General features: G+C 71.6%; 38 protein-coding genes and 2 riboswitches. Of the genes, 21 read left to right on the plus strand and 17 right to left on the minus strand.

The genetic code is table 11. From position 1 onward, the window contains the following. Positions 1-611: 611 nt before the first annotated feature. The 4 genes from ACIBF5_RS21965 to ACIBF5_RS21980 all read right to left on the minus strand — a co-directional run bounded on the left by ACIBF5_RS21965 (position 612) and on the right by ACIBF5_RS21980 (position 5,862). Positions 612-2,714 (minus strand): alpha-galactosidase, encoded by a 2,103-nt coding sequence (locus ACIBF5_RS21965; RefSeq protein WP_396814432.1) that lies wholly within the window; start codon positions 2,712-2,714, stop codon positions 612-614. A 99-nt stretch (positions 2,715-2,813) separates the two neighbouring features. After that, the gene (locus tag ACIBF5_RS21970; protein ID WP_121160352.1) at positions 2,814-3,638 is read right to left on the minus strand and encodes a carbohydrate ABC transporter permease; all 825 of its coding nucleotides are present in this window, start codon (positions 3,636-3,638) and stop codon (positions 2,814-2,816) included. Beyond that, on the minus strand, positions 3,635-4,573 hold the full coding sequence (locus ACIBF5_RS21975) for a carbohydrate ABC transporter permease (protein ID WP_396814435.1): 939 nt from the start codon (positions 4,571-4,573) through the stop codon (positions 3,635-3,637). Before ACIBF5_RS21975 ends, ACIBF5_RS21970 begins: the two co-directional genes overlap by 4 nt. Further along, complete coding sequence (locus ACIBF5_RS21980; protein WP_396814437.1) at positions 4,573-5,862, minus strand: ABC transporter substrate-binding protein; 1,290 nt, start codon at positions 5,860-5,862, stop codon at positions 4,573-4,575. The genes ACIBF5_RS21975 and ACIBF5_RS21980 overlap by 1 nt, the downstream gene beginning before the upstream one ends. Positions 5,863-6,026: 164 nt before the next feature. Between ACIBF5_RS21980 and ACIBF5_RS21985 the strand changes: the two genes are divergently transcribed. The 7 genes from ACIBF5_RS21985 to ACIBF5_RS22015 all read left to right on the plus strand — a co-directional run bounded on the left by ACIBF5_RS21985 (position 6,027) and on the right by ACIBF5_RS22015 (position 12,142). Continuing rightward, positions 6,027-6,773, plus strand: coding sequence for an SDR family NAD(P)-dependent oxidoreductase (locus ACIBF5_RS21985; protein WP_396814439.1), 747 nt, complete (start codon positions 6,027-6,029; stop codon positions 6,771-6,773). Between the two features lie 59 nt (positions 6,774-6,832). Further along, positions 6,833-7,543 (plus strand): FadR/GntR family transcriptional regulator, encoded by a 711-nt coding sequence (locus ACIBF5_RS21990; RefSeq protein ID WP_396814441.1) that lies wholly within the window; start codon positions 6,833-6,835, stop codon positions 7,541-7,543. Then, the gene (gene dgoD, locus ACIBF5_RS21995; RefSeq protein WP_396814443.1) at positions 7,540-8,688 is read left to right on the plus strand and encodes a galactonate dehydratase; all 1,149 of its coding nucleotides are present in this window, start codon (positions 7,540-7,542) and stop codon (positions 8,686-8,688) included. Before ACIBF5_RS21990 ends, dgoD begins: the two co-directional genes overlap by 4 nt. Further along, positions 8,682-9,578, plus strand: a complete 897-nt coding sequence (locus ACIBF5_RS22000; protein ID WP_396814445.1) for a hypothetical protein — start codon at positions 8,682-8,684, stop codon at positions 9,576-9,578. The genes dgoD and ACIBF5_RS22000 overlap by 7 nt, the downstream gene beginning before the upstream one ends. Then, positions 9,575-10,213, plus strand: a complete 639-nt coding sequence (locus tag ACIBF5_RS22005; RefSeq protein WP_396814447.1) for a bifunctional 4-hydroxy-2-oxoglutarate aldolase/2-dehydro-3-deoxy-phosphogluconate aldolase — start codon at positions 9,575-9,577, stop codon at positions 10,211-10,213. Before ACIBF5_RS22000 ends, ACIBF5_RS22005 begins: the two co-directional genes overlap by 4 nt. Further along, the gene (locus ACIBF5_RS22010; RefSeq protein ID WP_396814449.1) at positions 10,210-11,169 is read left to right on the plus strand and encodes a sugar kinase; all 960 of its coding nucleotides are present in this window, start codon (positions 10,210-10,212) and stop codon (positions 11,167-11,169) included. The genes ACIBF5_RS22005 and ACIBF5_RS22010 overlap by 4 nt, the downstream gene beginning before the upstream one ends. An 82-nt stretch (positions 11,170-11,251) precedes the next feature. Beyond that, positions 11,252-12,142, plus strand: coding sequence for an SMP-30/gluconolactonase/LRE family protein (locus tag ACIBF5_RS22015; protein ID WP_396814451.1), 891 nt, complete (start codon positions 11,252-11,254; stop codon positions 12,140-12,142). 61 nt (positions 12,143-12,203) lie between these two features. On the opposite strand, the gene ACIBF5_RS22020 is transcribed toward ACIBF5_RS22015, so the two are convergent. Further along, positions 12,204-12,749, minus strand: a complete 546-nt coding sequence (locus tag ACIBF5_RS22020; protein WP_396814453.1) for a hypothetical protein — start codon at positions 12,747-12,749, stop codon at positions 12,204-12,206. Positions 12,750-12,923: 174 nt separating this feature from the next. Next, positions 12,924-13,049, plus strand: a riboswitch (cobalamin riboswitch). 84 nt (positions 13,050-13,133) lie between these two features. Here ACIBF5_RS22020 and ACIBF5_RS22025 point away from each other — a divergent pair. From ACIBF5_RS22025 to cobM, 7 genes are all read left to right on the plus strand, one after another. Next, positions 13,134-15,125 (plus strand): VWA domain-containing protein, encoded by a 1,992-nt coding sequence (locus ACIBF5_RS22025; protein WP_396814455.1) that lies wholly within the window; start codon positions 13,134-13,136, stop codon positions 15,123-15,125. Position 15,126: 1 nt separating this feature from the next. Then, on the plus strand, positions 15,127-15,729 hold the full coding sequence (gene cobO / locus ACIBF5_RS22030) for a cob(I)yrinic acid a,c-diamide adenosyltransferase (protein WP_396814457.1): 603 nt from the start codon (positions 15,127-15,129) through the stop codon (positions 15,727-15,729). After that, positions 15,723-17,072: a cobyrinate a,c-diamide synthase gene (locus ACIBF5_RS22035; protein ID WP_396814459.1), complete on the plus strand. Its 1,350-nt coding sequence runs from the start codon at positions 15,723-15,725 to the stop codon at positions 17,070-17,072. The genes cobO and ACIBF5_RS22035 overlap by 7 nt, the downstream gene beginning before the upstream one ends. Beyond that, on the plus strand, positions 17,063-17,479 hold the full coding sequence (locus tag ACIBF5_RS22040) for a cobalamin biosynthesis protein (RefSeq protein WP_396814461.1): 417 nt from the start codon (positions 17,063-17,065) through the stop codon (positions 17,477-17,479). The genes ACIBF5_RS22035 and ACIBF5_RS22040 overlap by 10 nt, the downstream gene beginning before the upstream one ends. 110 nt (positions 17,480-17,589) lie before the next feature. After that, entirely contained in the window at positions 17,590-18,042 is a 453-nt protein-coding gene (locus ACIBF5_RS22045; protein ID WP_396814463.1) for a pyridoxamine 5'-phosphate oxidase family protein, read from the plus strand. After that, positions 18,035-19,309 carry a precorrin-6y C5,15-methyltransferase (decarboxylating) subunit CbiE gene (gene cbiE / locus ACIBF5_RS22050; RefSeq protein WP_396814465.1) on the plus strand — a complete coding sequence of 425 codons (1,275 nt, stop codon included), beginning with the start codon at positions 18,035-18,037 and terminating at the stop codon, positions 19,307-19,309. Before ACIBF5_RS22045 ends, cbiE begins: the two co-directional genes overlap by 8 nt. Beyond that, positions 19,306-20,049: a precorrin-4 C(11)-methyltransferase gene (cobM, locus tag ACIBF5_RS22055; protein ID WP_396814467.1), complete on the plus strand. Its 744-nt coding sequence runs from the start codon at positions 19,306-19,308 to the stop codon at positions 20,047-20,049. The genes cbiE and cobM overlap by 4 nt, the downstream gene beginning before the upstream one ends. Before the next feature lie 55 nt (positions 20,050-20,104). Here cobM and ACIBF5_RS22060 read toward each other — a convergent pair whose 3' ends face one another. After that, positions 20,105-21,193, minus strand: coding sequence for a cobalt-precorrin-5B (C(1))-methyltransferase (locus ACIBF5_RS22060; RefSeq protein WP_396814469.1), 1,089 nt, complete (start codon positions 21,191-21,193; stop codon positions 20,105-20,107). A 47-nt stretch (positions 21,194-21,240) separates the two neighbouring features. Between ACIBF5_RS22060 and ACIBF5_RS22065 the strand changes: the two genes are divergently transcribed. Together ACIBF5_RS22065 and ACIBF5_RS22070 are read left to right on the plus strand one after the other, a co-directional pair. Further along, complete coding sequence (locus tag ACIBF5_RS22065; RefSeq protein ID WP_396814471.1) at positions 21,241-22,002, plus strand: cobalt-precorrin-6A reductase; 762 nt, start codon at positions 21,241-21,243, stop codon at positions 22,000-22,002. Between the two features lie 509 nt (positions 22,003-22,511). Beyond that, entirely contained in the window at positions 22,512-25,856 is a 3,345-nt protein-coding gene (locus ACIBF5_RS22070; RefSeq protein ID WP_396814473.1) for a BTAD domain-containing putative transcriptional regulator, read from the plus strand. Between the two features lie 100 nt (positions 25,857-25,956). Here ACIBF5_RS22070 and ACIBF5_RS22075 read toward each other — a convergent pair whose 3' ends face one another. Together ACIBF5_RS22075 and ACIBF5_RS22080 are read right to left on the minus strand one after the other, a co-directional pair. After that, positions 25,957-26,163, minus strand: coding sequence for a hypothetical protein (locus ACIBF5_RS22075; RefSeq protein WP_396814475.1), 207 nt, complete (start codon positions 26,161-26,163; stop codon positions 25,957-25,959). A gap of 263 nt (positions 26,164-26,426) precedes the next feature. Continuing rightward, the gene (locus ACIBF5_RS22080) at positions 26,427-27,299 is read right to left on the minus strand and encodes a hypothetical protein (protein WP_396814477.1); all 873 of its coding nucleotides are present in this window, start codon (positions 27,297-27,299) and stop codon (positions 26,427-26,429) included. 484 nt (positions 27,300-27,783) lie between these two features. Between ACIBF5_RS22080 and ACIBF5_RS22085 the strand changes: the two genes are divergently transcribed. The 3 genes from ACIBF5_RS22085 to ACIBF5_RS22095 all read left to right on the plus strand — a co-directional run bounded on the left by ACIBF5_RS22085 (position 27,784) and on the right by ACIBF5_RS22095 (position 31,713). Continuing rightward, entirely contained in the window at positions 27,784-29,280 is a 1,497-nt protein-coding gene (locus ACIBF5_RS22085) for a von Willebrand factor type A domain-containing protein (protein ID WP_396814479.1), read from the plus strand. Positions 29,281-29,500: 220 nt separating this feature from the next. Then, positions 29,501-31,294: a LamG domain-containing protein gene (locus tag ACIBF5_RS22090; RefSeq protein ID WP_396814481.1), complete on the plus strand. Its 1,794-nt coding sequence runs from the start codon at positions 29,501-29,503 to the stop codon at positions 31,292-31,294. A gap of 161 nt (positions 31,295-31,455) precedes the next feature. After that, complete coding sequence (locus ACIBF5_RS22095) at positions 31,456-31,713, plus strand: hypothetical protein (RefSeq protein ID WP_396814483.1); 258 nt, start codon at positions 31,456-31,458, stop codon at positions 31,711-31,713. Between the two features lie 63 nt (positions 31,714-31,776). On the opposite strand, the gene ACIBF5_RS22100 is transcribed toward ACIBF5_RS22095, so the two are convergent. Genes ACIBF5_RS22100 through cobG form a run of 3 tightly spaced genes read right to left on the minus strand, consistent with a single transcriptional unit; the run spans position 31,777 to position 35,230 of the window. Then, complete coding sequence (locus ACIBF5_RS22100; RefSeq protein ID WP_396814485.1) at positions 31,777-33,342, minus strand: precorrin-2 C(20)-methyltransferase; 1,566 nt, start codon at positions 33,340-33,342, stop codon at positions 31,777-31,779. Further along, complete coding sequence (locus ACIBF5_RS22105) at positions 33,339-33,965, minus strand: precorrin-8X methylmutase (RefSeq protein ID WP_396814487.1); 627 nt, start codon at positions 33,963-33,965, stop codon at positions 33,339-33,341. Before ACIBF5_RS22105 ends, ACIBF5_RS22100 begins: the two co-directional genes overlap by 4 nt. Next, complete coding sequence (gene cobG, locus ACIBF5_RS22110; protein ID WP_396814489.1) at positions 33,962-35,230, minus strand: precorrin-3B synthase; 1,269 nt, start codon at positions 35,228-35,230, stop codon at positions 33,962-33,964. The genes ACIBF5_RS22105 and cobG overlap by 4 nt, the downstream gene beginning before the upstream one ends. Positions 35,231-35,366: 136 nt before the next feature. After that, positions 35,367-35,489: riboswitch (cobalamin riboswitch) on the plus strand. 121 nt (positions 35,490-35,610) lie between these two features. Here cobG and cobN point away from each other — a divergent pair. Together cobN and ACIBF5_RS22120 are read left to right on the plus strand one after the other, a co-directional pair. After that, a complete protein-coding gene (gene cobN / locus ACIBF5_RS22115) occupies positions 35,611-39,330 on the plus strand; it encodes a cobaltochelatase subunit CobN (protein ID WP_396814491.1) in 3,720 nt (1,239 codons plus the stop codon). A 220-nt stretch (positions 39,331-39,550) separates the two neighbouring features. Beyond that, positions 39,551-40,486, plus strand: a complete 936-nt coding sequence (locus ACIBF5_RS22120; RefSeq protein ID WP_396814493.1) for a mycothiol acetyltransferase — start codon at positions 39,551-39,553, stop codon at positions 40,484-40,486. A 120-nt stretch (positions 40,487-40,606) separates the two neighbouring features. Here the strand turns inward: ACIBF5_RS22120 and ACIBF5_RS22125 are convergent, their stop codons facing one another. The 6 genes from ACIBF5_RS22125 to ACIBF5_RS22150 all read right to left on the minus strand — a co-directional run bounded on the left by ACIBF5_RS22125 (position 40,607) and on the right by ACIBF5_RS22150 (position 48,188). Then, the gene (locus ACIBF5_RS22125) at positions 40,607-41,800 is read right to left on the minus strand and encodes a cytochrome P450 (protein ID WP_396814495.1); all 1,194 of its coding nucleotides are present in this window, start codon (positions 41,798-41,800) and stop codon (positions 40,607-40,609) included. A 49-nt stretch (positions 41,801-41,849) separates the two neighbouring features. Then, positions 41,850-43,055 carry a nucleotide disphospho-sugar-binding domain-containing protein gene (locus ACIBF5_RS22130; protein ID WP_396814497.1) on the minus strand — a complete coding sequence of 402 codons (1,206 nt, stop codon included), beginning with the start codon at positions 43,053-43,055 and terminating at the stop codon, positions 41,850-41,852. An 88-nt stretch (positions 43,056-43,143) separates the two neighbouring features. Then, on the minus strand, positions 43,144-44,427 hold the full coding sequence (locus ACIBF5_RS22135; RefSeq protein ID WP_396814499.1) for an FAD-dependent oxidoreductase: 1,284 nt from the start codon (positions 44,425-44,427) through the stop codon (positions 43,144-43,146). Next, positions 44,424-46,103 (minus strand): prenyltransferase/squalene oxidase repeat-containing protein, encoded by a 1,680-nt coding sequence (locus ACIBF5_RS22140; protein WP_396814501.1) that lies wholly within the window; start codon positions 46,101-46,103, stop codon positions 44,424-44,426. Before ACIBF5_RS22140 ends, ACIBF5_RS22135 begins: the two co-directional genes overlap by 4 nt. A 13-nt stretch (positions 46,104-46,116) precedes the next feature. Further along, positions 46,117-47,148, minus strand: a complete 1,032-nt coding sequence (locus tag ACIBF5_RS22145; protein ID WP_396814503.1) for a UbiA family prenyltransferase — start codon at positions 47,146-47,148, stop codon at positions 46,117-46,119. Between the two features lie 8 nt (positions 47,149-47,156). Next, positions 47,157-48,188, minus strand: a complete 1,032-nt coding sequence (locus ACIBF5_RS22150) for a polyprenyl synthetase family protein (RefSeq protein WP_396814505.1) — start codon at positions 48,186-48,188, stop codon at positions 47,157-47,159. Positions 48,189-48,633 lie beyond the last annotated feature (445 nt).

Genomic DNA, 48,633 nt, shown 5'->3' on the forward strand with positions numbered 1-48,633 from the left:
GCTGCCGGCGGTAGCCAGAGGGCGGTGACGGTCAGGACGGTGGTACCAGCCGCGAATCGGTGCAGCGGATGCCGTACGTTCAGGATCGCTCCAATGTCGGCCCGGTGCTCACATGCGTATCTCGGGCGGGGTGGCCGAAGGTGCCGGCCACGGGCCCGAAGTACCGGGCGTTGCGGTATGGAAGTGTTCCGGCCGCAATGGGGGCCGTTCCGGACGCTAGGCGCTCATGCCATCGATCGCCTCGTGGCGTGAGCCGATTCACCCGTACCAACGACTTGTTCGACGGAACGTCGCGGGTTCCTGGCCGAATGGCATTCCAAACCACCTATAATGGTCTCTATTCGGGCAATCCTCAAGGGACGCGCCGAGAGCGGTGGCCCGATTTTCCCCGATATTTCCACGGAACCGGGCCGCCTCATGCCCCTCGTCCTGATCACCGACGAACGCGCGTCTGGCTCACGTTCGTCGGCGGACGCTACGGAACCCGGCGGAAGTTGCGTTTGCCCGGACCGAACCGCCGAGCGCCACCGACGTCCTCGGGCCCGTGGACGTAAGGAAGGGCCCCCTGTTATCGCATTTGGTATAACAGGGGGCCCTTCCTCACCCCGGTGTCAGATGCGGTGCAGGACGATCAGCTCCGCATCGTGGGTGGCGGTCCAGTGCACCGGCAGACCCACCGCTTGCAGGTGGCTGCCGGAGTAGCGGTGTTCGCCGCCCCGGTACGTGGCGACCGGGTCGAGCCCGTGCAGGGGCAGCCGGACCGGGCGCGACGGCAGCAGTCCGGCGCCGTCGAGCCGGCCGGTGTGCCAGGCCAGGACCACGACGCTCGCCGCGTCCGGTGCGGTGTACTGCACGGCGCACCGGGACTGGTCCGGGCCGCCGATCAGGTGCACGGTGCCGTGCACGATGATTTCGCGGATCTCCTTGTACCGGGCGATCCAGGTGGCCGCCTCGGCCCGATCCTGAGGGCTCCAGTGCCGGATGTCCGCCCCGATCCCGAGCACACCGGCCATCGCCAGCACGAACCGGAACGCCAGCGACCGGGGGCGCGGGTCGAAGAGGCCGGGCGCGTCGGTCACCCAGGAGCTGAGCAGGTGCGGCGCGTTGGCGTGGAGAAAGCCGTACTGGATCGCCAGCCGGTCCAGCGGGCCGGTGTTGTCACTGGGCCAGAAGACATCGGACCGGGCCGCCATCGCCAGGTCGGTACGCGCGCCACCACCGGCACACGCCTCGATCACCACGTGCGGGTGGTCCCGTCGCAGGTTCTCGTAGATGCGGTGCAGGTTCGCCACGTGCGCCCCGTCGAGGTCGACCCGGCCCGCGACGGGCACCTGGGAGCCCGTGCCCCGGCCCGGCTCCGTACGCGGCCGGTTGAAGTCCCACTTGAGATAGCTGATGTCGTGCTGGCGTAGCAGTCCGTCCACGGTGGAGTGAACGAACTCGGCCACCTCGGGCCGGCCCAGGTCGAGCAGGTACTGGTTGCGGATCGGGGTGATCGGGCGCCCCTCGATCGCGTACACCCAGTCCGGATGCTCGGCGTAGAGCGTCGAGCGCGGACTGACACACTCCGGTTCGACCCAGAGTCCGAAGTTGAGCCCGAGGGCGCGTACCTCGGCGATGAAAGCGTCGAAGCCGGCGGGAAACTTGGCCGGGTCGGGGGTCCAGTCGCCGAGTCCGCCGTGGTCGTCGGGTCGGCCCACGAACCAGCCGTCGTCGACCACGAAGGTTTCCACGCCGAGTTCGGCCGCGATCCGGGCGAGCGCGAGCTGGTTCTCCGCGTCGACGGAGAAGTAGGTGGCCTCCCACGAGTTGTAGAGGACCGGTCGCGGATTGAGCCGCTCACCCGCGAGTTGCCGCTGGTACTGGTGCCAGACCCGGGCCAGCCCGTCCAGCCCGTCCGGGCTGTACGCGCCGACCGCGACCGGCAGGCTGAGGCTCGCTCCGGCGGGCAGGTCCAGCGGGCCGTCGGGTAGGTGACGGCCGACGCGTACCCGGGTGAGGCCGCCGGTGTCCCGCTCGGCGGTGATCTCCCACGATCCGGTCCAGGCCAGCGCCACACCCCAGGTCGCGCCTACTGGCTCGGCCTGGTCGCGGATCGCGAGCCAGGGTACGTAGAGGTGGCCGGGCACGCCCTGGGAACTGCCGACGGTGAAGTTTCCGTGTCCGAGGTCGACGTGGTCGAGTTGGAACTCCTGCGCCCACTGGCCCCACTGGTAGCTGAGCCGGGCGCCGTGCGGGGTCGGTACGCAGAATCCGGCCGAGCCGGCCCGGACCACCCGCAGTACGGCGTCACCGGTGTTGGTCAGTTCGACCCAGCGGCGTACCACGTCCGTGCCGGCCGGAATCTCGTAGTGGACCACCGTGCGCAGCCCGCTGACCGGGTCGGCGAAGGTGACCGCGAGCCGATGCTCGTCACCGGTGGCCTCCTGGTAGTCCCAGGAGACACGCCGGTCCCCGGTGGCCGTCTCGACCACCAGGTCCGGCCCCGCGAAGGGGCGGGCGGCGTCGGTGCCGTACTCGACCGGTGCGCTGTCGCCCGAGGTGAGGAACGGGGTCGGCCCGTCGTAGCTGACCGGGGAGGGGCCGTCGCTCACCCCGTGCGGTCCCCAGGCGACCAGTTCCAGCCAGCGCCCGTGTGCCGGGACCGCGACCGTGTATTCGGTGCGGGCCCCGCGCAGCGTCCAGGAGCGCCCGGCCCACTCATTCCGGTTCATGGCTGGATCTCCCGCTGTCTCCACGGCCGTACCCACTCATTCCGGTTCATGGCTGGATCTCCCGCTGTCTCCACGGCCGTGCCCACTCATTCCGGTTCATTACTTGACGGCTCCGATCGCGAGGCCGGACACGAAGTGGCGCTGGAAGCGCAGGAACACCAGCAGGGTCGGCACGGCCGCGATCACCGTGCCGGCCGCGATGACGTTCCAGGACGAGACGAACTGGCCCTGGAGCGCCAACAGGGCGGGGGTGACCGGCATGTTGTCGTCCGTACGGAGCACGGTGATCGCCCAGAGCAGGTCGTTGAAGATCCAGGTGAAGGAGAGTGCGCCGAGCGCGGCGAGCGCCGGCCGGGTCAGCGGCAGGATCACCCGGGCGAAGATCTGTCCGGGGCCGGCGCCGTCGATGGTCGCCGCCTCCTGGATCTCGTTCGGCAGGTCCCGCATGAACCCGTGCAGGACGAAGGTGTAGAAACCGAGACCGAAGCCGACCTGGACCGCGATCAGCGCGTACAGGGTGTCGAAGGTCCCGGTCAGCTCACTGAACTTGCTCACGGGAATGAGCAGGATCTGCGGCGGCAGCAGGTTTCCGGCGAGCATGAGCAGCAGGATCGTGCGGCGCCCGGGAATCCGGTAACGGCTGAGCGCGAACGCGGCCAGTGCGGCGAGGACCAGACTGAGCGCGACCGAGGGCACGGTGACCAGCATGCTGTTGATCAGGGCGCGGAGCTCCCCGCCGTCGGTCCATGCCTGGCTGTACGTGTCCAGCGTGAACGAGTGTGGCAGGCTGCCGACCCCGTTCGCGGCGATGTCGTCGAACGTACGCGTCGACATGATCACGACCCAGAGGATCGGGGCGAGCCAGAGCAGGGACAGCAGGCCCATGCCCAGGTGGAACGTGCCGGTCCTTAATGCGCGGATCATGCGTCCTCCCGGAACGCGCGTACCAGGTAGCCGAGGATCACCGCGAGCGCGAGCACGAAGATGACCACGGCGATCGCGGAGGCGTAGCCCAGACGCAGGCTCTGGAACGCGGTCGAGTACATGTAGGTGCTCAGCAGTTCGGACGAGTGGTACGGCCCACCCTTGGTGAGCGACCAGACGATGTCGAACGAGCGGAGCGAGTCGATCACGATGACCGAGAGCACCACCGCGTTGACCCCCTTGAGCTGGGGGATGGTGACGTTGCGCAGCCGCTGCCAGTTGTTGGCACCGTCCATTTTGGCCGCCTCGTGCAGCGCGGGGTCGATCGCCTTGAGCCCGGCCAGGTAGAGCACCATGACGTAGCCGATCTGCCGCCACAGGGCGGGCAGGATCACCGCGTAGAGCGCGGTCTCCGGGTCGGCGAGCCAGGGCCGGATCAGGTGTTCCAGGCCGACCGCGCGCAGCAGTTCGTCGGCGACCCCGTCCGGCTGGTAGAAGACCCGCCAGACCAGTGCGGTCACCACCAGGGAGAAGACCACCGGGGTGAAGAGCGCGGCCCGGTAGAAGCCGACCCCCCGCCGTTCCCGCTGCAGGATCAACGCCATCCCGAAGCCGCCGATGACCGAGAGGCCACCGAAGAGCACCAGCCACAGCACCGTGTTGACCAGCGCGCCCCGGAAGGTCGCGTCCCCGGCCAACTCCGCGTAGTTGTCGAAGCCGATGTACGTGGGCGGTTCGAGGCCGTCCCACCGGGTCAGGGAGAACCAGAACCCCTGCAACGCGGGCCAGAACACCCAGATGCTCTCGACCGCGAAGGGTACGAGTACGAAGGCCACCAGCAGCGGCGACAGGGGCTTGCCCCGTCGCCGCCCCGGGCGGGTGTTGGCGGGTGCCGACGGCTCCGTCGCCAGCACCCGCTCGTCGACGGAAGTCATCAGCCCTTGAAGACCTTCTCAGCCCCAGCCTGCCATTCGCGCAGGATCGCGTCGATCTGGTCGGGCTTGTCGATGAACTTGGTCAGCGCGGTGTCCGCGGTCGGCTGGAGCGCGTCGCTGGAGTCGCGGTTGAAGAACTGGGTCAGCTCCTGTGCGCTCTCCAGCATCGCCTTGCCCTTGGCGACCAGCGGCGAGTCCGACGCCTTCGCCTTCGGGTTCGCCGGCAGCACGATGCCGGCGCTGGCGGCGACGTACGCCTCCTGCGCCTCGACCGAGGCCAGGTAGGTGAGGAGCGCCTTGGTGCCGGCCGGGTTCGCCGACTTGGCACTGGCGAAGAAGCCGTCGGTGGGGGCCTCCTCGGCCAGCGGCACCGCCGGGTCGATGATCGGGAACTGGAAGAAGTCCAGGTCGCCGAGGGCGTCCTTGGGGGCGGCGTCGGCGAAGAAGGTGCCGATCAGGAACATGCCGGTCTTGCCTGCCAGGAGCGCGGTGGTCGCCTCCTGGAACGGGTACGCCTTGCCCTTCGGGTCGAAGTACGGCAGCACCTCGCGCCACTTGGTGAAGACGGCCTTGACCTTCGGGTCGTCGAAGCGCTGCTTGCCGGCGAGCAGTTCGCGGTGGAACGGCGCGCCGTTGATCCGGATGTTCAGGTAGTCGAACCAGGCCGAGGCGACCCAGGGGGTGTCGCCGAGTCCGATGCCGATCGGCGGGATGCCCTTGCCCTGCAGGGTCTGGCAGAGCGTGACGAACTCGGCCCAGTTCTTCGGCTCCTGCACGCCCCACTTGGCGAAGTTCGACTTGCGGTAGAAGAAGCCCCACCAGTAGTTGTTCATCGGCACGAAGACCTTCTTGCCGGTCGTGTCGGTGGAGAGGGTGCGCAGCGACTCGGGGTAGTCGGCCATGCCCTGCCACACGTCGGAGACGTCCAGCAGCAGGTTCTTGCTGGCGTAGTCGTTCGCCACCGAGCCTGCGTACCAGGTGTAGAGGTCCGGCGGGTTCGCCGAGGTCAGGTACGTCGGCAGTTGGGTGCGGAAGGTCTCGGACGCGACCGTGTTGAGGCTCGCGGCGCCCTTGCCCTGCTTGTTGAAGTTCTCAATGATCTTCTCCATCGCGACCTTCGCCTGCGGGGAGGAGAGGTTCGACTGGAGGGTGATGGCGCTGTTACCGCTTCCGCTGGGGCTGCTGGCGGAGCTGGCGCAGCCGACCAGGCTGCCCGCTCCGAGCACGCCGAGGCCGGCCAGGCCGACGTGCCCAAGGAACCGGCGACGACTCGGATCGAAGTCGTTCACGGGGGTGTGTCCCTTCCTCAACGACACGGTGCGTGACAGGTCGCGGTGTGTCGGTCCTGTAAACGGTGTGAGTCAGAAGGTTGCATCTGGGTCCGGCGACTGTCAAGATTTCTTCGTAATTAATGATTTGATCATTCGAAGGTCGGCGGACGGTGAGCCAGCATATGCGACGGCTTGAAGGCAAGGTTGCCCTGGTCACAGGCGCAATCGGCGGAATTGGGGCGGCCACCGCCCGGCGGCTTGCCGCCGAAGGTGCAGCAGTCGGCCTGCTCGACATCCGCGATTCGGAAGTGCTCGCCGAAGAGATCAGAGCAGCCGGTGGGCGTGCACAATCGGTGATTACCGATGTGGCCGACGAGGCCGACTGGACCGCGGCCGTGGCCGCCGTACGGGCCGAGTTCGGCCCAGTGGACATCCTGGTCAGCAACGCCCACTTCAACGAACTCGCGCCCGCGCACGAGACCAGCCGCGAATCCTGGGACCGCCAACTCGCGGTCTGCCTGACCGGCAGCTTCCTCGGCGTCCGCGCCTGCCTTGACGACCTGCGGGCGAACCGGGGTGCGGTCGTGATCGTCTCCTCCGTACACGCGCTCGTCGGAATCCCGGCCCACCCCGCGTACGCGGCGGCCAAGGGCGGCCTGGTCTCGCTCGGCCGCCAGTTCGCCGTCGAGTACGGCCCCGAGGTGCGGGTGAACAGCGTCCTGCCTGGACCTATCCTCACCGCCGCCTGGGACCGGGTCTCCGAAGAGGACCGGGAGCGTAGCGTCGCCCAGACCGTCGCCGGCCGGTTCGGCACCCCGGACGAGGTGGCCGCCACGGTGGCCTTCCTCGCCTCGCCCGACGCGGCCTACGTCACCGGCACCAGCCTGGTGGTGGACGGCGGTTGGACCGCGATGAAAGCCTCGGCCTGAAACATCGATCCTGACGAGCTGAAACATCGATCCTGACGAGCGAGAAGGCACCCAGAGCATTGGCACAGTACGCACGCCGCGGCATCCATGGTCAGACCGTCGAGATCCTGGCCCGGCGCATCCTCGCCGGCGAGATCGCCGAGGGCTCCACCCTCAACCTCGCCGCCCTCCAGCAGGAACTCGACGTCAGCCTCACCGTGCTGCGCGAGGCGCTCAAGGTGCTCACCGCCAAGGGCATGGTGGACGCCCGGCAGAAGCGGGGCACCTTCGTCCGCCCCCGGTCGGACTGGAACCTGCTCGACGGTGACGTCATCCGCTGGCAGTTCGCCGACGGCGCCGACCCGCGTCTGCTCGACGCGCTGCACGAGGTGCGCAGCATCATCGAACCCGCCGCCGCCCGGCTCGCCGCGACTCGGGCCAGCACGACCGACCTGGCAAACCTGGACGGCGCGCTGACGGAGATGTCCGCCGCCGAGGGAGACCCGGTCGCCGCGGTCGGCGCCGACCTGAACTTCCACCGCGCGCTGCTCGCCGCCACCCACAACGAGCTGCTCGAACGGATGGAGGTCGTGATGGAGACCGGCCTCGCCGAGCGCGACCGCCTGGTGCACGGGGTCGAACAGCACGACGACCCGGTCCCGAGCCACCAGGCGGTGGTGGACGCGATCCGCGCCGGTGACGCCACCGGCGCGGAGGAGGCGATGCGGGGACTGCTGGACAAGGCCGTCCGGGATGTCGAAAAGGTACGTCAACAGAAAGGCACCCGGTGAAGATCAGCCGAATCGAAACCTTCCTCGTCCCGCCCCGGTGGCTCTTCTGCCGGGTCGAGACCGACGAAGGGTTGATTGGGTGGGGCGAGCCCGTGGTGGAAGGGCGAGCCGAGGTCGTACGCAGCGCGGTCGAGGTGCTCTCCGAATACCTCATCGGTGAGGACCCGCTCCGCATCGAACAGCACTGGCAGGTGCTCACCAAGGGCGGCTTCTACCGGGGTGGACCGGTGCTCTCCAGCGCCGTCGCCGGACTCGACCAGGCGCTCTGGGACATCGCCGGGCAGGCGTACGGCGCCCCGGTGCACGCGCTGCTCGGCGGACCCGTACGCGACCGGGTCCGGGTCTACTCCTGGGTCGGCGGGGACGACCCGAACGAGGTCGCCGAGGGGATCGCCGCCCAGGTCGAGGCCGGCATGACCGCGGTGAAGATGAACGCCTCCGGCCAGCTCTCCGCCATCCCCACCGCCGCCGAGGTGGCCGCCGTGGTCCGCCGGGTCGCCGCCGCCCGCGAGGTGCTCGGCGACGGCCGCGACGTCGCCATCGACTTCCACGGCCGGGCCACCGCCGCCGGGGTACGCCGGATCCTGCCGGAGATCGCCCCGTTCCACCCACTCTTCGTCGAAGAACCGCTCCTGCCCGAGCAGGCGCACCTGCTGCACGACGTCGTGACCGCCTCGCCGGTCCCGGTCGCCACCGGCGAACGCCTCTTCGGCCGGGCCGAATTCCGCACCCCACTCCAGGCCGGTGTCGCGGTGCTGCAACCGGACCTGTCGCACGCCGGTGGCATCTCCGAGGTGCGCCGGATCGGTGCGATGGCCGAGCCGTACGGCGCGGTGCTCGCCCCGCACTGCCCGCTCGGTCCGATCGCGCTCGCCGCCAGCCTGCAGATCGCCTTCTCCACACCGAACTTCCTGATCCAGGAACAGAGCATCGGCATGCACTACCACGGCGGCGGCGCCGAACTGCTCGACTACGTGGTGGACCCGGAACCGTTCCGCTTCGTCGACGGACACATCCGCCGCCCGGAAGCGCCCGGCCTCGGTATCACCGTGGACGAGGCGGCGGTCCGCGCCGCCGCCCGCGAGGGTCACGCCTGGCGTAACCCGATCTGGCGGCACGATGACGGGTCCTTCGCCGAATGGTGACGCCCGCCGAGCTGCCCGAGGCGCGGATTCCCCTCCGGGTCAGCTACGACCACCGCCTCGGCGGCCGTTGGACCAGCCTGACCGGCGGTGGCCGGCAGTGGCTCTGGACCGGCCCCGAACCGGGCCGCGACCAGGTGACCCCGGGCGACGCGTTCGTCGACGCGGGCGGGCTGGAGGAGTGCGTGCCGACCGTGCGGGGTCTGCCCGACCACGGCGACGCCTGGTCCCGACCCTGGCAGCCGACCGGTACGGACACCGCCACCGTCGAGTGCACCGACTTCACCCTCACCCGCCGGCTCACCGACGAGGACGGGGTGGTGGTGGCGGACTACCGGCTGCTCGCCGCCCCCGGATACCGGTTCGTCTGGGCCGCGCACGCCCTGCTCGACCTCTCACCGGCGGCCCGCCTGGTCGCGCCCGCCGGCACCCCCACCCGGCTCTACCCGGAGGCGGCCGACCTCCTACCCGAAGGCGCGTGGCCTGCGGGCCGGCCGTGGCACACCGCCGACTGGCCCACCCCGGCCGGGCTGCCGCTGGAACGGTTCGGACCGGACGACGGCACCGCCGTCGGCGCGGTGCTGATCGGCTGCGCCCGGCTCCAGGTGGTCGACGGCCCGGACACGCTCACCCTCGAACTCCACTGCGCCAACCAGCCCCGCGCCACCGCCCTCTGGCGCAACCTGCGGGGCTGGCCGTACGACCGGCCGTACCGCAGCATCGGCGTCGAACCGATGCTCGGCACCGTCTTCGACCTGGCCGAGACCGGTTTCGAAGCCGCTACCGACGCGGCCGGTCCCGGTGGCGACGCCGCCGTCGTACCGGCCAGCGGCGAAGTCACCTGGCAGCTCACCCTCACCGCCCACCGATCGCCCGGAGGCGACCACCGATGAACCTGCTCGACACCCTGCGTACCCACCGGCTGCTGGCGATCGTCCGGGGCGACGACCCCGAGGCAGCGCTCGCCACCGTGCTCACCCTCGCCGAGAACGGCGTCAACCTGATCGAGGTCTCGCTCACCAGCACCGACGCCTACAGGGTGATCAGCCGTGCGCGAGCCGCCCTCGGCGCCGACTACGCCCTCGGCGCCGGCACCGTACTCACCGCCGAACAGGCCGGGCAGGCCGCCGAGGCCGGGGCGACCTACCTGGTCACCCCGGCTCTCGCGCCGAGCGTCGAAGAGGCCGGCCGGCTCGGGCTGCCAGTGCTGGCCGGTGCGCTCACCCCGACCGAGGTGGTCCAGGCGACCACCGCCGGGGCGGCTGCGATCAAGCTCTTCCCCGCCTCGATCGGCGGCCCCGAGTACCTGCGCGCCCTGCGGGACCCGTTCCCGCGTACGCCGTTCGTGCCCGTCGGTGGGGTCGACGCGGCCAGCGCCCGTAGCTACCTGGAGCGGGGCGCGACGGCCGTCGGCGTCGGCTCGCCGCTGCTCGGTGACGCGGTCCGGGGCGGCGACCTCGGCGCGTTGCGCAAGCGGGTCGCCGACTTCCTGGTCGCGGTGGCCGAGGCACCCGGCGCGGCGTCGTGACCGGCGAGCCCCTGGGTGTCGACGTACTGACGCTCGGCGAGACGATGGCGGCGTTCCGCGCCCCGGCAGCGCTGCGGCTCGGTGGCACCGTCTCGCTCTCGGTCGCCGGTGCCGAGTCGAACGTGGCGATCGGCCTGGCCCGGCTCGGTCACCGGGTGCGCTGGATCGGTGTGACCGGTGCCGACGAGCCGGGCGAACTGATTCGCCGTACCCTTCGCGCCGAAGGCGTCGACCTGAGCCTGGCCCGGGTCGACCCGGACGCTCCCACCGGCCTGATCCTGTTCGAGGCGCGGGTCGGTGACATCAGCCGGGTCACCTACTACCGGAGCGGGTCGGCCGGCTCGCGGCTGAGCGCCGAGGACGTACCGACCGCCTTCGCCGCAGCCGAGCGGAGACCCCGGATCCTGCACGTCACCGGCATCACCGCCGGGCTCGGTGACCAGCCGTACGCGGCGGTGGTGGCCGCCGTCGACGCGGCCCGCGCCGCCGGCACCCTGGTCTGTCTCGACGTCAACCACCGCCAGCGGGTCTGGTCGGTCGAGCGGGCCGCCGCCGCGCTCCGCCCCCTGCTGCCCTCGATCGACCTGGTGGTCGCCTCCGACGACGAACTCGCCGTACTGACCGACCACTCCGATCCGGTCGCCGCGCTGCTCGCCGCCGGGATCCCCGAGGTGGTGGTCAAGCACGGCGGGCAGGGCGCCACCAGCCACACCACGCGGGGGAGCGTCCACACCGCCGCCCGCTCGGTGCCGGTACTCGACACCATCGGCGCCGGGGACGCGTTTGTCGCCGGGCTCCTCTCCGGCCTGCTCGACCGGCTCGACGTCGCCGACCGGCTCGACCGGGCGGTCACCACCGGTGCGTTCGCGGTCGCCACCCGAGGCGACTGGGAGGGGCTACCCACCCGCGCCGAGCTGTCGCTGCTCGACCACGCCCCGGGCAGCGCCGTACGCTGACCCGCTTCGACCCGTACCGACGTGCCGGGCCGGCCCGGCCGTGCTGACAGTTGTGCCACTGCCACCACCCCAGGAGGAGACGATGCGGCTCACCGCGCCGACCGCGTGGAGCGACGACCGGTTCGAACTGGGCGAGGGTGCCCGCTGGGTGGAGGACCGGCTGGTCCTGGTCGACCTGCTCGCCGGTCGGCTCTACGAGACCACCGGTGACGCCCCGGCACCGCTGCGCGAGTCACGCCGGCTGGGCGCGCCGCTCGGTGCGGTGGCACCGGTCGCCGGACGACCGGGTGACTGGATCGCCGCGACCGGCACCGGCCTCGCCGAGCTGACCGGCGCCGACGGCGTCCGTCAACTCGTCGACCTGGAGAGCGGCAACCCGTCGCCGGCCCGGATGAACGACGGTGTCGCCGATCCGCACGGCCGGTTCTGGGCCGGCAGCATGGCGTACGACACCACCCCGGGCGCCGGCACCCTCTACCGGTACGACAGCACCGGCACGACTCCCGTGGTCACCGGGCTGACGATCACCAACGGGCCGGCGTTCGACGCCGCCGGCACCACGATGTACCTGGCCGACACCGCCCGGGGCGAGGTCGACCGGTTCACCGTCGACCCGGCCACCGGGGCGCTCTCCGGTCGTACCCCGTTCCTGCGGCTGGCCGGGGCCGAGGGTGCACCCGACGGCATGACCGTCGACGCCGCCGGTCACCTCTGGGTGGCCCTCTGGGGCGGGTACGCGGTCCGCCGCTACCGCCCGGACGGCACCCTCGACCGCGAGCTGCCCCTGCCGGCGGCCCAGCCCACCAGCGTCTGCCTCGGCGGTCCCGGGCTGCGTCGGCTCTTCGTCACCACCGCCCACCTCGGCCTCGACCCGCGTGGCCCGCTTGACGGCGCCCTGCTCGCCGTGGACGTCGAGGTCCCCGGAGCCCCGGCCCAGTCGGTTGATCGGGACATCGAGGACATCCGATTCTGATCCCGTACCGAGCGCCTGGCTGTGGCGGTGGTTCCGGCTCTCCACCAACCGGCTGGTTCGCTCAGTCCTTCGGCGAGTGCGCGGTGAGCCAGTCCATGACCTCCGGGTCGAACCGGATACGCCGCAGGACACGTCCGCTACGGCGAAACCCCAGTCCAGTCTTGAACCGGACTCCGCTCTGGTGTCGGACGGTGACCAGTGCACTGCTGTCGATGCTCGACATGAACGGCAAGCGCGGCGACAGCCAACCGTTGCCGTACACCAGCGCGACACAGCGGTTGCCGGGCAGTTGTCCCTCCACATCCCGGTCGAACGCGCCGGCCCGGTGAATGTCATCGCGGTACCGATAGCCGTCCAGCGATCCACGGGGCGCCCGCCGTACCAGCACCTCGTCGTCGCCGCTGCCCGCGCCGGTAGGCAGGATCAGCCACAGCTCCTGAACGCCTCCGGTGCGGCTCCAGCGTCGGGAAATCTCCCGGACCGCCACCCGCACCAGCGCGACGGTGTCCCGCTGAACGTCGGCCGGAAGGTCGTCACGCCGTGTGTAGCTCCGGGTGACACCCGGTGCACGGGGTGCGGGATCAGCACCCGGTCCGATCATGCTCACCGTGCCAGCGTGACTCACCGACGTCGAACCTGGCAAACAGCTTGCCGCCTACCACAGGGCGTCGCGAGCCCGACGGGGATACTGGCTGAAGCCAGTCGTTCCTGCGGGTCGCGGTGCTCACGTTGACGGCGGGCCGGTCGGTGGGACAGCATGGCGCAACGAGAGCGGTGCGCGGAGGAACCCGGTGTGAGTCCGGGGCGGTCCCGCCACTGTGACCGGGGAGTGACCTCTCACGTACGGGCCACGGCCGAAAGGGCCGGAAGGTCGAGGGGAAGCGTCGATCCGGGAGTCAGGAGACTCCGACCGCTCGCACCACCCAGCCAACGCGGGCGTGGACACCCGTGGAAGGGACATGAGCATGGCTTCTGCGCGCCTGAGTGGGCGATGACCCCGCCGTACCCGTTCTCCGCCGTCGTCGGCCTGGCCGAACTGCGACTGGCCCTGCTCCTCAACGCGGTCTCCCCGGCAATCGGCGGGGTGCTGGTCAGGGGCGAGAAGGGCACCGCGAAGTCGACCATCGTCCGGGCCCTCGCCGCGCTGCTGCCCGACGTCGACGTGGTCCCCGGCTGCCGGTTCGCCTGCGACCCGGCCAACCCCGACGGCGACTGCCCGGACGGCCCGCACGAGCCGGGGGCGGCGGCCACACGACGCCGCGCCACCCTGGTCGAGTTGCCGGTCGGCGCCACGGAGGACCGGGTCGTCGGCACCCTGGACCTGCAACGCGCCCTCGCCGACGGCGTCAAGGCGTACGAGCCGGGACTGCTCGCCGCCGCCCACCGTGGCGTGCTCTACGTCGACGAGGTCAACCTGCTCCCGGACCACCTGGTCGACCTGCTGCTCGACGCCGCCGCGATGGGCCGGGCACACGTCGAACGGGACGGGGTCTCGGTCAAGCACGCCGCCCGCTTCCTGCTCGTCGGCACGATGAACCCGGAGGAGGGCGAACCCCGCCCCCAGTTGGTGGACCGGTTCGGGCTGGTGGTCGCGGTGGCCGCACCCCGCGAAGCGCCCGCCCGCGCCGAGGTGGTGCGCCGCCGGCTCGCGTACGAGACCGACCCGGTGGGCTTCGCGGCGCGCTGGGTGCAGGAGGACGCGGTACTCGCCCGGAGGATCGCCGGCGCCCGGTTGCGGCTGCCCTCGGTGCGGCTGCCCGACACCGAACTGGACCGGATCGCGACGATCTGCCTGGAGTACGGGGTCGACGGGCTCCGCGCCGACATCGTGGTCGCCCGGACCGCCGTGGCGCTGGCCGCCTGGCACGACCGGGACGTGGTGACCGCTGACGACGTCGCCGCAGCCGCCCGGCTGGCGCTGCCACACCGTCGTCGCCGGGATCCGCTCGACCCGCCCGGCACCGACCAGGACAAGCTTGAGGAACTGCTCCGCGAACACGGCGACGACGACCCGGAGCCGGAACCACCGACCGGACCGGACGACGGCCCCGACGACAGCCCGCCGAACGGCCCCGACGCCGGCCCGCCGCCGGGCGGAGGCGACCACGGGCCGGACGGTCCGAGCCGGCACGACACCCCGGACGGGCCACCCGCGCCGGAGCCGGCGAGCCCGGACCAGCAGCCCGCACCGGAGCGACAGCCGGAGCAGTCGAACGCCGGCAGCCCACCACCGGTCGCCGCGACGCAGCCGTACCGGACCCGGCCCCTGGTGGTACGCGGCCGCGGCACCGGCGCGCACACCGGCCGCCGCTCCCCGTCGTACGCCCGACGGGGCCGGGTGGTCGGCGCCCGGCTGCCGGCCGGCCGGGTGACCAGCCTGCACCTGCCCGCCACCCTGCTCGCCACGGCCCGCCGCGGCGCCCGCGTGGTCACCCCCGGGGACCTACGCGAGGCGGTGCACGTCGGACGCGAGGCGAACCTGGTGCTCTTCGTCGTCGACGCCTCCGGTTCGATGGCGGCCCGGCGTCGGATGCGGGTGGTGAAGACCGCCGTCCTCTCCCTGCTGCGTGACGCCTACCAGCGGCGCGACAAGATCGGCATGATCACGTTCCGGGGGACCGGGGCGAGTACGGTGCTGGAGCCGACGGCGAGCCACGAGGTCGGTGTGCTGCGCCTGGCCGAACTGCGCACCGGCGGCCGGACTCCGCTCGCCGCCGGGCTGCGCCAGGCCGCGCGGACCCTCGACAGCGAACGGCGCCGTGACCCGCGCCGTCGCCCCCTGCTGGTCGTCGTCACCGACGGCCGGGCGACCAGCGGGCCGGACCCGCTGACCGTCCTGCCCGCCCTCGGGGACGTCGCCTCGGTGGTCGTCGACTGCGAGTCCGGGCCGATCCGGCTCGGACTGGCCCGGCGGCTCGCCACCGCCCTGGCCGCCGACTGCGTCCCGCTGGACGCGCTGCACACTCTCGGAAAGGCGGCCTGACATGCCCCAGGGCAAGCCGGAACAGGTACCCGACGACGGTCTGACCACACGCGCCCGGCGCCGCCAGCCGGTCCTGGCCGTCCACACCGGTCAGGGCAAGGGCAAGTCGACCGCCGCGTTCGGGATGGCGCTGCGGGCGTGGAGCGCGGGCTGGCCGATCGCCGTCTTCCAGTTCGTGAAGAGTCCGAAGTGGAAGGTCGGCGAGGAGACCGCCCTGCGTACCCTCGGCGAGAGCGGCCAGGGCGGCAACGTGGTCTGGCACAAGATGGGCGAGGGCTGGTCCTGGATCCAACGCCCCGGCACCGAGCGTGACCACGCGGTCGAGGCAGCCGAGGGCTGGGCCCAGATCAAGCGGGATCTCGCCGCCGAGGCGTACCGCTTCTACGTGCTGGACGAGTTCACCTACCCGATCAAGTGGGGCTGGATCGACATCGCGGACGTGGTCACCACGCTGCGCGACCGGCCCGGCAACCAGCACGTGGTGATCACCGGCCGGGACGCCCATCCGGACCTGGTCGACCTCGCCGACCTGGTCACCGAGATGACCAAGGTCAAGCACCCGATGGACGCCGGCCGTAAGGGCCAGCAGGGCATCGAGTGGTGAACGTACCCCGACTGGTCATCGCGGCACCGGCCTCCGGCCACGGCAAGACCACCGTCGCGACCGGCCTGCTCGCCGCGTTCGCCGCGCGTGGCGTACGGGTGGCCGGCTTCAAGGTCGGCCCGGACTACATCGACCCCGGTTACCACACCCTGGCGGCAGGTCGGCCGGGGCGGAATCTCGACCCGGTGATGGTCGGTGAGGAACTCGTCGGGCCGCTCTTCGCGCACGGCGCCACCGGGGCCGACCTCGCCGTGGTCGAAGGCGTGATGGGCCTCTACGACGGTCGCGTCGGCGCGGGTGACTTCGGCTCCACCGCCCACGTCGCGGCCCTGCTCGACGCGCCGGTGCTGTTGGTCGTCGACGCCTCCGCGCAGGCACGCTCGGTCGCCGCCCTGGTGCACGGCTTCCGGTCGTTCGGCTCGGCCGCGACCGGGGCGGTCCGGATCGCCGGCGTCCTGCTCAACCGGGTCGGCTCCGACCGGCACGAGCAGTTGCTCCGGGACGCCTGCGCCGAGGTCGGCACGCCGGTGCTGGGCGTACTACGCCGGCACGCGGTGATCGCCGCCCCCTCCCGCCACCTGGGCCTGGTGCCGGCGGTGGAGCGGCGGGCCGAGGCGCTCGAATCGGTGGCCGCGTTGGCGAGCCTGATCAGCGAGAGTGTGGACCTGGATGGCGTCCTGGCGGTCGCCCGCAGCGCGCCGCCGCTCTCCGCGAGCGCCTGGGAGCCCCCGACGGCCGAGGTCGCCGGGGCCCGCCCGGTGGTCGCGATCGCCGGTGGACCGGCGTTCAGCTTCGGATACGCCGAAACCACCGAACTCCTGCGCGCCGCCGGCGCCGAGGTGGCCGTGGTCGACCCGCTGCACGACGAACAGTTGCCGGCCGGCACCGCAGCCCTGGTGGTGGGCGGCGGGTTCCCCGAGGTCTACGCCGAACAGCTCACCGCCAACGCGCCGCTACGCGCCGAGGTGGCCCGGCTCGCCGCGACCGGGGCGCCGATCGCCGCCGAGTGTGCCGGCCTGCTCTGGCTCAGCCGGAGCCTGGACGGTGCGCCGATGTGCGGGGTGCTCGACGCGGAGGCGGTGATGACCGACCGGCTCACCCTGGGCTACCGGGACGCGGTCGCGCTGAACGACAGCGTGCTCGCCCCGACCGGCACCCGGGTCACCGGGCACGAGTTCCACCGCACCACCGTCACCCCCCGAGCCGGTACGGCACCGGCCTGGGCCTGGCGGGACGCCGCTCCCGAGGGCTTCGTCTCCGGCGGCGTGCACGCCTCGTACCTGCACCTGCACTGGGCCGGAACACCGTCCCTGGCCCGGAACCTGGTGGCCGCGTGTCGCTGATCGTCGGCGTCGGTGCCCGGCCGGGCGTGGACACCGACGAACTCGACGCCCTGGTCGGTGCGGCGCTCACCGCGATCGGGCTGGCGCCGGAGCGGGTGGTCGCGCTGGCCACGGTCGACCGCCGGGTGGTCGAACCGGGCGTGGTCGAGGTCGCCGCCCGACGGGGTTGGCCACTGGCCGGCTATCCGGCGCTGGAACTGGCCCGGGAGGCGGTGCCGCACCCGTCGGCGCTGGTACGCGCGGCAACCGGTACGCCGAGCGTGGCCGAGGCCGCCGCGCTGCGCGCCGTACGGGACCGGGGCGCCGAGCCGGTCCTGCTGCTGGCGAAGCGGGCCAGCGGTGCCGCCACGGTGGCGGTGGCCGGACCGGTCGGTGACGTGGACGCGTACCGTCACCACGGCGGTTAGCGGCACCCGCGCCACCAGCGCGGACGAGCACCGGCGCTGGCAACGCGAACCAGCACCCCGCGCGTAGCGCGGACGAGCACCACGGGGACCAGCACAGCAAGGAGACACGCATGACCGGGAGCGGCGGCGGCAAGGTGGACCACCGGATCGATCCGGCAGACGGGGAACTCGCCCAGTTCTGGCGGGAGCGGCACCTCTGCACCCTCACCACCCTCCGCGCCGACGGTACGCCGCACGTGGTGCCGGTCGGCGCCACCTTCGACGCCGACGCCGGCCTGGCCCGGGTCATCTCCTCACGTACCTCCCGCAAGGTGCTCAACCTCGGCGCCGAGGGTGGCCCGGTGGCGGTCTGCCAGGTCGACGGTCGCCGCTGGTCGACGATCGAGGGGTACGCGGTGGTCCGGGACGACCCCGCGACGGTGGCCGACGCGGAACGCCGTTACGCGCAGCGTTACCGCCAGCCGCGTCCGAACCCGGAGCGAGTGGTCATCGAGATCCGGGTGACCCGCATCCTCGGCAATGTCCGAGCACCCGGCAATGTCCGAGCACCCGGCAATGTCTGAGCACCCAGTGTCCGAGCACGCCGATCGACCGGTGTCGCCCGAGGCCGTGGTCACCGTCGTCGGGATCGGCGCCGACGGCTGGGCCGGGCTGAGCGAACCGGCCCGCGCCGCCGTGCGCTCGGCCGAGGTGCTGCTCGGCAGCGCCCGTCAGCTCGCGCTGCTTCCCGAGCCGGCCGACCTGTCCGGTGCGGGCACCAGCGCGACACGGATCGCCTGGCCGTCGCCGATGCTGCCCGCGCTGCCCGGCCTGCTCGACGCCCACGCCGGTCGGGTGATCGCGGTCCTGGCCAGCGGCGACCCGATGTTCTTCGGGGTGGGCACGACGCTGACCCGGTTGCTCGGACCCGAGCGGGTACGTGTCGTGCCGCACCCGTCGTCGGTCTCGTTCGCCTGCGCCCGGCTCGGCTGGCCGCTCGACGAGGTCGAGGTGGTGAGCCTGGTCGGGCGGGCGGTCGAACGCCTGCACCGCTTCGTACACCCGGGCCGGCGGCTGCTCGTCCTCAGCGCCGACGGGCGCACCCCGGCGGCGGTCGCCGCCCTGCTCACCAGCCGGGGCTACGGCGGGAGCGCGGTGACCGTACTGGAGTCGCTCGGCGGGCCGGACGAGCGGATCCGCGCCGGCACCGCCGCCCGGTGGGACGAAGAGGTCGGCCCGCTCAACATCGTCGCGGCCCACTGCCAGGCCGACCCCGGGGCACCGCCGCGCCCGCCCGTCCCCGGGTTGCCCGACGAGGCGTACGAGCACGACGGTCAGATCACCAAACGTGAGATCCGCGCGGTCACCCTGGCCCGACTCGCGCCCACCCCCGGGCAACTGCTCTGGGACGTCGGTGGCGGTGCCGGCAGCATCGCGATCGAATGGCTCCGTACGCACCCGTCCTGCCGGGCGGTGGCGATCGAACGTGACCCGGTGCGGGCGGACCGGATCGGGGTCAACGCCGCCGCGCTCGGCGTGCCCGAGTTACGTGTCGTACGCGGCGCGGCACCGGAGGCGCTGACCGGGCTGGAAGCACCCGACGCGGTCTTCGTCGGCGGCGGCGTGACCGTCCCCGGTCTGCTCGACCGGTGCTGGCAGGCGCTGCGGCCGGGCGGGCGGCTGGTGGTCAACGCGGTCACCCTGGAGTCGGAACGAACCGTCGGCGACGCGTACGGGCGGCTCGGCGGTGACCTGATCCGGTTGGCGGTCCAGCGGGCGGCGCCGGTTGGCAACTTCACCGGTTGGCGGCCGATGCTGCCGGTGACCCAGTGGACGGTGGCGAAAACATGACGGTCTTCTTCATCGGTGCCGGTCCGGGCGCGGCCGATCTGATCACGGTCCGTGGCCGGGACCGGTTGGCGGCGGCACCGGTCTGCCTCTACGCGGGCAGCCTGGTCCCGCCGGAGTTGCTCGCCTACTGCCCGCCGGACGCCCGGTTGGTCGACACGGCGAACCTGAACCTGGACGAGATCGTGGCCGAGTTGCTCGCCGCGCACCGCGCCGGCCTGGATGTGGCCCGGCTGCACTCCGGTGACCCGTCGGTGTTCAGCGCTGTGGCGGAGCAGATGCGTCGCCTCGACGCGCTCGACATCCCGTACGAGGTGGTGCCCGGCGTCCCCGCCTTCGCGGCGGCGGCGGCGGCGCTGCGTCGGGAGCTGACCGTGCCGGGCGTCGGCCAGACGGTGATCCTGACCCGGACCGCCGCGCGGGCCACCCCGATGCCGGCGGGGGAGGACCTGGCCACGCTCGGCCGTAGCCGCGCGACTCTCGTGCTGCACCTGGCGGTGCAGCGGATCGAGGAGTTGGTGGAGGAACTGGTGCCGAACTACGGCGCCGACTGCCCGGTAGCGGTGGTGGCGCGGGCGAGCCGGGAGGACGAACTGGTGTTGCGGGGCACGCTGGCCGACATCGCCGGGCAGGTCCGGTCGGCGGGGATCGTCCGTACCGCCGTGGTCGTCGTCGGTTCGGTCCTCACCGCCGCCGCGTTTCCGGACAGCCACCTCTACTCGACCGACCGTTGCCGTGCCTGATTCCGTCCCGGGGCGGAGGGGGCGGGCCGGTCAGTCAGCGGAGCCAGCGCACCGGTCAGCGGGTCCGGCCGACGATGGTGCCGGCGCGGTCGATCACCACCACGTCGACGGCCACGTCCGCCCCGCGCAGCACCTCCATCGAGGTGTTCCGGGCCCCGGCGGCCACCAGGTCACCCAAGGGCAGCCCGACCGCCTGACACTGCCGCAGCGCGTCCAGCGCGGTGTTCGCGCCGCGTACCCCCTCGACCAGCGCCGTGTCCGCGCCGGCCTGTGCGACCAGCTCCGCCAGGGCGTGGAAATCCACCTGCGAGCGGCCGGAGTGCAGGTCCAGGTGGCCGTTGGCGAGCTTGGTCAGCTTGCCGATGCCGCCGGCCACGGTGAGCCGGGGAATCGGGTGCCGGCGCAGGTACTTCAGCACCGCGCCAGCGAAGTCACCCATGTCCAGCAGCGCGTCCTCGGGCAGCCCGTACAGTTCTGTGGCGACCCGTTCCGAGGTGCTGCCGGTGCAGGCGGCGACGTGCGGGTGTCCGGCGGCACGCGCCACGTCGATGCCGCGCCGGATGCTGTCGATCCAGGCCGAGCAGGAGTACGGCACCACGATCCCGGTGGTGCCGAGGATGGAGAGCCCGCCGAGGATGCCGAGCCGGGGGTTCCAGGTGTGCCGGGCCAGCTCCTCGCCCCGCTCGACCGAGACCTCCACGAAGACGTCTCCGGTGCCGCCGTGCCGGTCCGCCACCTCCGCCACCGCCCGGCGCATCATCTCCCGGGGGACGGGGTTGATCGCCGGTTCGCCGACCGGCAGGGGCAGGCCCGGCTTCGTCACCGTGCCGACCCCCGGGCCGGCCTGGAACACCACCCCGGCGCCGGCCGGTGCCGGCCGTACGGTGACGTAGACCAGCGCGCCGTGCGTGACGTCGGGGTCGTCTCCGGCGTCCTTCACCACCCCGGCCAGCGCCATCCGGTCGTCCAGTGCCTCCCGGGCCAGCGCGAACGACGGCCGCTGTCCCTTCGGCAGGGTGATCTCCACCGGGTCCGGAAAGGAACCGGTGAGCAGAGCGGTGTACGCGGCGGTGGTGGCCGCGGTGGCGCAGGCACCGGTCGTCCAGCCGTACCGCAGCGGGGTCGACGTCTTGCCGCTGGTCACCGGCCCAGCATGCCGGTCGACCGGAGATCGACGCAGCGGGGGGTCCGATGAGCGGGTTCACCGTGCTCCTGCTCGGCGGCACCGGGGAGGCCCGTCGCCTGGCGTCGCTGCTGGCCCGGGAGCGGCCGGACCTGCGGGTGGTGACCTCGCTCGCCGGCCGGGTGGCCCGACCGGCACTGCCCGACGGGGAGGTCCGGGTCGGTGGGTTCGGCGGGCCGGCGGGGCTGGCCGAGTGGCTGCGCCGGGAGCGGGTCGGCGCGGTGGTCGACGCGACCCACCCGTTCGCCGCCCGGATCAGCACCTCGGCGGTGACCGCCTGTGCGGAGGTCGGGCTGCCGCTGCTGGTCGTACGCCGACCGGGCTGGACCGAGCGGCCCGGTGACGACTGGCGGCGGGTGCCGTCACTGGAGGCCGCCGCCGGGACGATCGCCGGGCTGGGGGAGCGGGTCTTCCTCAGTACCGGGCGGCAGAGCGTCGCCGTCTTCGCCGGGTTGGACCGACACTGGTTCCTGGTTCGCTCGGTGGACCCACCGGACCCGCCGCTGCCACGCCGCCTGGCGGTGGTGTTGGACCGGGGGCCGTTCACCGTCGCCGGTGAGCGGGAGTTGTTGCGCCGGTACGAGATCGAGGTGCTGGTCACCAAGGACAGCGGCGGCACGATGACGGCCGCGAAGCTGGAGGCGGCCCGCGAGTTGGGCCTCCCGGTGGTGTTGGTCGACCGCCCGCCGACCCCTCCCGCCGACCGGGTGGAGCACATCGAGGATGTCGTCTCCTGGCTCTCCACGCTGGGGGCCACCCCGGGTTCGTAGTCGCGCCTGGCCGCGGCTCGTCACCGGGACCTGGAGACCGTGGTGCGATCGTTTCGAGCTGCTGAGGTGCGCCCGCACGCGGCGGTGCTCGCTGGGATACATCGGGCCCGATGATCGCCGATCGTGCCGACCACCGGGCCCGCCCCCGTACCACGTATGTCGCCTGTGGAGCGAAATCGGTGGCTGACAAGGTGGTGGGCCCTGTCACTCCTCCCGTCACCGATCTGAACCAAGAATCCCCTTCGCCACTAAGCGCTTTCGTAGCCGTTGACTGAGCCGTCGACATCCGCCACGGTTCGTTGGGCGGTCTAGGTCCTGTCACTCAGCCGCGGCTATCTCGATCTACGACCGGGGCCTCTGCCCGGCGCGCCGACGAAGGCATCGCTGACCAGCACGATCAGCTTCAGCCCTGGACCGCGAAGCAGCGAACCGGCAGAATCGGCGCCGGCAGATATCACGCCGTGCGGCAAAAGCTGCTGCGGGACTCATCGGCGCGGGAGTGATTTGGTATGGATGCCGCGTCCCGGATCCACGTCGGCGAACTGGTCGCGCACCACCGCCGAAGGGTCGGGCTCACCCAGGACGCGCTGGCGGGGCGCAGCGGCGTCAGCGTCCGGGCACTGCGCGACATCGAGAAGGATCGGGTGCGCCAGCCGCACGCCGACTCGTTGCGGCGGCTGGCGGTGGCACTCGACCTGTCGGCCGCCGACCGGGACGAACTGCTGTCGGCGGCCCGGGTCGAGAGCCGGCCCGGCGGCGACCGCCTCCGGGTCGACGTACTCGGGCCGCTCACGGTGAGCCGTGGCGGCCGGGCGGTCACCTTCGCCACGTCGGCCCAGCGCGGACTGCTCGGAATGCTGGCGTTACGGCTCAACGCGTCGGTCGCCCGCGACGAGATCGTCGAGGTGCTCTGGGGAACCCAGCCGCCCAAGACGGCGGTCACCCAGATCCACATGGCGGTCGGGCAGCTTCGCACGATGCTGGAGCCGGCCCGCGCCCAGCGCTCGCCCGGCGGGGTGATCCAACTCGACCACGCCGGCTACCGGCTGCGCCTCGGCGACGACCAGGTCGACCTCGCCAGCTTCACCGCCATGCTCGCGCGGGCCAGGACGCTGCGGGATCAGCGCCCCGACGAGGCCCTGGACCTGCTCGACCAGTCACTGCTCTGGTGGCGCGGCCCGGTGCTGGCCGACGCCAACCCCCGGCTACGCGACCACCCGGTAGCCGTCGAGGCCGGCCAGCAGCGACTGGCCGCCGCCCTGCTACTGGCCGACATCGCCATCGAGCTACGCCGGTACGAGCGGGCCGTGGCGCCGCTACGTCACCTCGCGCAGGACGCGCCCTACCACGAAGGGGTGCACGCCCGACTGATACTGGCCCTCGCCGGATGCGGTGAGCGGGCCACGGCGCTACGTCTCTTCGCCGAAGTGCGTGACCGCCTGGTCGACGAACTCGGCGTGGAACCGGCCCAGGAGATACGGGCCGCGCACCTGCGGGTACTGCGCGACGAGGTGCCCGAGCGCGACGGCGACCCCGACGGCGACGGGTCACCGGAGGCGGTCCGCGTACCGCGACGCGACGCGTGGGTGGTGCCATCGCTGTTGCCGCCGGACATCGCCGACTTCACCGGCCGGGAGAGGCTGGTCGAAGAGGTGCACACGCTGCTGACCGGCGGCTCGAACGCCCTGATGATCGCGGCCATCGCCGGCATGGGCGGGGTGGGCAAGAGCGCGCTCGCCGTGCACGTGGCGCACCTGGCCGCCACCGCCTACCCCGACGGTCAGCTCTACGTGAACCTGCGTGGCTCAGAGCCACGCCCGCTGGAACCGGGCGAGGTCCTCGCCCGGTTCCTCCGTTCACTGGGCGTCGACAACCGGGCCGTCCCCGACGACGTGGTGGAACGGGCCGCCCTCTACCGCAGCCGGCTCGCCGACCGACGAGTGCTGGTCGTGCTGGACAACGCCGCCTCCGAGGAGCAGATCCGGCCGCTGCTGCCCGGCGCGTCAACCTGTGCGGTACTGGTCACCGGTCGATCCCGGTTGACCGGGGTCGAGGGCGCACGCTGGATCGACCTGGACGTGTTCGACCCGGACAACTCGCTGCGTCTGCTGGGCCGGATCACCGGCGAGCAGCGGGTCGCGTCGGAGCAGGCCGACGCGGCCGAGATCGTACGACTCTGTGGCGGCCTGCCCCTGGCCGTACGGGTCGCGGGCGCCCGTCTCATGGCCCGGCCGGGCTGGCGCCTGGCGTACTTCGCCGGGCTGCTCGCCGACGAACGGCGTCGCCTGGACCGACTGGCCACCGGGGACCTGGAGGTCCGCGCGTCCCTGACGCTGAGCTATCAGGGCCTGCCCGACACGGCCCGGCGGCTGTTCCGGATGCTCGGGCTCTTCACCACGCAGGACTTCCCGCACTGGCTGACGGCCTGCCTACTCGGCATCTCCCTCGACGACGCCACCGAGCACGTCGACGCGCTGGTCGACGCGCAACTGCTGGCGATGTCGGCGCCCGACCGGATCGGGCAGATCCGCTACCGTTTCCATGATCTCGTGCGGCTCTACGCACGGGAGCGCGCCGAGGCCGAGGAGGGCGCCGACGGCTGCGCGGCGGTGCTGGCCCGGGGCCACGGGGCCTGGTTGGCGTTCGCCGAGCGGATGGCAACCGACGTGCCCGGCCCCTGCTACGCGCCGATCCACGGGTCCGCGCCCCGCACCCCGATCGGGTTCGTCACCGACGGGTCCATGCCACGGTTCGAGGCACTGGACTGGTTCGACGCCGAGCGGTCGGCGTTGCGGGCCCTGATCCGCCAGGCCTGCGACCTTGGCCTGGACGAGCTCGCCTTCGGGCTGGCCGGGTGCCTGGAGAAGTACTTCGACATTCGCGGGATGTACGTCGAATGGATCGCCACCAACGAGCTGGTGATCGAAACCTGCCGTCATAACGGCAACCTGCTCGGCGAGGCCGTCATGTTGCGCGGGCTCGTCGACGTACGCACCTGGAACGGCACCCAGGGGGCCGGCGAGGCGATGACGGTGTTGCGGGCGGAGGGAGCCCGGCTGCTGGAGATGTTCTCCAAGCTGGGGGAGCGGCGGGGCATGGCGGATGCCGCCGTCATCTGTTCCTGGGGGCTCACCGCACAGGGCGCCGTCGAGGAGGCGATGGCGATGGCGCAGGACTCGCTCCGTCTCGCCGAGGAGACCGGCCATCTCGGCGGGCAGGCCCGCGCCCATGTCGCGCTCGCGCTCGCGTACAGCGAGCAGACGCGGCTGGAGCGGGTGCTCACCCATCTCCACACGGCCCTGGAGTTGTCTCGCGTACTGGGCAGCTCGCGCTACGAGTCGACCGTGCAGCAGTTTCTGGGCATCGCCTACCGGGAGGCGGGGGATCTCGACTCCAGCCGGAAGGCTCTCGCCGAGTCGCTGGTGATCTCCGGGCGCTACCGTGACCACTACGCCGAGGTGTTGACCATGCTGGCGCTGGCCCGTGTCCACCTACGCGGCGGTGATCCGCGGGCGGCCCGGGAAGCGGCGGCGACCTCCCTCGCGATGGGACGGGAGTACACGATGACCCATCACATCGCGGACGCGCTCCAGGTGCTCGGCGAGGTCGCGCTGGCCCGGGGACGGCCGGACGAGGCGATCACGCACCTGGAGGAGTCGGTGCGGCTGTGGCGAACCCGGGGCTGGCCCTCCTTCCTCGCCGGCGCACTGACGATCACCGGTGCGGCGTACCGGGAGAGTGACCCGTCCACTGCCCGACGCACGTGGACCGAAGCGTTCGATCTGTACACCGGCCTGGGAGACGACACGCGTTCCGGTGACGTCGCCCGGCTACTCCAGGGACTGGGGGACTAGGAACCGACGAGGCGAGCCCGAGGGAGGCGAACTGCCGCTCTCGGGCCCTTCCGTCGTGTGGGCTCGACTTCTCACCCCAGGGCGTACGGGATCGGCCGTCCTAGTCTCGTCTCCGCGCCGCGAGCCCACCGGCGATTGCCAGGATGACTCCGACGACGATCAGCGCGTAGAACAGGAGTTGCAGCATTCCGCCGCCGATGTTCGGGCCACCCCAGCTTTCGGGGAATTCCTCTCTCGCCCACAGATTGACGAGCGCGCCGACCAGTCCGGCAATTGCAGAGAATGCGCCAAGCTTTATCAGTCGCACAGGGACCTCCGCTCCTGAACGATCCGGGACGGACCGTGGTGAGGTCCACAGGGTATACGGCGGTGGTCCACGGTTGATCCTTCCTTGATTGTCCACGTCGTTGGAAAATGATTCAGCAGAGTGCGAGTCGACGGAGCAGGCTTCCGATCGACAACGAGTCGGAGTCGACCGCTGTCTGGCCGGAAACCTGCTCCGAACGATTGTGCGCGGTCAGGCACCTACCGTTTGTGGCGAGACGACCGGCCGCGACGCGGATCCTCGGCTCAGGTGTCGTCGCCGAAGGCCGTGACCGCGGCCCAGTACTCGCCAGCGACGACGCGGCAGCTGTACCTGAGGGGGTTCAACGAGCCGTAGGCGTAGTCGCAGTTGTTCACCAGGTGGCTGAAAAACGTGTTGTCGCACGCTGACTTGTGGTTTCCCGGGGCCTCGTAACACAGGTCGTGCCGGGCGCACGGCCCACGGAAGTCCGCGAAGAGGTACGAGTCCGGCGAGCTCGTGCAGTAGTCGTGAAGGGATCCGCGACTGGGGTCGTACACGTAGTTCGATGGCACGGTCACCAACGAGGCCATGATCGTGGGTCCGCCCAGGCCCAGCGTGACCGGTGCATAGTCGGAGAGCAGAACACTCACCGGGAATGCGGTCGTGCGGTCGAACGGGACCGTCTGTACGAGATTGGTGCCCACGATGCGATACGTCGCGGGAAGCAGGCTCCCCTTCGCGTCGATCGCGTACGGGGCGTCGTACGCTCCGACGACCTTGCCAGTGGCGTCCCTGACGAGGACCTCGCTGGAGAAGGAGGCGTCGCCCTGCGCCGTCTTCTCCGTACTCTTCACCGGGCTCAGACTTCCGCCAGGGGGAACGGCGGCGGCGATCTGGTACGAGTGCGGTGCGTTCGTCCCGGGCACCGTGACCGGCGCCAGCCCGTTGGTCGGAGCCGTGGAAACGACGACGATCGAGGGCCCGTTGGCCGCGGCCGAGGCGATCCCCGATCCGAAGGGGACGACGACGGACATTGTGACGCTGGCGGCGACCGCCAGCAGTCGTGATCTTGCATTCATTCGTGACTCTCCCCGCTCATCGCCCTGGGCGATAGTTGACATGACGCAATGTGCCTCCGATGCGGCGGCCAACCCCACGAGGGACAATGTGGAGTTTCTGTCACCCGTGGGCGCTGCCCCAGGAGGTGTCAGAAGCATGGTTCGACCTGCTAACACGTCGCTAAAACAGCGACTTAACTCCGGCTTACCGTGGTGTCGCCCGGTTCCCGAATCCATCGCCCCTGGTCGTTGAACGCCTACCCCTGTGGCTCGGAGCCGGGGTCTTCGGGCCGGGGATCCGGCGATGTTGCCGACGCGGGTGCGGGAAAGCGTGCGGGTTGCCCTGCCCGGCAGGTCTCTTCGGCAACCATCGCGGGGTCACGTTCTGCGTACGGGCCGGTCACGAGGCTCACGTTTGGGTGTCGGCTCGGTAACCGGCGCACCGCGCGCTGTTTCTTTCTGACGCAATGGCAGGAACGGCGGCGCGCGGCGACTGATTGACGTCAGCGCGCGGTTCCGCCGAACCGGTGCCGAATCTGTCGGTCCCGGGCCTTTCATCACCGACGTGCATCGGAGGTAGGCGATGGCTTCCACCCGCCGATCGGCTCCACTGGCGGTTCTGCTCGGCATCCTGGCCCTGACCGTGTCCACCACCCTGGTCGGCTGTTCCGCCGACAGCGAGGACGACCACGGGTCGGGGCGCCCCCCGGTCTCCCGGGGTGAGGACGAGGACAGCCAGTGGCCCGGAAAACAGGGCTCGTCCACCGAGTACGACCCCGAGTCGACTTTCGCCGTCGACGTCGACACCGCGTCGTACGGTTACGCCTCGCGCCTGCTCCGGGAGGGCCGGTGGCCGGAGCGGGACAAGGTGCGGCCGGAGGAGTTCGTGAACTCCTTCGAGCAGGACTACCCGGAACCGGGTGGAGACGGTTTCGCGGTGCACATCGACGGTGCGCGCCCACCGACCAATCACGGGACCACCGTCGACGACGAACTGCGGCTGATGCGGGTCGGGCTGCAAACCCGTTCGGACGAGGCGGAGAACCGACCGGACGCCGCCCTGACCTTCGTCGTGGACACCTCCGGTTCGATGGCTGAGCCCGGCCGGCTCGACCTGGTGCGGGATGCGCTGCACACCCTCGTCGACCAGCTTCGGCGTACCGAATCGGTGGCCATCGTGGCGTTCAGTGGCGAGGCCCGGGTGGTCCAGGAGATGACCCGTGTCTCCGACGCGGAGCGACTGCACTCCGCCATCGACTCGTTGCGACCGGAGAGCTTCACGAACCTGGAGGCGGGACTGGTGCTCGGTTACCAGGTGGCCCGGGAAGGCTTCCGCGCCGGCCAGACGAACCGGGTGATCGTCCTTTCCGACGGTTTGGCGAACTCCGGGGAGATCGGTGCCGATGCCATCCTGCGGCGGGTCCGGGAGGAGGCGGACAAGGAGATCGCGCTGCTCGGGGTCGGTGTCGGCAGCGAGTACGGCGACGCCCTGATGGAGCGGTTGGCCGACCGTGGCGACGGGTTCGTGGTGTACGTCGGCGACCGCACGCAGGCGCGGGAGGTCTTCGTACGGCAGTTGCCGGCGACGTTGACCGTACGGGCACTGGACGCCAAGGTGCAGGTGACGTTCGACCCCGCCACGGTCAGCTCCTACCGGCTGGTCGGGTACGAGAACCGCGCGCTCGCCGACGACGACTTCCGGGACGACCGGGTCGACGGAGGCGAGGTGGGACCAGGCCACAGTGTCACCGCGCTCTACGAGGTGCGGCTCAACGGTGAGCGGCCCGCCTCGGCGCGTGCGGCCCAGGTACGGGTGCGCTGGCTCGACCCGCAGGACCGGACGGCGGCCGAGACGTACGAGTCGGTCACGGTCGGGAACCTCGACGGGCGGTTCGAACTGGCCTCCCCTCGACTGTGGGTGTGTTACGCGGCCGGGTACTTCGCCGAGGCGCTGCGGCGTATTCCGGCCGGGGAGGAGATCCGGTTGACGGACCTGCGCCGGGTCGCCGAGCGGGCGGCGGAGCAGACCGGGGACCCCAAGGTGGCTGAGCTGGCCATGTTGATCGGCCAGGTGGCGTAGGGGGCGGAGCCACGATCGACGCCGGTCCAGTGTGCTTGATCAAATCACTGGCCCAGGCACGCCGGACCTGTGACACTCACTTCCCGTGATCTTGATTGCGCAGTGCGCGGCGCCGGTCAATCACGAACGTCTGGTACAAATCACGGGAGGTGTCATGGCGAGCAGTCGTCCCGACGGGTCGATACACGCAAGCCTCGGGTCAAGGATCGTCGTAGGGATCATGGTTGCCCTGTCGATGGTGCTCGGTACGCCCGCGCTGGCGGCAGCGGATCAGGGAATACAGGTGTCGGTGACGATCGATTCGTTACCTGACGGTCCGGGTAAGCCGGCGACCTTCACCATCTCCTCCACGGAGCCGAAGGTCACAATCTTCCGCTACGGCTGGACCGCCGTGGCCAATGAGGTTGCCGCGACCGGAACCACCATCCGCTCGGCCACGGTCACACTGACCGTGCCCTCGTACGGCCTCAACACGCTCTATGTCACGGCGGTCGACGACAACTTCCACAAGGGCTACGGCTCGGTGGATTTCTCCATCCTGACGCCGCGGGAGGCGACGGCTCGATGGGGGCTGGAGTCCATGCCCGGCACGACCCGGGAACAGGCGCTGGCCGACCAGTGGCCTGGGCTCGGCGGCGCGACGCCGCTCACCGGCACGAACATCGGTTGGGCGAACGGCGCTCGCCTGATCGGCGCGGAGACGGTCGACTTCGACGGGCACTCGTCCTACCTGTCGGCGTCGCCGGCGGTTGTCGACACCGCCGGAACCTTCGCGATCGCCGCCTGGGTCCGGCTGACCGACACGTCCGTGGACCGGACCCTGGCCAGCATGGACGGCAGCGGTCTTGACCCACTCGTTTTCGGCTACCAGCGGGACACCAACCGGTGGTCGGTGCGGATGCCGTCCAAGGCGGCCTCGCCCCAGGTCGAGTGGGCCGAAGCCCGGTCGACCTCGGTGCCGAAGCCGGGCCTCTGGACCCACCTGGCGGCGGTGCACAACGCCGCTGACCAGACCCTGAAGCTCTACGTCAACGGCAGCCTGGAGGGGACCGCCAACGGGGTCACCACCTTCGACGACCCGGCGGGAGAGTTCCGGCTCGGCCGATCGGACTCGTCGTGGTGGCAGGGCAACCTCAGGCTCGTGCAGGTCTACGATCGGGCCCTCACCACCGCCGACTTCTTCGGCCGGCCCGCGACCGACCCCGAATCCGGCGGCGTGGAGCGGACAGGGTTTTTCGAACCGAGCCAGGTCGGGTTGTGGGGCTTTTCGGGCGCCAGCTCCTGCTACGAGGAGTCGACCGACCCCTTGGTCTGCAACGCGCCCGACTACAGCCCATTCGGGCGTCAGCTCGGGTTGGCCCAGGGCAGTTTCGTCGGTTTCGGACACGTCGGCGACGGACTGCTGCTGGACGGAACGCACTGGACCGACGATCCGTTCGACCCGTACTACGGCATGGCGACCAAGGAGTACGGCCGGTCGCAGACGAACATCGGTGAGCCGGGCAGTCCGGTGTGGCAGGACAGCCCGGTACTGCGCACGGACCAGTCGTTCACCGTGTCCGTGTGGGCCAAGCTCGACTCCGCACAGGGAGAGCAGACGGTCGTCTCCCAGGACTCGACCGGCTCTAGCGCCTTCCAGTTGGGGTACCGCCCGGCTGATGGCGGTGAGTGGGTCTTCAAGATTCGCGCCGATCCCAGTGGCGAGAACGACGCGGAGACCACGTACGCGACGGTGGCGGCCCTGAATCCGACCGGGTGGCACCACCTGGTCGGGGTGCTCGACGCGACCCGGTCCGAGGCTCGGCTCTACGTGGACGGAGCGCTCGCCCAGACGGTGACGCTCGATCCGGCGTGGAAGCCGTGGCAAGCCTCGGGTCCGTTGCTGGTGGGCCGGGCGACCACATCGGCGGGCCCAGCGGAGTGGCTCTATGGCGCCGTCGACGACCTGGAGTTGTACCAGGGCGTTATGAGCGACGGCGGCATCGGGGCTCTGTACGATCGGCAGTCCTGGTAGGCCGTGCGGCCAGCGATTGCGTGAGTGTTCCACCCGAGGGGTCCGGCCGAGGTCGGGCCCCTCGGTGGTGGCCGAACCGCGCCCGCTCGGCGTGCCGGCCCCGGTCCTACCCCACCGGCCGTCGCCAACGTCGTCTCCTGGTCTGTCACCGCTCCAGGTTATTGGCTGGCATCCTCGGCGCACTCACCCTGGCGAAGCGCCGGATCGTCGCCGTGACGGGCGACGCGGTGGTGGTGATGGAGGCCGGCGGCGTCAACGGCACCACCCCGACGAAGGTGCTCGCCCGGCTGCCCCGCCACACCCGGCTCGGGCCGGTCAGGGGTGTCTGGGCCAAGACCAGGATCGGCGAGGAGAAGCTGTACGTGCACCTGCGGTTCCACAAGCAGGTGCGGGCCGCCGACGCCGCGCTGGCGTCCTGAACGGTCGCCGTTGACCGGCCGGGGTGGTGAACCGCGTACCCCGGCCGATCAGCGTTGCGGGAGTCAGGCCGGATAACGCCGAGGCGTGAAGACCACCGGGCCGGCACCGCCCCGGGAGACCACCTGCGTGGTGGAGGAGCCGACCAGGAGCAGCGTACGCATGTCGACCTCGGCCGGGTCCAGATCGGCGAGCCGGACCACCCGTACCCGCTCGCCGGAACCGCCGACGTCCCGGCCGAGCACCACCGGAGTCTCCGGGGACCGGTGTTCCAACAGCAGTTCCTTGGCCGCCGCCACCTGCCAGACCCGACTCTTCGAGCCCGGGTTGTAGATCGCGATCACCAGGTCGGCACTCGCCGCCGCGGCCAGCCGCTTGGTGATGACCTCCCACGGCTTGAGCCGGTCGGACAGCGACAGCACACAGTAGTCGTGCCCGAGTGGGGCACCGACCCGGCTCGCCACCGCCTGCGCGGCGGTCAGCCCCGGCAGCACCCGTACCGGAATGTCGGTCCACTTCGGCTCGGAGGCGACCTCCAGCACGGCGGCGGCCATCGCGAAGACGCCCGGGTCACCCGAGGAGACCACCGCGACCCGCCGCCCGCGCCGGGCCAGGTCGAGGGCGAACTCGGCTCGTTCCGCCTCCACCCGGTTGTCCGAGGCGTGCCGTCGCTGGCGCGGGTTGGCCGGCACCCGGTCCAGGTAGGGCCCGTACCCGACCAAGTCGTCGGCACTGTCGAGCGCGGCCCGTGCCTGCGGGGTCAGCCACTCCCGTCCGGCTGGTCCGAGCCCGACCACCACCACCTCGCCGAGCCCGGCCGGCTCGACCGGAGACGACTCGACAACGGTGACCGGTGCCGCCTCGCCCGCCAACTCGGCCCGGGTACGTTCGTGCACCCGGCTCGGCAGCAGGGCCAGGGAGAAGTACGGCACCGTCTCGGGGTCGACCTCGTCCAGTTTGGCCGAGCGCTGCTGGTCGGTGGTGGCACGTTCGACGTACCAGGCCTCGTCCAGCCGGCCCGCCTCGGCGAGTGCCGCGCGGACGTTGCCGAAGGTGCGGCCCAGTTTCATGATCGCGGCTGAGTCGGTCGCCGCCAGCCGTTGCGCCAGCACCTCGGCCGGCAGGGTGCCGGGCAGGATGGTCAGGGTCTCGTCCCGCTCGACCAGCGGACGCCCGAGTACGGCGGCGGCGGCGCTCACCGAGGTCACGCCCGGTACCACCTCGGTCGGGTAGCGGCCGGCAAGCCGCTTGTGCATGTGCATGTAGGAGCCGTAGAAGAACGGATCGCCCTCGCAGAGGACCACCACGTCCCGCCCGGCGTCCAGGTGCGCGGCGAGCCGGGCCGCGCAGTCGGCGTAGAACTCCTCGATCTCGGCGCGGTAGCCGCCCGGGTGTTCCGGCTTCTCCGTGGTGACCGGGTAGGTCAGGGCCTCCTCGATCTGCCCGTCCCGCAGGTACGGTTCGGCGATCATCCGGGCGACGCTGCGCCCGTGCCGCGCACTGTGGTAGGCGACCACGTCCGCCCGCTCGACCAGCCGGGCGGCCTTCACCGTCACCAGTTCCGGGTCGCCCGGCCCGAGTCCCACCCCGTAGAGCCGCCCCACCGGCGTGCCGCTGTCCACCCTGGTCACTCTTTCTCGTTGGCGATGGCGTTGATCGCCGCCGCGGTCATCGCGCTGCCACCGCGCCGGCCGTGCACGACCAGGTATTCCAGTCCGGCCGGATGTGCGGCGAGCGCCTGCTTGGACTCGGCCGCACCGATGAAACCCACCGGTATGCCGAGCACGGCAGCCGGTCGTCCGGCTCCCGCGTCGATCAGCTCCAGCAGGCGGAACAGGGCGGTCGGCGCGTTGCCGACCGCGACCACCGCGCCGTCGAGCCGGTCACCCCAGAGTTCGAGGGCGGCGGCGCTGCGGGTGGTGTCGAGTTCGGCCGCCAGGGCCGGTACCCGAGGGTCGCGCAGGGTGCAGATCACCTCGTTGTCGGCGGGCAGCCGGCTGCGGGTCACACCGGAGGCGACCATCTCGGCGTCGCAGAGGATCGGCGCACCCGCGCGGAGCGCCGCCCGCGCGGCGGAGACCACGTCGGGGGAGTAGCCGACATCCGTCGGCAGGTCGACCATGCCGCAGGCATGGATCATGCGTACGACCACCGTGGCGACATCGGCGGGCAGGCCCGACAGGTCCGCCTCGGCGCGGATCGTGGCGAACGACCGGCGGTAGATCTCCGCGCCGTCGCGGACGTAGTCGATCACGTACCCCTCCGTGCCGCCGCGATCGCGGCAGCGGTCTCGTCCAGCGTCGCCGACCGCGGGCGCGGTCGACCGTCCAGGCTGACCTGGTATCCGTCAACGGTCGCCAGCACCTCGACATGCCGGTCCGCCGGCCGGCCGCAGCGCCGTTCGCAACCCACCCAGTGCACCGGCAGGCCCGTCGGACCCGGTGCCGCCGCCCGATGCACCCGGTTCGCGTCGGCCCGTACGTCGGCGAGCGCCTTGGCGCAGCCAGGGCGCCCGGCGCAGCCGGTCACCCCGACCCAACCGGCGGAGGCGTCGGCCACCAGTCCCTCGGCCGTGAGCGCGGCCAGCCGGCGCTCAGCCTCGCCGGTGCCCAGATCGGGTACGACGACGGTGCGCCACGGAGTGATGTTGATCTCGTCAGCAGCGGCCCGTGCCGTCGCTTCGAGCACGTCGACCTGCGCCACGGTGAGCCGGCCGAGCGGCACCGTCAGAGCCAGCGCCTGCCGCCCGTCGATCTGGGCGATCCGGCCGACCGGCGAACGGGTCGGTGCGGGCGCGGGAGCGAGCCCGCCGGGTGATCCGACAAACGCCGGGTCGAGTGCCGTACGTAGCCGGTGCGCCACCCGCCGTACACCGTCGTCGAGTTCGGCCAGCCGCCAGGCGGTGCCGCCCTGCGCCGCGTACTCGGCGAGGAAGGCATGCGCTGCCCGCAGGGCGGTGCTCGCGCCGGCCGCCGGAGGCACCCGCACGCCCGTGTCGGTGCCGCCCAGCAGCACCGCGAGGGTGTCCGACGCCACGGCGAGCAGACCCACGTCCGCACCGAAGCCGGTCACGTCACCGCGGCCGTCGTCAACCGTGAACAGGAACCGGCCGGGGAGGTCGGCGAGCGCCGGGTCGGCACACAACCCCTGGTCAAGCTCGTCCACCAGGCCCCGGAGATCAAATTGTCCACCCTCGGCTCTGCCGCTGAGTGTGGAAGCGATCACGTTGCGTACGCGTTCATGAGTTTCTGACGGCAACAGGCCCGTGGCCCAGAGCCGGGCGGCCAGTTCCCGCTCCGCACCCGCCGGCAGGCCCCGAAGCTGCACGTTGCCGCGCGAGGTCAGCTCCAGCCCGCCATCGCCCAGTTCGGACGCGGCGGCGGCCAGCACGGCCAGTTGGTCGGCGTGCAACCGCCCACCGGGCACCCGGACCCGGGCCAGGTTGCCGTCGGCGGCGACATGTACGCGCAGCGCCCCCGGACAGGCGTCCGGTGCCGACCGCCCTCGTGGTGACCACACCCGGCGGATACTACGGCCTGGGCAGGGCCAGCCGACCGGCACGCCGGCCGCCGCACCAGCACCCCTGTCGGGCGCGGCTTGACGAACCGGGGTCCGACTCGTGAGAGTGGGAGCCGCTGAAACGCGGCGACAGGTGGAGGAAGCCGGTGTGATCCCGGCGCGGTCCCGCCACTGTTACCGGGGAGCGGACCCCGACATGGTCACGGCCCACACGGGCGGGAAGACCGGGGCGAGCGACGATCCGGGAGCCAGGAGACTCCAGGTCACCGCGCGGCAGGGAACGGACCCGAAGGGCCCGCGCCGGGCCGCAACCGACGAACCCGGGGCGCGGACCCCGAGGGAGGAACCACCATGCCACGCCACGCCCTGCGCGGTGCCCGATGATCCTGCTTCTTTCCACCTCGGACACCGACCTGCTCAGCGCCCGGGCCAGTGGCGCCGACTTCCGGCTGGCCAACCCGGCCCGTACCTCGGTCGAGGATCTGCCGGCCCTGCTCGACGGCGCCGACCTGGTGGTCGTACGCATCCTCGGCGGCTACCGGGCCTGGGAGGAAGGGCTCGACGCGCTGCTGGCCGGGACACTGCCGGTCGTACTCCTCGGCGGTGAGCAGGCACCCGACGCGGAGCTGATGCGCCGCTCGACCGTGCCCGCCGGGGTGGCCGCGGAGGCGCACACCTACCTCGCGCACGGCGGCCCGGCCAACCTCACCGAGCTGCACCGGTTCCTCTCCGACACGATCCTGCTCACCGGACTCGGCTTCGCCCCGCCGGTCGCGACGCCCGAGTGGGGGCGGCTGGAGCGCGAGTCGCGCCAGACCGACGGCCCGGTGATCGCGGTGCTCTACTACCGGGCCCACCACGTCGCCGGCAACACCGCCTTCGTCGAGACGCTCTGCGCCGCGATCGAGGACGCCGGCGGCCGGCCGCTGCCGGTCTACTGCGCCTCGCTGCGCAGCCCCGCGCCCGCCCTGCTGGAAACCCTCGGCGAGGCGGACGCGCTGGTCGTGACCGTGCTCGCCGCCGGCGGCACCCGCCCAGCCGAGGTCGGGGCCGGTGGCGACGACGAAGCCTGGGACGTGGGGGCGCTCGCCGCCCTCGACGTGCCGATCCTGCAGGGGCTCTGCCTGACCAGCAGCCGCGCCGTCTGGGCCGACAACGACGACGGCCTCTCCCCGCTCGACACCGCCACCCAGGTCGCCATCCCCGAGTTCGACGGCCGGATCATCACCGTGCCGTTCTCCTTCAAGGAGATCGACGCCGACGGGCTCACCGTCTACGTCGCGGACCCGGAGCGGTCCGCCCGGGTCGCGGGGATCGCGGTCCGGCACGGTGTGCTCCGGCACACCCCGCCGGAGCAGCGCCGGATCGTGCTGATGCTGTCGGCGTACCCGACCAAGCACGCCCGGATCGGCAACGCGGTCGGCCTCGACACCCCGGCCAGCGTGGTCCGGCTGCTCACCGCCATGCGCGCACAGGGGTACGACATCGGCCCCGCCGACGGCCCGGACGCCTTCCCCGGTGTCAGCGCCGGTGACGGTGACGCCCTGGTGCACGGGCTGATCGCCGCCGGTGGACAGGACCTCAACTGGCTCACCGAGGAACAACTCGAAGGCAACCCGATCAGGATCCCGGCCCGCCGCTACCGGGCCTGGTACGCCACCCTCCCGGCCGAGCTGCGCGAGGAGATGGAACGGCACTGGGGTCCGCCCCCGGGTGAACTCTTCGTCGACACCTCCCGCGACCCCGACGGCGAGATCGTGCTCGCCGCGCTCCGCTCCGGCAACACGGTGGTGATGGTCCAGCCGCCGCGCGGCTTCGGTGAGAACCCGGTCGCCATCTACCACGACCCGGACCTGCCGCCGAGCCACCACTACCTGGCCGCGTACCGGTGGCTGGCCGACGAGTTCGGCGCGCACGCGGTGGTGCACGTCGGCAAGCACGGCAACCTGGAGTGGCTGCCCGGCAAGACGCTCGGCATGTCCGCCGCCTGCGGACCCGACGCCGCCCTCGGCGACCTGCCCCTGATCTACCCGTTCCTGGTCAACGACCCCGGTGAGGGCACCCAGGCGAAGCGGCGGGCGCACGCCACCCTGGTCGACCACCTGATCCCGCCGATGGCCCGCGCCGACAGCTACGGCGACATCGCCCGGCTGGAGCAGCTTCTCGACGAGCACTCGAACATCGCGGCCCTGGACCCGGCGAAACTGCCGGCGATCCGGGCCCAGATCTGGACCCTGATCCAGGCCGCCAAACTCGACCACGACCTCGGCCTCGAAGACCGGCCGCACGACGCCGAGTTCGACGAGTTCATCCTGCACGTCGACGGCTGGCTCTGCGAGATCAAGGACGTACAGATCCGCGACGGGCTGCATGTGCTCGGGGTGGCGCCGAGCGGACAGAACCGGGTCGACCTGGTGCTGGCCATGCTCCGGGCCCGGCAGATGTGGGCCGGACAGGTCGCCGCGCTGCCCGGTCTGCGCGAGGCGCTCGGCCTCACCGAGGACGGCAGCGCCGCCCGGGGCGAGGTGGACCGGATCGAGGAGACCGCCCGCGCGCTGGTGCTGGCGATGGAGGAACAGGACTGGGCGCCCGGTACGGCGGCCGAGGTGTGTGCGGCCGTGCTCGGCGACCCGACAACCGGCCAGGCAGCGGCGACCGGCGACCCGGCGGTCGGCCAGGCAGCGGCGACCGGCGACCCGGCAACCGGCCAGGCAGCGGCGACCGGCGACCCGGCGGTCGACCACGCGCAGGTGGCACGGGTGCTGGAGTTCGCCGCCACCGAGATCGTGCCCCGGCTGGACCGAACCACCGACGAACTGGCCGCCGTGCTGCACGCGCTCGATGGCGGCTACGTGCCCGCCGGCCCGAGCGGGTCGCCACTGCGCGGCCTGGTCAACGTCCTGCCCACCGGCCGGAACTTCTACTCCGTCGACCCGAAGGCGGTGCCGAGCCGGCTGGCCTGGGAGACCGGGCAGGCGATGGCGGACTCGTTGCTGTCCCGCTACCGGGCCGACACCGGCGAGTGGCCGCGTTCGGTCGGGCTCTCCATGTGGGGCACCAGCGCCATGCGCACCGCCGGCGACGACATCGCCGAGGTGCTCGCGCTGCTCGGCGTACGGCCGCGCTGGGACGAGGCGTCCCGTCGGGTCACCGGTCTGGAAGCGGTCGACCTGGCCGAACTGGACCGGCCCCGGATCGACGTGACGATGCGGATCAGCGGCTTCTTCCGGGACGCGTTCCCGCACGTGGTCGCCCTGCTCGACGACGCGGTACGGCTGGTCGCCGGACTCGACGAGCCGGCCGAGTCGAACTACGTACGGGCGCACGCCCTGGCGGACCAGGCCGAGCACGGTGACGAGCGGCGCTCCACGATGCGGATCTTCGGCTCGAAGCCCGGTGCGTACGGGGCCGGACTGCTGCCACTGATCGACAGCCGGAACTGGCGTGACGACGCCGACCTGGCCGAGGTGTACGCGGTCTGGGGCGGGTACGCGTACGGCCGGGGCGTGGACGGGGTCGCGGCGCGGACCGACATGGAGACGGCGTACAAGCGGATCGCGGTCGCGGTGAAGAACACCGACACCCGGGAACACGACATCGCCGACTCTGACGACTACTTCCAGTACCACGGGGGCATGATCGCCACGGTGCGGGCACTCACCGGTAAGGCACCGGCGGCGTACATCGGGGACAGCACGCGGCCGGACGCGGTGCGTACCCGTACGTTGAGCGAGGAGACGGCCCGGATCTTCCGTGCTCGGGTGGTGAACCCGCGCTGGCTCGCCGCGATGCGCCGGCACGGCTACAAGGGCGCGTTCGAACTCGCCGCGACGGTCGACTACCTGTTCGGCTACGACGCCACCGCTGGCGTCGTCGCCGACTGGATGTACGAGAAACTGGCCGAGACGTACGTCCTCGACCCGGAGAACCAGAAGTTCCTCACCGAGTCGAACCCGTGGGCGTTGCACGGCATCACCGAGCGGCTGCTGGAGGCGGCCGACCGGCAGCTCTGGGAGCACCCGGAGCAGGCCACCCTCGACGCGTTGCGCGAGCTGTACGTCCAGACCGAGGGCGACCTCGAGGACGACGGCTCCGAGTAGCCCACCCGTGTAAGGAAGGGGCCCTTGTTAACGCTAGGCGTTAACAAGGGCCCCTTCCTTACCGCCGTGATAGCCGTCCGTGGCGCTCCCGTGATCTAGTCATCGACGATGCCAGTGAAAATGCTTCAGGTATCGGTTGCCACCATCCAAGGTCGAGCCTCCCTCGTCCAATGTCGAGCCGTTCAGGGTCGATGTCGGGCCGCTCCGAAGGGTTCCTCCTGTGACCACGATCCGCGTTGCCCACTCCGACGAACTCCCCGGGCTCGTCCAGTACCCGAACGATGCCGAACGCAACGCCGCGACCGGCACGTACCTGACCGATCTGCTCACCAAGGGCTGCACCCGGCCGCAGTGGTGCCTGGTGGCCGAGGACGACGGCCGGCTCGTCGGCAACGTCGTGCTGTGGACCATGCCCGGCCACGAGATGCCCACCGACGTGGTACTCCTGGAGGCCCCCTGGGACGACCCCGACCTGACCGTCGGGCTCGCGCTGCTCACGGAGGCGGCCACCCTGGCCAGGACGCTCGGCGCCACGGAACTGGGCCACGTGGTGGACTCGCCGGTCCAGGCGTCACAGTTCCAGCGTCACCCCGAGCGGCGCGCGGAACTGTTGCGACGAGCCGGGTTCACCGTCGCCCGCGACGGCCGACGCTTCCGCTGGCTGGCCGGCGGGGTGCTCCTCCCGCAGGACACGCGACTACGGTTCCGGTCCCTCGCCGAACTGGGCCACGAACCCTTCGTCCACCTGCTGGAGACCCTGCTCGTGGAGACCGCCGACGCGCGGCTGACCGAAAACGTGCGGCGGCACGGCCCGCGCAGGGCCGCGGAGCTGCTGTTCGAGGAGTCAGCGGAATTCGACCACGAGCCGCAGTGGTGGGAGATCGGGTACGACGCTGACGGCACTCCGGCCGCGATCAGCCTCCCGGCGTACAGCCCCGCCTTCCCGGTGATCGGCTTCGTCGGTGTCACCCCCGCGCACCGGGGCAAGGGCTACAGTTCGTCGGTCGTGGCACGGGGGACGGCGATCCTGGCCGAAGACGGCGCCACCGAGATCCGGGGCGACTGCGACGTAGAGAACATCGCGATGTTCAAGGGTTTCCAGCGCGCCGGTTACGACAACTTCGCCAACCGGATGGAGTTCACCCGCCCGCTCTGAGTCGTACCCGACCGACGCCGCCGGCTCCTCCTGGTCCGGCGGCGTCGACGCCGTGCGGATTCCGTCCGGTGGCGGTGGAGCGCACCTTTTCAACCCCTTGTTCGTCAGGTTCTTACCGTGTCACCAGGTGATCGGGAGGGATTCGAGGGTGCGTACGGCCATACCCTGACGGAAGCGGAGTTCGTCGGAGGCCACCGCGATCCGTACGTTCGGCAGACGCCGGAGCAGTCCGCGCAGCGCCTCCTGCAGTTCCATCCGGGCGAGTTGCGCACCGAGGCAGTGGTGGATGCCCGCGCCGAAGCCGAGATGCGGGTTCTCCGGGCGGGACAGGTCGAGTCGATCCGGCGCCGTGAAGGCGGCCGGGTCGCGGTTCGCCGCGACGAACGCCGGTAGCACCGCCGACCCGGCCGGCAACGTCACCCCGTTCAGCTCCACCTCCTCGGTGGTGACCCGGGGCAGCATCACTCCGGTTTCGCCGAGTTGGATGAACCGGGTCAGCTCCTCGACCGCGGCCGGGATCGCGTCGAGGTCCGCGCGGAGTCGGGCGAACTCCTCGGGGTGGTGCAGCAGGGTCAGCAGGAACATGTTGATCTGGTTGGTGGTGGTCTCGTGTCCACCGATCAGTACGCCGACGCAGACCGAGACGAGTTCCCGCTCGGTGAGCTTGTCCTCGTCGTCGCTGGCGCTGATCAGTGCGGTGATCAGGTCGTCGCCCGGTTCGGCGCGCTTGGCGTCGATCATCCCCGCGAAGCTGTCGAACGCCGCCTGGGTTCCCTCCGGGTCCCGGCTCCAGTCGCTCATCATCGTGTCCGACCAGGTCTTGCAGAGATACCGCAGGTGCTCCGGTACGCCGAGCAGTTCGCTGATCACCGCGATCGGGAACGGCGTCGAGAAGTGCCGTGCGAGGTCGACCGGCCGGGGCTGGGCCTCCACGTCGTCGAGCAGTTCGTCGACGAGCTTCGTCACCCACGGTCGTAGCTGCTCGACCCGCCGGGGAGTGAACGCACGGGCGACCAGCCGACGCATCCGGGTGTGGTCCGGCGGGTCCATCCCGATCAACGATTCGGTTTCCAGCACGCCGAGTTCTTTCGGCGGCCCACCGGGCCCGACGGCAGCGGCCCGGCTGAACCGGGCATCGGTGAGCACCCGGCGTACGTCGGCGTACCGGCTCACCAGCCATGCCGGGCTGCCGTCGGGCATGGTCACCGGCGTGACCGGGCGGTGTTCGCGCAGCTCGGCGAGTTGCGGCGAGGGGTGGAAGATCGTCGGCGGTGCGGCGAACGGGTACGGGATCGGGGTCTGCGCTTCGGTCATCGGTACCTGCCCTGAGAAGTCGGGAGCGGATGGGGAGAATGCGGGCAGATCAGGGGGGCGCGCCGACCCGTCCTCGGGAGGCCAGCCGTTCCAGCGCCGGAACCAGGTCGGCCGGTGCGGGGCGGGCGTGGATGGCGTCGCGCAACCGGTGCGCCGCATCCGTCCAGCTCCGGTCGTGCAGCAGGTCGGTGAGCCGTTCCCGGATCGCCGGTCCGTCCACCGCCGACCCGTCCAGGTAACCGCCGGCGCCGGTCGCGGCGAGTCGCGCCGCGTTGAAGTGCTGGTCGCTGACCTGGGGAAGCACGAGTTGCGGCACGCCGAGCGCGGCCGCGGTCATGGTGGTGCCGGCACCACCCTGGTGCACCAACGCCCGGCAGGTCGGCAGCACCAGGTGCAGGGCCAGCGGCGCCGCCGCCACCCGTACGTTCGGCGGCGGCTCGCCGAGCTGGTCGCGTTGCCCGGCGTCGAGTGCGACCACCACCTCCAGGTCGAGCGCGGCGAGTGCCGCCACCACCTGCGGTGCACCAAGCAACCCGGTCAGTTCGGCGCCCGCCATCATGGTTCCCCAGGTGACGCAGATCCGGTCCCGGTCCGGCCCGCAGTCACGCCACAACCAGTCCGGCAGCACCGAAACCCCGTTGTAGGGCACGAACCGGGTCGGCTCGGTGGGTACGGCGACCGGCACCCGCATCGGCGCCGGGCACGGGTCGATGGTCAGCGTGCCGTCGAGATCGACCCGGTCGGTCGGCACGCCCACCCGGGCGGCGAGCGGGCCGACCACCGCCTCCGGATCGAGGTCGAGTTCGGTGCCGGAGTCCGGCCCCCACAGGTGACGCACCCCGGGCACGCCGAGCGCGGCGGCGGTGATCGCACCGGCCAGGTTGAACGGTTCGTACACGACCAGGTCGGGTCGGAAGGCGCGGCCGAAGGCGACCAGGTCGTCGAGCATCGCGTCGGCGTACCGGACCACCCCGCCGTCCGGGGTGATCTCCGGTTTCATCCGGTTGCCGGTCGCCGTTGCCGCGTGTGTGGGGGAGCGGGCGGCCACCGGGCCGATCTGACCGCTGAAGACCGTCGCGAAGTCGAGATCCACCCCGACCGGTACGGCGGTCAGCCCCGCCGAGGTGACCGCGTCGACCAGCCCCGGCCGGGCGGCGACCCGGACCTGGTGACCGGCGGCCTGTAGCGCCCAGCCGAGCGGGACCAGCGGAAAGAAGTGCGACCGCCAGCCCCAGGTGGCCATCAGCACCCGCACGGGCACCACCGGTCCGGGTCTTCGACGCGCGTCGGTCGTCCCATCAGGCCCCGCCGGTCCGCCACCGGGTTCGGCTCCACTGTGCTGGTCATGCTGCCGTACCGCCGTTCGCCGGGGACTGCCCGCTGCCGGCGTACGCCCGCCGGTCACCGAGCAGTCCGAGTTGGTAGAGCCGGTCGACCGGGGTCAACCGGTGCGGGGCGACTCCGGCGAGGTTGCCGGTGGTGAGCCCGAGCAGACGGGGATTCGCGGCGGTGTGCCGCATCATCCGCCCGCCGACCAGCCGGGCGAGCCCGGTGGTGCTGGTCAGCATCCGGGCGGCGTGGTGGCTGACCGTCGCGGTGTGGTCGAGCCGTCGCAGCCGGGTCGTGTGGTAGTCGGCCAGTACCCGGTCCAGCGTGCCGGTGTCGGTCCCACCGGTGGCGTCGAGGAGGTCGGCCAGGGCCTCGGCGTCACCCAGGGAACTGTTCATGCCCTGTGCCGCCATCGGGTGTACGGCGTGCGCCGCCTCGCCGACCAGGGCGAGGCCGGGTACGGCCAGCCGGGGTGCGCGAAGCCGGTAGACCGCGAGGATCTGCCGCTGACGCAGGTGTGTCCGGAGTGCGTCGGCGAGCGGGGTCAGCGCGGGTACCCCGGTCAGCACCCGGTCGCACCAGGCGGCGAGCGCGTCGCCGCCGAGGCCGCGTAGTTCGTCGCGCCGGATCTGGACGTAGAGCCGGCACCGGTCACCCGGCAGGGGGTAGACCAGCCGTAGGCCGTGCCCGGCCCGGTAGGCGCTGACCTCGTCGGCGACCTGTACCCCAGGAAGGTCGAAGGCGACGAGCTTGTGGTCGTAGTCCCGGCGGATCCCGTCCAGGCCGACCGAGCGGCGCAGCCGGGAGGAGAGCCCGTCGGCGGCGACCACGAGCCGGGCGTCGATCTCCACCGGTTTGCCGCCGTCGACCGCGCGTACCCCGGTGACCCGGCCGGTGGGGTCGCGCAGCGCCCCTTCGACCAGCACACCACGGCGTATCTCGACGGTCGGGCCGAGTGTGCCGGCGAGCGCGTGCAGCACGTTCGGGTAGCCGGTGCAGAGGATCTGCCGGTACGTACCGGGCAGCGCGTCGTAGTCCAGACCGAGCAGGATCCGCCCGGCCGGGTCCCGGATGGCCAGTCGGCCCACCGGCACCGCGCCGCCGGTACGCAGCGCCGGCAGGACACCCCAGCGGTCCAGTATCCGGACCGATTCCGGTTGCAGTAGTTCGCCCTTTGCCACCTCGACCGGCGCCGCCTGGCGCTCCAGCACCAGCACGGAGAGGCCCAGTGCGCCGAGTGCCCGGGCACTGGCGAGCCCGCCGACCCCGGCGCCGCAGATCACCACGTCGTAGCTCAACGTGCCGCCGCCTCGACCGCCGTCCGGTAGCCCCCGAGCGCCCGCAGTGCCAGCGACTGGGCGATGGCTCCGTTCGGGTAGTACATGTAGTTGCGGATGTAGGCGCAGATCCGGCTGGGACGCCAGATGCCGTCGGGTTCCTGTGCGGCGAGCAGCCAGCCGACACCGCGTCGGATCACCTCGTCGTCGGCGGGGACCCCGGCGCCGAGCAGGGCGGGCAGGGCCCACGCGGTCTCCTCGACCGAGGCGTCGTCGGTGGTGCTGCCCGAACCCCACCCGCCGTCGGCGCGTTGGGCGCGCAGCAGCCACCCCTTGGCCCGTACGGCCACCGGGTCGGCCCGTAGACCGGCGTGGCAGAGGGCGTCGAGCACGATTGCCGTGCCGGTGGTGAAGTCGCGGTACCAGAGGTTGTGGAAGGAGCCGTCCGGCCGCTGCTGGGTGAGCAGCCAGCGGGCCGCCGCCGCGACGGGCGGGCTGTCGTGGGCGTGACCGGCCTCGCGTAGGGCGATGATGCCCTGGCTGGTGATGCCGGGGCAGGGTCCGTCGTTGGGCAGCTTGGTGTCGCGTACCCAGAGGCTCCACGAGCCGCGCTGGTCCTGCCGGTCCAGCAACCAGGCCAGCCCGGAGTGGAGCACCGGGTCGGCGTCGTGGCCGGGCAGACGCGCCAGCGCGGCGAGGATCTCCGCCGACTCCAGCGTGACCGGCCAGCCGCGCGGGCCGGAGTAGCTCCAGCCGCCGGCCGGCACGCCGAGTACGGTGAACGACTCGCGCTGCTGGCCACGGTGGAACAGGTTTCGGGTCGGGGCCAGCCGGCGGTCGTCGGCGTACCCGGCGGCGATCAGGCCGGTGGCGGCGAAAGCCGAGCGGGTCAGGTCGAGGTTGGACACCGCGTCCCAGGCGCCGTCCGGGCGGACCGAGTCACGCAGGAACCGGGTGATCGCGGTGACCAGGTGCGGGGCGAGCCCGGCGTGGGCCAGCCCCAGGCAGACCAGGGCGGCCGGCCACGGGTCCTCGCTGAGCACTCCGGTCCGACCTTCGTGCTGGTGGATCGCCTCCAGCAGGCGCAGCGCCGTGGGCTGGGCCAGCCGACGGGTGAGCCGGCGCAGCGGTCCCGGGGCCGGCAGGGTGCGGGTTTGCAGCAGCGCCATGCCGATGAACGGGGCGGTACGGAAGGAGATCCGCTGTCGCCGTACCTTGTCGAAGAGGACCAGTTCCAGTGGCAGTCGACGCAGTTCACCGGCTTCGGGCAGTTCGGCCAGGGCCAGGAACTGCTTGCACATGGCGGTCACCGCCAGGTCCTCGATGACCGCCACCCCGCCGAGTTCGGCCAGCCGGCGCCGGCCCGCGACGACCGCCTCGGCGCTGCCGGTCGGGGCGACGAGGTGCAGGGTGGCGGTGGCGATGATGGTGGGTACGAGGGCGCTCTCCGCGCCGGTCACCCCGCCCCAGCCGCCGTCCGGGCGCTGCTGTCGGCGGAGCCAGTCCGCACCGGTCCTGATCAGTGCGGCGGAGCCGCTCGGGTCGGCCGTGCGCAGGGCGGCGATCGCTCCCGCGGTGCCCAGGACCGAGCCGGGGGGCGAGTCCCGGAAGGCACCGTCCGGGCGCTGCCGCCGGAACAGTTCCTCGGCGCCGACGGAGATGGCGCGGGAGACCTGGTCGATCTGGACCGAGCGCATGGGGCGGCTTCCTTCAGCTGTGTTCGGGTAGGTGGGGCAGGGTGATCACCGGGTGGCCGGGTGGTCCGAGTTCGTACCCGGCCCGCATCCGGGCCTGGCTCCAACCGGTGACGAGCAGGATCGCCACCGTCAGCACCGCGGCGGGGGCGAGTCCGAAGCCGAGGGCGACCATCGAGCCGGCGAGTCCGACTCGTTCCAGGACGAGGAGTTCGTGGGCGCGCAGCGCGGTGCGTACCGACAGGTCGCCACGGCGGGCGAGCAGACTCACGAAGATCGACGACCCGGCCACGGCAAGCAGCGCGAGTAACCAGAGGTAGGGCGTCCGGCCGTCGGGGTGGACCGCCTCGGCCGGCGTCGTCACACCGCCGACCAGGGCGGCGACCAGGGTCAGGGCGTAGCAGCCGGTGGCGGTCCAGACCGCTGCCCGGTAGCCGTGTCGCACCGGCATGGTCTGGTATCCGCCGGCCCGGTCACCGTCGACGTCGCGCAGCGTGCCGACCAGGTTCGAGGCGGTGTCGTGTGCCCAGATCGCGACGAGGAACGGGAGTAGCGCCCACAGGTACGGTCCGGGGTCCAGCAGCGCGCCGTAGAGCAGGGCCAGCGCGCCGAGCAGGCCGCGGATCAGGTTGCCGGCCAGGCCGCGGGCCTTCAGACCCCGGCTGTACGCGACGATGCCGCCTGCGGCGAGCAGGGCGACCAGTGTGGCGGGCCAACCCCCGAGTACGGTCAGCCCGCCGACCGCGACGAGGCAGGCGATGCCGCAGCCGAGTGCCGTTTCGGGGCGGAGCCGGCCCGAGGGGATCGGCCGGTGGGGTTTGCTGATCGCGTCCAACCGCCGGTCGAACCAGTCGCCGAGGTAGTGCCCGCCGATCCAGCCGATCGTCGGGGTGGCCCAGGCGGCGAGCAGCGCCCACCACTCGTGTTCTCCACCGGTCAGGCCGGCGCCGGCGAGTCCGAGCAGGCCGACGTACCAGAGGGTGTACGGGCGCCAGGTCTGTACGTGTGCGACCAGTGCGTCCCGGCCGTGCCGTGTGGTGTTCGTCATGCCCGCTGTCACCATTGCCGCGCGGTGGCCCAGTGGGTGATGCCGGCGAGTACCGCGACACTGGGTGACGACTCCAGGGTGGAGAGTTGGTTCCGTGCCCGCCGGATGTGTTCGGTCACGTGGTCGGGGGCCCGCTCCAGCGCGCCGGTCTCGTGTAGCAGCCGGTGGAAGTCCTCGAGGGCGGCGGCGTCGGCCGACCGGCGGTTGAGTGCCTCGACCAGCCGTCGGCGCTGGGCCCGGTTGCCGGCCTGGTACGCCAGCAGCACCGGCAGGGTGGTGCGGCCGTTGGCCAGGTCGTTGGTGGGTGACTTGCCCGCCACCGCCGCTGGTGTGGTGTACGCCAGCAGGTCGTCGCGGATCTGGAAGGCGACTCCGAGGTGTTCGCCGTAGCTGGCCAACTGTCGGCAGTGGCCCGGTTCGGCGCCGGCGAGGATGGCGCCGATCTCGCAGACGGCCCGGAACAGGGCGCCGGTCTTGAGTCGGATCATCTCCAGGTAGGTGGCCACGTCGATGCCGGGGTCGCCGACGAGTTGCGCCTCCAGCACCTGTCCCCGGCACAGGTCGGTGCCGGCGCGGGCGAGTACGGCGATCGCGGTGCCGATCGCGCTGTCCGACACCCCTGCGGCGCGGCACTCGGTGATCGACTCGAAGGCGGTGAAGATGAGGGCGTCGCCGGCCACGATCGCGTCCGGCAGGCCGTAGACCAGGGGGACTGCGGGGCGGCCTCGACGCATCTCGTCGGCGTCGATGATGTCGTCGTGCACCAGGGTCGCGACGTGGAGGTACTCCAGGCCGAGTGCGGCCGGCAGGATGTCCTCCGGTCGGCCGCCCACGGCGGCGGCCGACTCCAGCATCAATATCGGCCGGATCAGTTTTCCCGCCGGGAGCAGTGCGTAACGATGTATAGTCGACAGCCTGTCGGCGGTGTCTGTTGTCGCTGGCCACCTGTCATCGAGTGCGTCACGTAGAAGTCGGGCGGCGCGACTCGACGTCAGGTCTTTCAGGAAGTCGCGAGGGTCTGTTCCGGCAATCGCGGTCATGGGCTCACGGTCCTTGCTGGCAGGATCGCGGGTGTGTCTCTTGTGGATCAATCGAATTACGGCGACCGTACCATCGCCCCCGCGCAGGGTAAAGAAGTTTCTCGATGGTATAATCTTCGTGTCAAATTTGTCACAAGGGCGATATCACCGCTCAATTCACGGTTGCTCGGGGCAACTACGAACGACCATCATGAAAGAGCGCCTCTGGGGTGAAATCAGGCAAGATCCACACTCTCTGATCGAATCGGAATTTTCCCTGTTCGGGCCGCTGGTCGACCTATCCGGGTCGATGTGCCGGCCATTTGGCGAAATTCGAAGAGCCCGTGTTCGCCAGTTCTGGCGGCCGACCTGGCCGACCTGGCCGACCTGGCCGACCTGGCCGACCTGGCCGACCTGGCCGACCTGGCCGACCTGGCCGACCTGGCCGACCTGGCCGACCTGGCCG

This window comes from Micromonospora sp. NPDC050417 (genome assembly GCF_044458865.1).
Classification (GTDB): Bacteria; Actinomycetota; Actinomycetes; order Mycobacteriales; family Micromonosporaceae; genus Micromonospora_G.

Excerpts from the sequence above, each read along its gene's own strand:
- ACIBF5_RS21965 (WP_396814432.1), bottom strand. The coding sequence starts at position 2,714 with ATGAACCGGAATGAGTGGGCCGGGCGCTCCTGGACGCTGCGCGGGGCC.
- ACIBF5_RS21970 (WP_121160352.1), bottom strand. The coding sequence starts at position 3,638 with ATGATCCGCGCATTAAGGACCGGCACGTTCCACCTGGGCATGGGCCTG.
- ACIBF5_RS21975 (WP_396814435.1), bottom strand. The coding sequence starts at position 4,573 with ATGACTTCCGTCGACGAGCGGGTGCTGGCGACGGAGCCGTCGGCACCC.
- ACIBF5_RS21985 (WP_396814439.1), top strand. The coding sequence starts at position 6,027 with ATGCGACGGCTTGAAGGCAAGGTTGCCCTGGTCACAGGCGCAATCGGC.
- ACIBF5_RS22000 (WP_396814445.1), top strand. The coding sequence starts at position 8,682 with ATGGTGACGCCCGCCGAGCTGCCCGAGGCGCGGATTCCCCTCCGGGTC.
- ACIBF5_RS22005 (WP_396814447.1), top strand. The coding sequence starts at position 9,575 with ATGAACCTGCTCGACACCCTGCGTACCCACCGGCTGCTGGCGATCGTC.
- ACIBF5_RS22015 (WP_396814451.1), top strand. The coding sequence starts at position 11,252 with ATGCGGCTCACCGCGCCGACCGCGTGGAGCGACGACCGGTTCGAACTG.
- ACIBF5_RS22025 (WP_396814455.1), top strand. The coding sequence starts at position 13,134 with ATGACCCCGCCGTACCCGTTCTCCGCCGTCGTCGGCCTGGCCGAACTG.
- cobO (WP_396814457.1), top strand. The coding sequence starts at position 15,127 with ATGCCCCAGGGCAAGCCGGAACAGGTACCCGACGACGGTCTGACCACA.
- ACIBF5_RS22045 (WP_396814463.1), top strand. The coding sequence starts at position 17,590 with ATGACCGGGAGCGGCGGCGGCAAGGTGGACCACCGGATCGATCCGGCA.
- cbiE (WP_396814465.1), top strand. The coding sequence starts at position 18,035 with ATGTCTGAGCACCCAGTGTCCGAGCACGCCGATCGACCGGTGTCGCCC.
- cobM (WP_396814467.1), top strand. The coding sequence starts at position 19,306 with ATGACGGTCTTCTTCATCGGTGCCGGTCCGGGCGCGGCCGATCTGATC.
- ACIBF5_RS22065 (WP_396814471.1), top strand. The coding sequence starts at position 21,241 with ATGAGCGGGTTCACCGTGCTCCTGCTCGGCGGCACCGGGGAGGCCCGT.
- ACIBF5_RS22070 (WP_396814473.1), top strand. The coding sequence starts at position 22,512 with ATGGATGCCGCGTCCCGGATCCACGTCGGCGAACTGGTCGCGCACCAC.
- ACIBF5_RS22085 (WP_396814479.1), top strand. The coding sequence starts at position 27,784 with ATGGCTTCCACCCGCCGATCGGCTCCACTGGCGGTTCTGCTCGGCATC.
- ACIBF5_RS22090 (WP_396814481.1), top strand. The coding sequence starts at position 29,501 with ATGGTTGCCCTGTCGATGGTGCTCGGTACGCCCGCGCTGGCGGCAGCG.
- cobN (WP_396814491.1), top strand. The coding sequence starts at position 35,611 with ATGATCCTGCTTCTTTCCACCTCGGACACCGACCTGCTCAGCGCCCGG.
- ACIBF5_RS22125 (WP_396814495.1), bottom strand. The coding sequence starts at position 41,800 with ATGACCGAAGCGCAGACCCCGATCCCGTACCCGTTCGCCGCACCGCCG.
- ACIBF5_RS22140 (WP_396814501.1), bottom strand. The coding sequence starts at position 46,103 with ATGCGCTCGGTCCAGATCGACCAGGTCTCCCGCGCCATCTCCGTCGGC.
- ACIBF5_RS22145 (WP_396814503.1), bottom strand. The coding sequence starts at position 47,148 with ATGACGAACACCACACGGCACGGCCGGGACGCACTGGTCGCACACGTA.
- ACIBF5_RS22150 (WP_396814505.1), bottom strand. The coding sequence starts at position 48,188 with ATGACCGCGATTGCCGGAACAGACCCTCGCGACTTCCTGAAAGACCTG.